48 protein-coding genes and 1 tRNA gene (2 of these 49 running past the window's edge) are annotated in these 57,671 nt (G+C 71.9%); 47 read left to right on the forward strand and 2 right to left on the reverse strand.

What is annotated here, in order from left to right; genetic code table 11:
• The 8 genes from mltG to nusB all read left to right on the forward strand — a co-directional run.
• On the forward strand, positions 1–194 hold the 3' end of the coding sequence (gene mltG / locus AVP42_RS16230) for an endolytic transglycosylase MltG (RefSeq protein ID WP_231878559.1). The gene continues 1,237 nt to the left of window position 1, outside the view; 194 of the gene's 1,431 nt are visible here — the last part of the coding sequence; the start codon falls outside the window, past its left edge; its stop codon occupies positions 192–194.
• The gene (locus AVP42_RS06435) at positions 195–1,058 is read left to right on the forward strand and encodes a shikimate dehydrogenase (RefSeq protein ID WP_067947253.1); all 864 of its coding nucleotides are present in this window, start codon (positions 195–197) and stop codon (positions 1,056–1,058) included.
• Between the two features lie 24 nt (positions 1,059–1,082).
• A complete protein-coding gene (gene aroC / locus AVP42_RS06440) occupies positions 1,083–2,297 on the forward strand; it encodes a chorismate synthase (RefSeq protein WP_067947255.1) in 1,215 nt (404 codons plus the stop codon).
• Positions 2,290–2,829, forward strand: coding sequence for a shikimate kinase (locus AVP42_RS06445; RefSeq protein ID WP_231878560.1), 540 nt, complete (start codon positions 2,290–2,292; stop codon positions 2,827–2,829). Before aroC ends, AVP42_RS06445 begins: the two co-directional genes overlap by 8 nt.
• Positions 2,826–3,914: a 3-dehydroquinate synthase gene (gene aroB, locus AVP42_RS06450; protein ID WP_067947257.1), complete on the forward strand. Its 1,089-nt coding sequence runs from the start codon at positions 2,826–2,828 to the stop codon at positions 3,912–3,914. The genes AVP42_RS06445 and aroB overlap by 4 nt, the downstream gene beginning before the upstream one ends.
• A gap of 40 nt (positions 3,915–3,954) precedes the next feature.
• Entirely contained in the window at positions 3,955–4,392 is a 438-nt protein-coding gene (locus AVP42_RS06455; protein WP_067947259.1) for a type II 3-dehydroquinate dehydratase, read from the forward strand.
• Between the two features lie 77 nt (positions 4,393–4,469).
• On the forward strand, positions 4,470–5,033 hold the full coding sequence (gene efp, locus AVP42_RS06460; RefSeq protein ID WP_067947260.1) for an elongation factor P: 564 nt from the start codon (positions 4,470–4,472) through the stop codon (positions 5,031–5,033).
• Positions 5,033–5,446 (forward strand): transcription antitermination factor NusB, encoded by a 414-nt coding sequence (gene nusB, locus AVP42_RS06465; RefSeq protein ID WP_067947262.1) that lies wholly within the window; start codon positions 5,033–5,035, stop codon positions 5,444–5,446. Before efp ends, nusB begins: the two co-directional genes overlap by 1 nt.
• Here nusB and AVP42_RS06470 read toward each other — a convergent pair whose 3' ends face one another.
• Positions 5,447–6,751, reverse strand: coding sequence for a glycosyltransferase (locus AVP42_RS06470; RefSeq protein ID WP_067947420.1), 1,305 nt, complete (start codon positions 6,749–6,751; stop codon positions 5,447–5,449).
• A gap of 228 nt (positions 6,752–6,979) precedes the next feature.
• On the opposite strand from AVP42_RS06470, the gene AVP42_RS06475 reads away from it, so the two are divergent.
• From AVP42_RS06475 to pyk, 30 genes are all read left to right on the forward strand, one after another.
• Entirely contained in the window at positions 6,980–7,510 is a 531-nt protein-coding gene (locus tag AVP42_RS06475; RefSeq protein ID WP_082847047.1) for a DoxX family membrane protein, read from the forward strand.
• Between the two features lie 157 nt (positions 7,511–7,667).
• Positions 7,668–8,207, forward strand: coding sequence for a bifunctional pyr operon transcriptional regulator/uracil phosphoribosyltransferase PyrR (pyrR, locus tag AVP42_RS06480; RefSeq protein ID WP_067947264.1), 540 nt, complete (start codon positions 7,668–7,670; stop codon positions 8,205–8,207).
• Positions 8,204–9,157, forward strand: a complete 954-nt coding sequence (locus tag AVP42_RS06485; protein WP_067947266.1) for an aspartate carbamoyltransferase catalytic subunit — start codon at positions 8,204–8,206, stop codon at positions 9,155–9,157. Before pyrR ends, AVP42_RS06485 begins: the two co-directional genes overlap by 4 nt.
• Positions 9,154–10,527, forward strand: a complete 1,374-nt coding sequence (locus AVP42_RS06490; RefSeq protein ID WP_067947268.1) for a dihydroorotase — start codon at positions 9,154–9,156, stop codon at positions 10,525–10,527. Before AVP42_RS06485 ends, AVP42_RS06490 begins: the two co-directional genes overlap by 4 nt.
• On the forward strand, positions 10,524–11,087 hold the full coding sequence (locus AVP42_RS06495) for a hypothetical protein (RefSeq protein WP_067947270.1): 564 nt from the start codon (positions 10,524–10,526) through the stop codon (positions 11,085–11,087). Before AVP42_RS06490 ends, AVP42_RS06495 begins: the two co-directional genes overlap by 4 nt.
• Positions 11,080–12,276: a glutamine-hydrolyzing carbamoyl-phosphate synthase small subunit gene (gene carA, locus AVP42_RS06500; RefSeq protein ID WP_082847048.1), complete on the forward strand. Its 1,197-nt coding sequence runs from the start codon at positions 11,080–11,082 to the stop codon at positions 12,274–12,276. The genes AVP42_RS06495 and carA overlap by 8 nt, the downstream gene beginning before the upstream one ends.
• Positions 12,276–15,569, forward strand: a complete 3,294-nt coding sequence (gene carB / locus AVP42_RS06505) for a carbamoyl-phosphate synthase large subunit (protein ID WP_067947274.1) — start codon at positions 12,276–12,278, stop codon at positions 15,567–15,569. Before carA ends, carB begins: the two co-directional genes overlap by 1 nt.
• Positions 15,566–16,444, forward strand: a complete 879-nt coding sequence (gene pyrF, locus AVP42_RS06510) for an orotidine-5'-phosphate decarboxylase (RefSeq protein ID WP_067947276.1) — start codon at positions 15,566–15,568, stop codon at positions 16,442–16,444. The genes carB and pyrF overlap by 4 nt, the downstream gene beginning before the upstream one ends.
• Positions 16,437–17,405, forward strand: a complete 969-nt coding sequence (gene gmk, locus AVP42_RS06515; RefSeq protein WP_067947278.1) for a guanylate kinase — start codon at positions 16,437–16,439, stop codon at positions 17,403–17,405. Before pyrF ends, gmk begins: the two co-directional genes overlap by 8 nt.
• 9 nt (positions 17,406–17,414) lie before the next feature.
• Positions 17,415–17,672: a DNA-directed RNA polymerase subunit omega gene (gene rpoZ, locus AVP42_RS06520; protein WP_067947279.1), complete on the forward strand. Its 258-nt coding sequence runs from the start codon at positions 17,415–17,417 to the stop codon at positions 17,670–17,672.
• 13 nt (positions 17,673–17,685) lie between these two features.
• Entirely contained in the window at positions 17,686–18,963 is a 1,278-nt protein-coding gene (gene coaBC / locus AVP42_RS06525; RefSeq protein ID WP_067947281.1) for a bifunctional phosphopantothenoylcysteine decarboxylase/phosphopantothenate--cysteine ligase CoaBC, read from the forward strand.
• Positions 18,960–20,153: a methionine adenosyltransferase gene (gene metK / locus AVP42_RS06530; protein ID WP_067947283.1), complete on the forward strand. Its 1,194-nt coding sequence runs from the start codon at positions 18,960–18,962 to the stop codon at positions 20,151–20,153. The genes coaBC and metK overlap by 4 nt, the downstream gene beginning before the upstream one ends.
• 16 nt (positions 20,154–20,169) lie before the next feature.
• Entirely contained in the window at positions 20,170–22,110 is a 1,941-nt protein-coding gene (locus tag AVP42_RS06535) for a primosomal protein N' (RefSeq protein WP_231878561.1), read from the forward strand.
• A gap of 65 nt (positions 22,111–22,175) precedes the next feature.
• Positions 22,176–23,108, forward strand: a complete 933-nt coding sequence (fmt, locus tag AVP42_RS06540) for a methionyl-tRNA formyltransferase (protein WP_067947287.1) — start codon at positions 22,176–22,178, stop codon at positions 23,106–23,108.
• Between the two features lie 86 nt (positions 23,109–23,194).
• Complete coding sequence (locus AVP42_RS06545) at positions 23,195–24,586, forward strand: RsmB/NOP family class I SAM-dependent RNA methyltransferase (RefSeq protein WP_067947289.1); 1,392 nt, start codon at positions 23,195–23,197, stop codon at positions 24,584–24,586.
• 9 nt (positions 24,587–24,595) lie between these two features.
• Complete coding sequence (gene rpe, locus AVP42_RS06550; RefSeq protein ID WP_067947291.1) at positions 24,596–25,291, forward strand: ribulose-phosphate 3-epimerase; 696 nt, start codon at positions 24,596–24,598, stop codon at positions 25,289–25,291.
• Positions 25,292–25,300: 9 nt separating this feature from the next.
• Positions 25,301–25,564: a phosphoribosyl-ATP diphosphatase gene (locus AVP42_RS06555; protein WP_067947293.1), complete on the forward strand. Its 264-nt coding sequence runs from the start codon at positions 25,301–25,303 to the stop codon at positions 25,562–25,564.
• 47 nt (positions 25,565–25,611) lie between these two features.
• On the forward strand, positions 25,612–26,451 hold the full coding sequence (hisG, locus tag AVP42_RS06560) for an ATP phosphoribosyltransferase (RefSeq protein WP_067947296.1): 840 nt from the start codon (positions 25,612–25,614) through the stop codon (positions 26,449–26,451).
• Between the two features lie 9 nt (positions 26,452–26,460).
• A complete protein-coding gene (gene hisF, locus AVP42_RS06565) occupies positions 26,461–27,222 on the forward strand; it encodes an imidazole glycerol phosphate synthase subunit HisF (RefSeq protein ID WP_067947298.1) in 762 nt (253 codons plus the stop codon).
• A complete protein-coding gene (gene hisI / locus AVP42_RS06570) occupies positions 27,219–27,647 on the forward strand; it encodes a phosphoribosyl-AMP cyclohydrolase (RefSeq protein ID WP_082847050.1) in 429 nt (142 codons plus the stop codon). Before hisF ends, hisI begins: the two co-directional genes overlap by 4 nt.
• Entirely contained in the window at positions 27,644–29,179 is a 1,536-nt protein-coding gene (locus tag AVP42_RS06575) for an anthranilate synthase component I (RefSeq protein WP_067947300.1), read from the forward strand. The genes hisI and AVP42_RS06575 overlap by 4 nt, the downstream gene beginning before the upstream one ends.
• 4 nt (positions 29,180–29,183) lie before the next feature.
• The gene (locus AVP42_RS06580) at positions 29,184–29,870 is read left to right on the forward strand and encodes a Trp biosynthesis-associated membrane protein (protein ID WP_082847051.1); all 687 of its coding nucleotides are present in this window, start codon (positions 29,184–29,186) and stop codon (positions 29,868–29,870) included.
• 35 nt (positions 29,871–29,905) lie between these two features.
• Positions 29,906–30,136, forward strand: coding sequence for a DUF6704 family protein (locus tag AVP42_RS06585; RefSeq protein WP_067947304.1), 231 nt, complete (start codon positions 29,906–29,908; stop codon positions 30,134–30,136).
• Positions 30,137–30,139: 3 nt separating this feature from the next.
• On the forward strand, positions 30,140–30,910 hold the full coding sequence (gene trpC, locus AVP42_RS06590) for an indole-3-glycerol phosphate synthase TrpC (RefSeq protein WP_067947306.1): 771 nt from the start codon (positions 30,140–30,142) through the stop codon (positions 30,908–30,910).
• Between the two features lies 1 nt (position 30,911).
• Positions 30,912–32,117, forward strand: coding sequence for a tryptophan synthase subunit beta (trpB, locus tag AVP42_RS06595; protein WP_067947308.1), 1,206 nt, complete (start codon positions 30,912–30,914; stop codon positions 32,115–32,117).
• Positions 32,114–32,899: a tryptophan synthase subunit alpha gene (gene trpA / locus AVP42_RS06600; RefSeq protein WP_067947310.1), complete on the forward strand. Its 786-nt coding sequence runs from the start codon at positions 32,114–32,116 to the stop codon at positions 32,897–32,899. Before trpB ends, trpA begins: the two co-directional genes overlap by 4 nt.
• A 64-nt stretch (positions 32,900–32,963) precedes the next feature.
• The gene (gene lgt, locus AVP42_RS06605; RefSeq protein ID WP_067947312.1) at positions 32,964–33,953 is read left to right on the forward strand and encodes a prolipoprotein diacylglyceryl transferase; all 990 of its coding nucleotides are present in this window, start codon (positions 32,964–32,966) and stop codon (positions 33,951–33,953) included.
• A gap of 167 nt (positions 33,954–34,120) precedes the next feature.
• Positions 34,121–38,644, forward strand: a complete 4,524-nt coding sequence (gene gltB, locus AVP42_RS06610) for a glutamate synthase large subunit (protein ID WP_082847052.1) — start codon at positions 34,121–34,123, stop codon at positions 38,642–38,644.
• The gene (locus tag AVP42_RS06615; protein WP_067947317.1) at positions 38,637–40,094 is read left to right on the forward strand and encodes a glutamate synthase subunit beta; all 1,458 of its coding nucleotides are present in this window, start codon (positions 38,637–38,639) and stop codon (positions 40,092–40,094) included. Before gltB ends, AVP42_RS06615 begins: the two co-directional genes overlap by 8 nt.
• A 71-nt stretch (positions 40,095–40,165) precedes the next feature.
• Positions 40,166–41,581 (forward strand): pyruvate kinase, encoded by a 1,416-nt coding sequence (gene pyk / locus AVP42_RS06620; protein ID WP_067947319.1) that lies wholly within the window; start codon positions 40,166–40,168, stop codon positions 41,579–41,581.
• A 64-nt stretch (positions 41,582–41,645) separates the two neighbouring features.
• Here pyk and AVP42_RS06625 read toward each other — a convergent pair.
• A tRNA-Leu gene (locus tag AVP42_RS06625) sits at positions 41,646–41,731 on the reverse strand.
• Between the two features lie 36 nt (positions 41,732–41,767).
• Here AVP42_RS06625 and AVP42_RS06630 point away from each other — a divergent pair.
• The 9 genes from AVP42_RS06630 to uvrC all read left to right on the forward strand — a co-directional run.
• Positions 41,768–42,373 (forward strand): ANTAR domain-containing response regulator, encoded by a 606-nt coding sequence (locus tag AVP42_RS06630; protein ID WP_067947321.1) that lies wholly within the window; start codon positions 41,768–41,770, stop codon positions 42,371–42,373.
• 96 nt (positions 42,374–42,469) lie between these two features.
• Positions 42,470–44,803: a phosphoenolpyruvate synthase gene (gene ppsA / locus AVP42_RS06635; RefSeq protein ID WP_067947323.1), complete on the forward strand. Its 2,334-nt coding sequence runs from the start codon at positions 42,470–42,472 to the stop codon at positions 44,801–44,803.
• Between the two features lie 95 nt (positions 44,804–44,898).
• Positions 44,899–47,586: a DNA polymerase I gene (gene polA / locus AVP42_RS06640; protein WP_067947325.1), complete on the forward strand. Its 2,688-nt coding sequence runs from the start codon at positions 44,899–44,901 to the stop codon at positions 47,584–47,586.
• Positions 47,587–47,651: 65 nt separating this feature from the next.
• Entirely contained in the window at positions 47,652–49,325 is a 1,674-nt protein-coding gene (locus AVP42_RS06645; protein ID WP_067947327.1) for a DUF885 domain-containing protein, read from the forward strand.
• Between the two features lie 180 nt (positions 49,326–49,505).
• The gene (gene rpsA / locus AVP42_RS06650) at positions 49,506–50,954 is read left to right on the forward strand and encodes a 30S ribosomal protein S1 (protein ID WP_067947329.1); all 1,449 of its coding nucleotides are present in this window, start codon (positions 49,506–49,508) and stop codon (positions 50,952–50,954) included.
• A gap of 142 nt (positions 50,955–51,096) precedes the next feature.
• A complete protein-coding gene (coaE, locus tag AVP42_RS06655; protein WP_067947331.1) occupies positions 51,097–51,711 on the forward strand; it encodes a dephospho-CoA kinase in 615 nt (204 codons plus the stop codon).
• Positions 51,712–51,783: 72 nt separating this feature from the next.
• A complete protein-coding gene (gene uvrB / locus AVP42_RS06660; RefSeq protein ID WP_067947333.1) occupies positions 51,784–53,847 on the forward strand; it encodes an excinuclease ABC subunit UvrB in 2,064 nt (687 codons plus the stop codon).
• A 33-nt stretch (positions 53,848–53,880) separates the two neighbouring features.
• Positions 53,881–56,835: an excinuclease ABC subunit UvrA gene (gene uvrA, locus AVP42_RS06665; RefSeq protein ID WP_369798132.1), complete on the forward strand. Its 2,955-nt coding sequence runs from the start codon at positions 53,881–53,883 to the stop codon at positions 56,833–56,835.
• A 2-nt stretch (positions 56,836–56,837) separates the two neighbouring features.
• Positions 56,838–57,671, forward strand: partial view of an excinuclease ABC subunit UvrC gene (uvrC, locus tag AVP42_RS06670; protein WP_067947337.1) — the beginning only. The gene runs 1,110 nt beyond the window's last position; the window shows 834 of its 1,944 coding nt (coding positions 1–834); its start codon is at positions 56,838–56,840; its stop codon lies beyond the right edge, outside the window.

Here is a 57,671-nt window from a genome sequence, read left to right on the forward strand (position 1 = left end):
CGGGGCTGCCGCCGGGGCCGATCGGCAACCCGGGCGACGTCGCCATCGACGCCGCCCAGAACCCCGAGCCGGGGCCGTGGCTGTACTTCGTGACCGTGAACCTCGAGACCGGCGAGACCGTGTTCTCCGCGACGTTCGCCGAGCACGAGCAGGCGGTGCAGCGGTTCTACCAGTACCTCGAGGAGAACGGCTAGATGCCGACGGATGCCGCGACGCCGGCGCCCGGCGCCGGTGACGTCCGGCGCCGCCTCGCGGTGCTGGGCTCGCCCATCGCGCACTCGAAGAGCCCGGCCCTCCATCGCGCCGCCTACGAGCGGCTCGGGCTCGACTGGACCTACGACCGGATCGAGGTGGGCGAAGGCGGCCTCGCGCGGTTCGTGGACGGTCTCGGTCCGGACTGGCGCGGGCTGTCGCTGACGATGCCCCTGAAGGGCCAGGCCCTCGCCCTCGCCGACGAGGTGGAGCGCCTCGCCGAGCGGGCCGGCGCGGTCAACACGCTGCTCCTCTCGCCCGACGGCCGGCGGCTCGGCTTCAACACCGACATCGGCGGGATCGTGCGCGCGCTCGGCGACGCCGGCGTCCACGCCATCCGACACGGCGTGCTCGTCGGCGGGGGAGCCACGGCCGCATCGGCCCTCGTGGCGATGGCCGAGCTCGGCGCCGTGAGCGTCGAGGTGTGCGTGCGCGACGCCGGCCGGGCGGCATCCGTCGTCGACCTTGGCCACGCGCTCGGCCTCGTCGTCGACGTGCGGCCGCTCGACCACCTCGCTTCCCGCGCCGAAGCCGACCTCGTGATCAGCACCGTCCCGGGCGGGACCGACCTCGGCGTCACGCCGTCGGACGACCTCGCCGCGGCCCCGCTCCTCGACGTCGCCTACGCGCCGTGGCCGACGGCGCTCGCGGCGGCGTGGACCGAGCGCGGCGGCGCCGTCGCCCACGGACTCGGCATGCTCATCCACCAGGCCCTGCTCCAGGTGCGGGTCTTCCTCACGGGCGACCCGCTCGCCGAGCTCCCCGACGAGGCGGCCGTGCTCGACGTCATGCGGCAGGCCGCCTGATCGGGCTGTGGGAGGATGGTGGGCATGCTCCGTTGGCTCACCGCGGGTGAATCGCACGGCCCCGAGCTGGTCGCGATCCTCGAAGGACTCCCCGCCGGCATCCCGGTCACCCTCGACGACATCCGCGCCGACCTGGCGCGCCGCAAGCTCGGCTACGGTCGTGGCGCCCGCATGAAGTTCGAACAGGACGAGCTCGCGATCTCCGGCGGCGTCCGGCACGGGCTCACGCTCGGCAGCCCCGTCGCGCTGCGCATCGGCAACACCGAGTGGCCGAAGTGGCAGCAGGTCATGAGCGCCGAACCGGTCGACCCCGCGACGCTCGGCAAGGGCCGCGGCGCGCCGCTGACCCGTCCGCGTCCGGGCCACGCCGACCTGGTGGGCATGCAGAAGTACGGCTTCGACGAGGCCCGGCCGGTGCTCGAGCGCGCGAGCGCCCGCGAGACCGCGGCCCGCGTCGCGCTCGGCGCCGTCGCACGCGCGTTCCTCGCGGAGCTCGGCATCCGACTGGTGTCGCACACCGTCGCGATCGGGCCCGTCCGCGTGCCCGAGGGCAGCGCGCTGCCGATGCCGTCCGACGTCGACGCGCTCGACGCCGACCCGCTGCGCTGCTTCGACCCGGCGACGAGCGAGCGCATGGTCGCCGAGGTGGATGCCGCGCACAAGGACGGCGACACCCTCGGCGGCGTGGTCGAGGTGCTGGCCTACGGCCTGCCGCCGGGCCTCGGCTCGCACGTGCACTGGGATCGCCGCCTCGACGCGCGGCTCGCGGCCGCCCTCATGGGCATCCAGGCGATCAAGGGCGTGGAGGTCGGCGACGGCTTCCTCACCACGACGCGTCGCGGTTCCGCCGCGCATGACGAACTGCACCTCGCCGACGGGCGGATCGTCCGCGCGAGCGACCGCGCCGGCGGCACCGAGGGCGGCATGTCGACGGGCACGGTCCTCCGCGTGAGCGCCGGCATGAAGCCCATCGCCACCGTGCCGCACGCCCTTCCCACGGTCGACGTGGCGACGGGCGAGCCGGCGCCGGCGCACCACCAGCGCTCGGACGTCTGCGCAGTCCCCGCGGCCGGCGTGGTCGCCGAGGCCATGGTCGCGCTGACGCTCGCCGACGCCGTGCTCGAGAAGTTCGGCGGCGACTCGGTCGCCGAGACCCGCCGCAACCTCGAGGCGTACCTCGCCGCGATCCCGGACTCGCTCGCGAGCCAGGTGGCGGCGTCCGATGCGGTCCGTGCCTGAGTCGACGCCGGGCACCGGTGCGCCGCGGGTCGTGCCGCTGCCGATCGTGCTCGTGGGGCCCATGGGCGCCGGCAAGTCGCGCGTGGGCGCTCGGCTCGCGGCATCCGTCGGTGCGCCGTTCGTCGACACCGATCAGCGGATCGTCGAGCGCTACGGACCCATCGACGAGATCTTCGCCCGCGAGGGCGAGGAGTACTTCCGCATCATCGAGCGCGAGGTCGTGGCGGAAGCGCTCCGCGAGGAGGCGATCGTCTCGCTCGGCGGCGGCGCCGTGCTCGACGCCGACACGCGCGACGACCTCGCGAGCGTGCCGGTCGTCTGGCTCCAGGTGTCGGCCGAGGCCGTCGCACCCCGGCTCTCGGGAGGCACCCGACCGCTCCTGGCCGACGGCGGGCTCGACCGCTGGATCCGCATCCGCGACGAGCGGCGCCCGCTGTACGAGCAGGTCGCGGGACTCACCATCGACACCTCGCGTCGCTCGGTCGCGCGGATCGTCGACCGCATCACCGAGTGGGCAGGGGCACGTGCATGAGCGAGACCGGAGCGACCACCATCCGAGTGGGCGGTGAGGGCGACGCCGGGTACGACGTGGTGATCGGCCGCGACCTGCTGGCCGGCGTGGGCGACGCGATCGGCTCGGCCGCGGCCAAGGTGCTGATCGTGCACCCGCCGACGCTCGGTGCGCGCGCCGCAGCGCTGCGCGAGTCGCTCGCTGGTCGCTACGAGGTGCTGCTCGCCGAGGTGCCCGACGCCGAACAGGCCAAGCGCGTCGAGGTCGCGGCGTTCTGCTGGCAGATCCTCGGTCAGGCCGACTTCACGCGCACCGACGTGATCGTCGGGTTCGGCGGGGGAGCGATCACCGACCTCGCGGGCTTCGTCGCGGCGACGTGGCTCCGCGGCGTCCGGATCGTGCAGCTGCCCACGACGGTCCTCGGCATGGTCGATGCGGCGATCGGCGGCAAGACCGGCATCAACACCAACGAGGGCAAGAACCTCGTCGGCGTCTTCCACGCCCCGGCGGCGGTGCTCTGCGACCTCGAACTGCTCGACACCCTGCCGCGCAACGAGATCCTCGCGGGCTTCGCCGAGGTGGTGAAGGCCGGGTTCATCCGCTATCCCGAGATCCTCGACGTGATCGAGGCCGACCCGGATGCCGCGACGGACCCGACGACGCCGGAGTTCCGCCGGGTGGTGGAGCTCGCGATCCGCATGAAGGCCGAGGTCGTCTCCGAGGACTTCCGGGAAGCAGGGCTCCGCGAGATCCTGAACTACGGCCACACCCTCGGCCACGCGGTCGAGCACGCCGAGCGGTACCAGTGGCGCCACGGCGCGGCCGTGGCGGTGGGCCTCGCGTTCGCCGCCGAACTCGGCCGCCTCTCCGGACGTCTGTCGGACGAGGTCGCCGACCGCCACAAGCGCGTGCTCGACCTGCTGAGCCTGCCCACCTCGTACCCGGCCGGCCGCTGGAACACCCTCCTCGCCACGATGCAGCGCGACAAGAAGGCGCGGGCCGGCCAGCTCCGGTTCATCGTGCTCGACGACCTCGCCAAGCCCACGGTCATGCTCGCGCCCGACCAGTCGCTGCTGTTCGCCGCCTACCAGGAGATCGCGTCCTGAGCGACCGGGGCGACGGATGCCGCGCCGCTAGGCTTCGAGCATGACGACGATCCTCGTGCTCAACGGGCCGAACCTCGGCCGACTCGGCTCGCGCGAGCCCGAGGTGTACGGCGCTGAGACGCTCGCCGACATCGGCGACCGGCTCGCGGCATCCGTGCCCGAGGGCGTCGAGATCGACCTGCGCCAGACCGACGACGAGGCCGAGCTCGTTCGCTGGATCCACGAGGCCGTCGACCGTCGCACGCCGGTCGTGCTGAACCCGGCCGCGTTCACGCACTACAGCTACGCGCTGCGGGATGCCGCGGCCCAGCTGAAGACCGCCGGGGTGCCGCTCGTCGAGGTGCACCTGTCGAATCCGCACGCGCGCGAGGCGTTCCGGCACACGAGCGTGATCTCCGGGGTCGCGACGGGCGTCATCGCGGGCTTCGGTGCCGAGTCGTACCGCCTCGCGATCGACTGGCTCCTGCGGCATCCGTAGCTCTCGACTAGACTCGATCGGTCGCACGCCGCGTCGTGCGCCTTCGACTTCCCCGTCCTCCACCGAACGGATCACCCATGGCAAGCACCGCTGACATCAAGAACGGCGTCGTCCTCAACATCGACGGCCAGCTCTGGAGCGTCGTCGAGTTCCAGCACGTCAAGCCCGGCAAGGGCGGTGCGTTCGTGCGCACCAAGCTGAAGAACGTCGTCACCGGCAAGGTCGTCGACAAGACCTACAACGCCGGCGCCAAGGTCGACATCGAGAACGTCGACCGTCGCGACTTCACGTACCTCTACAGCGACGGCGACGGCTTCGTGTTCATGGACCAGACCGACTACGACCAGCTGACGGTCCCCGCCACGGTCGTCGGCGACGCCAAGAACTTCATGCTCGAGAACCAGGCCGTGACCATCGCGCTGAACAACGGCAACCCGCTCTACATCGAGCTGCCCGCGTCCGTCGTGCTCGAGATCACGTACACCGAGCCCGGCCTGCAGGGCGACCGCTCCACCGGCGGCACCAAGCCCGCCACCGTCGAGACCGGCTACGAGATCCAGGTGCCGCTGTTCCTCGAGACCGGCACCAAGGTCAAGGTCGACACCCGCTCGGGCGACTACCTCGGCCGCGTGAACGACTAGTGAGCGCCCGTACGAAGGCGCGCAAGCGCGCCCTCGACCTGCTCTACGCCGCCGACATGCGCCAGGTGCCGGTCGAGCAGTTGCTCGCCGCCGAGGCGGAGCGCGCGGTGAACGAACCGGAGCGTCAGGCCTCCTGGCTGTACGCGCGCGAGATCGTCGACGGCGTCGTCGACCACCGCGACGAGATCGACGAGGTCATCACGACGAACTCGCGGGGCTGGACCCTCGAGCGCATGCCGGCCGTCGACCGAGCGCTGCTGCGCATCGGCGTGTGGGAGATCCTCTACAACGACGAGGTCCCCGACGCGGTGGCCATCTCCGAGGCGGTCGAGGCCGCGACGGTGCTCTCGACCGACGACTCCGCGGGCTTCGTCAACGGCCTGCTCGCGGCGATCTCCCACTCGAAGGGCTGATCACCCGCGGTCGCGTGCGCGCACGCGCTCGATGAGTGCGAGCGTGTGCGCGACCACCTCCGCCGGGCCGTCGTGCTCGGCGAATCGCGCGGCGAGCTCACGCGACCGGCCACGAATCGCGGCGTCCCGGGACACGCGGCGCCACGCGTCGAGGATGGCGCGTGGTCGCGGTCGTCCCGTGCGCAGGTCGATCCCGGCGCCCGCCCAGGCGACGCGCGCCGCCGCTTCCGGCTTGTCGAGGTCGCCGCCGGCGACCACGAGCGGCACGCCGTGCGCGAGCGCGGCGAGCACGCCGCCCCATCCGCCGTTGGTGATCATCACGTCCACGTGCGGGAGGAGGGCCGCGTGCGGCACGAACCCCGCCACGCGCGCGTTCGGCGGCGTCGGGAAGGGCAGCGGCGCGTCATCGGGCCGCCCGGTGGTCGCCACGACCAGCACCGGCTGGCGGCCGAGCGCCGCGAACGTCGCAGCGATCAGGTCGGAAGGGTCGAGGTTCTGCGTGCCCTGGGTGACATGCACCACGGGCACTGCGGACCGCACGACCTCCGACCACCACTCGGGGAGCGCCGGGAAGGGTCCGGGCGTCGGGGAACGACTCGCGAGCTCGCCGACGAACACGATGCGACCGGTCGGATCCTCGCGCGGGTACTCCAGTTCCGGAACCCCGACGGCGCACACCAGGTCCGGTGACGCGGTCGCCTCGTCGAACCGGGCCCTGCCCGGTCCGAGGCTGGCCCGGGTCCGTTCGTCGCGATAGGCACGCTGGATGCCGCGGGTGGCCGACCGCGCTGCACCCCGGAGCGCTGCGTCGCGCACTCGCTCGGCAGCGTTCCGGGCGGGTGCGATCCCGAGCCCGGGCGGCGGAAGCCGCCGACTCGGCAGCGCCAGCGGGGTGGTGCTCACCGAGACCCACGCGGTGCCCGTGCGTTCGGCGGCGAAGGCGGCACCGAGCGAGGTCGCATCGGCCACGACGGCGTCCCACGGGCGCACCCTCCACGCTTCGAGCAGGTCCGCGCACTGGCCGGCGCCCGACCGCACGAACAGGTGCTCCACGTTGGCGAGCATCTGCCTCGGCCCGCGCCGGCCCGCCAGTTCCGGATACGACCCGGACGGGTCGTGCTCGTCGAAATCGCGCGCTGACCGCCAGTGGATCACGTCAGCGCCGACCGCCGAGAACGCCGACTCGTAGGCGGCGCCGGTGTAGGCGCGAACGCGGTGGCCGTCCGCCACGAACGCGCCGGCGACGGCGGCGAGCGGCCCCGCGTGCCCGTGGAACGGCATCGCCGCGACCATCACGTCGGCCATGAGCGATCGCACCACGACCGGGCGGCGTGCGGCGGCCCCCGAACGGGGTGGAACGCCGTGTCCGCCCTGAGCGCAGGCCGGGGCATGCCCCGCCGGGCGGCCCGGACCAGCCCTCGCCCAAGACCCGCGCGAGCCCGGATCCACCGCCGTCCGGGCGTCGATTCACTGGAATGGTCGCCCGTTCGCGGCGGCCGCCACCGAAACGATCGCTCTGGAAGGAGCACCGCCATGTCCACCCTCTCCGCCCACACCGGGTTGCACCCCGTCCCGCACCGCCACCTGGCCGACCGTCTCGCGCCGGTACTCGCTCGGGCATCGGCCGCCGAGGCCGCCCTGAAGGCGTTCCTGCTGCGCTGGAGCATCCCCGCGTTGCGCGTCGCCCTCGGCGCCGTGTTCGTCGCATTCGGCGTCCTGAAGTTCATCCCGGGGGTGAGCCCCGTCGAGCCGCTCGTCCAGGCGACGTGGGGCGTCCTCACGTTCGGTCTCGTCGGCGGGCAGCTCGCGATGGTGCTGACGGCCGTCATCGAGACCGTCGCCGGAGTCGCGCTCATCTCGGGCGTCTTCGCCCGCTTCGGCCTCGCCATGCTCGCCGTCGCGTTCGTCGGGATCTTCTCGCCCATCGTGTTCTTCACGAGCGAGCTCGTCACGGCCGCCGGTCCGACGCTGCTCGGCCAGTACATCGCGAAGAACGTTGTGCTCGTCGCCGCGGCGCTCGTCGTCGCCTCCCGGGTGCTCCGCGCCCCGCGCTCGACCGAGTGAGCCGGCGGTGCCGGCCGCCAGACGGGGTGGGACGCGTCGCGTCCCATCCCGTCCGCATGGTCGCGGCCCGGGTCGCGTCGCCGACCGCGTGGCGCTGGTAGCATCGATCGACCGACAACCTTGAAGTCCGTCCCGTGAGGCGGAGAAGGGAGTCCGCATGGCTGTGCGCACCGTGCTGCAGCAGGCTGACCTCGAACGGGCGCTGACCCGCATCGCGCACGAGATCCTCGAAGCCAACAAGGGCCCCGACGATCTCGTCCTCCTCGGCATCCCCACGCGCGGCGTGGCACTCGCCGAACGCCTGGCGCGGATCATCACCCGCATCGCCGGCGTCGACGTGCCGGCCGGCGCCCTCGACGTGACCATGTACCGCGACGACCTCGGCCGCAATCCGGTCCGCGCGACGCACCCGACCGAGGTGCCGGGCGACGGCGTCGACGGCCGCGTCGTGGTCCTCGTCGACGATGTGCTCTACTCCGGCCGCACCATCCGCGCCGCCCTCGATGCGCTCGCCGACCTCGGCCGCGCCCGCGCCGTCCGCCTCGCCGTGCTCGTCGACCGCGGCCACCGCGAGTTCCCGATCCGCGCCGACTACGTCGGCAAGAACCTGCCGAGTTCCACGCGCGAGCGCATCAACGTGCGCCTCGCGGAGGTCGACGGCGACGACGCCGTGACGATCGAGGGGAGCGACGCATGAGGCACCTGCTCAGCACGCGCGACCTCGCACGCGACGAGGCGATCGCGCTGCTCGACGTCGCGGAGGACATGGCGGCCGTCCAGGAGCGCGAGGTGAAGAAGCTGCCAACGCTCCGCGGCCGCACGGTCGTGAACCTCTTCTTCGAGGACAGCACGCGGACGCGCATCTCGTTCGAGGCGGCCGCCAAGCGGCTCTCGGCCGACGTGATCAACTTCAGCGCCAAGGGCTCCAGCGTGTCCAAGGGCGAGAGCCTGAAGGACACGGCGCAGACCCTGCAGGCGATGGGCGCGGACGGCGTCGTCATCCGCCACCACGCGTCCGGCGCCCCGCAGCGCCTCGCCACGAGCGGCTGGATCGACGCGGGCGTCGTCAACGCCGGCGACGGCACCCACGAACACCCCACCCAGGCGCTCCTCGACGCGTTCACCATGCGGCGGCGCCTGCACGGCGCGGGCTCACGCGGTCGCGACCTCGACGGCGTGCGCGTGGTCATCGTCGGCGACATCCTGCACTCGCGCGTCGCGCGCTCGAACGTGTGGCTGCTCGCGACGCTCGGCGCGGAGGTCACCCTCGTCGCCCCGCCCACCCTCGTCCCGGTCGACGTCACCGGCTGGCCGGCATCCGTCGACTACGACCTCGACCACGCGCTCGCCGCCGCGCCCGACGTCGTCATGATGCTGCGCGTCCAGGCCGAGCGCATGCACGGCGCGTTCTTCCCGAACAGCCGCGAGTACGCGCGCACCTGGGGGCTCGACGACCTCAGGTTCGGGCGGTTGCCCACGACTACGATGGTGATGCATCCCGGCCCGATGAACCGCGGGTTCGAGATCGCCGCTCGCGTCGCCGATTCCCCCCAGTCCACGGTGCGCGAGCAGGTTGCGAACGGAGTATCAGTGAGAATGGCCGCCCTCTACCTGCTGCTGTCCGGCGAACGGGGTGAGGCCCGATGAGCGAGTCCTTCCTCATCCGCGGCGCCACCCTGCCCACGGGCGAGCGCGCCGACCTCCTGCTGCAGGGCGGTCGCATCGCCGACGTGGGCTCGGTGACGGATGCCGCGGCCGCGACCGTCGTCGACGCCGAGGGCCTCATCGCCCTGCCCGGCCTCGTCGACCTGCACACCCACCTCCGCGAGCCCGGATACGAGCAGAGCGAGACCGTGCTCACCGGCACGCAGGCCGCGGCCGCGGGCGGATTCACGGCCGTCTTCGCGATGGCGAACACCTCGCCCGTCGCCGACACCGCGGGCGTCGTCGAGCAGGAGCTCTCGCTCGGCGAGGCCGCGGGCTACGCCACCGTGCAGCCCATCGGCGCGGTCACGGTCGGACTCCGGGGCGAACAGCTCGCCGAACTCGGCGCGATGGCCGCCTCGCGCGCCCGCGTGCGCGTCTTCAGCGACGACGGCTTCTGCGTCTTCGACCCGCTGCTCATGCGGCGCGCCCTCGAGTACGTGAAGGCGTTCGACGGCGTCATCGCCCAGCACGCCCAGGAGCCCCGCCTCACGCAGGGCGCGCAGATGAACGAGGGAGCCCTGTCGGGCGAGCTCGGCCTGGCGGGGTGGCCCGCGGTCGCCGAGGAGTCGATCATCGCGCGCGACGTGCTCCTCGCCGAGCACGTCGGCTCGCGCCTGCACGTGTGCCACGTCTCCACCGCCGGATCCGTCGAGGTCATCCGCTGGGCCAAGGCGCGCGGCATCGACGTCACCGCCGAGGTCACCCCCCACCACCTGCTCCTCACCGAGGAGCTCATCGCCGGCCGCGGCGACGGGGCCGCTCCGGTCGCCGCGTACGACCCCCGGTTCAAGGTCAACCCGCCCCTGCGCCGCCGGGAGGACGTCGAGGCCCTGCGCGCTGCGCTCGCCGACGGCACGATCGACATCGTCGCGACCGACCACGCCCCGCACCCCGTCGAGGCGAAGGAGTGCGAGTGGGACGCCGCGGCCAACGGCATGGTCGGCCTCGAGTCCGCCCTCTCGGTCGTGCAGCACGCGATGGTCGACACGGGCCTCATCGGCTGGGCGGATGTCGCCCGGGTGCTCTCCGCGGCGCCCGCCCGCATCGGCCGCATCACCGGTCACGGCGAGCCCGTCGCGGCAGGCTCGGCGGCGGAGCTCACGCTGGTCGACCCCGCGGCGACCGAGGCGTTCGGCACGGAGCGGCTCGCGGGTCGCAGCGTGAACTCGCCGTACCTCGGCCGCACGCTGCCCGGCCGCGTGGTCGCGACCTTCCACCGCGGGGTGCCCACGGTCCTCGACGGCGTCCTCCGGCCCGCCGACGAGGTGGCTGCGGCATCCGCTCGCGCCGCCCGAGGAGGCGTGGCGTGACCGAGTGGTGGGTCGGCGTGCTCGCCGCCGTGGCGGTCGTGGCCGTGATCGGACTGCTCATGCTGCGTTCGTGGCGACGGCGCGCGGTGCGCGACGAGTCGCTCGGGGCGTACGCGCCGCCGGCCGACCTCGGCGCACCCGTGCTCGAGGTCGAGGCGCTCTACGTCGCGACGACGCCCGAGGCCGAACCGCTCGAGCGACTCGCCGTCGACGGGCTCGCGTTCCGCGGCGCCGCGCACGTCGAGGTGCACCCGGCCGGGGTCCTCCTCCGGATCGCCGGCGAGGTGCCGAGCTACGTGCCGGCCGATCGCATCGCGGGTGCCGGCACGGCCACCTACGCCATCGATCGAGGGGTCGAGCCCGAGGGACTCGTCGCCCTCACCTGGATCGTGGACGACCGTTCGGACCCCGAGGTCCCGACGCGCGTCGACAGCTACCTGCGGTGCCGGTACCCGGGCGACAGCGCCCGGCTCGTCGCCGCCGTGAACGAGATCGCCGCGACGCCCGCCGCGTCGCGGCCCACTGCAGACAACGAAGAGAGCGAGGCGTCGGATGACTGAGACCCCGACCCCGGTCGACGAGCAGGCCGCCCAGGCCGCCGTCGACCTCGACCGTGCCGTCCTGGTCCTGGAGGACGGCACCCGCTACGAGGGACGCGCGTACGGCGCCCGCGGGCGCACGCTCGGCGAGGCGGTCTTCGCGACCGGGATGACCGGCTACCAGGAGACGCTGACCGACCCGTCGTACGCCGGCCAGATCGTGCTCATGACGGCGCCGCACATCGGCAACACGGGCATGAACGACGACGACATGGAGTCGGCGAAGATCTGGGTCGCCGGGTTCGTGGTCCGCGACCCCTCCCGCGTCGTGTCGAACTTCCGCTCGCAGCGGAGCCTCGACGACGACCTCGCCGCCGCGGGCATCGTCGGCATCAGCCGGATCGACACCCGGGCGGTCACCCGGCACATCCGGTCGCTCGGCGCCATGCGCGCGGGCGTCTTCTCGGGCGAGGATGCGTACCTCTCGCCCGGCGAGCAGCTCGAGCTCGTGCAGGGCGGCGAGCAGATGACCGGCCGCAACCTGTCCGGATCGGTGTCGACGGGGGAGCGGTACACGCTCGACGCCGTCGGCGAGCGCGTCGGTTCGGTCGCCGTGCTCGACCTCGGGGTGAAGACGTCGACCCTGAAGTACCTCGCCGAGCGCGGCTTCGACGTGCACGTGCTCCCGCAGTCGGTCACGGCCGAGGAAGTGCTCGAACTGGCGCCGGACGCGCTGTTCTTCTCGAACGGCCCGGGCGACCCCGGGGCGTCCGACCGGCACGTCGACCTGCTCCGCACGACGCTGCGATCGGGCCTGCCGTACTTCGGCATCTGCTTCGGCAACCAGCTCCTGGGCCGCGCCCTCGGGTTCGAGACCTACAAGCTCCCGTTCGGCCACCGCGGCATCAACCAGCCCGTGCTCGACAAGGAGACCGGTCGCGTGGAGATCACGGCGCACAACCACGGCTTCGCCGTCGCCGCGCCGACCGATCGCGTGAGCGACTCGGCCGAGGGCTTCGGCCGCGTCGAGGTCAGCCACGTCGGCCTGAACGACAACGTCGTCGAGGGACTCAACTGCCTCGACATCCCCGCGTTCTCGGTGCAGTACCACCCCGAGTCGGCCGCAGGCCCGCACGACGCGAACTACCTCTTCGACCGCTTCCGCGACATGGTGATCGCGACCAAGCAGAGCAAGGAGAACGGCGAGTAATGCCCAAGCGCGACGACATCAACTCCGTCCTCGTGATCGGCTCCGGGCCGATCGTCATCGGCCAGGCGGCCGAGTTCGACTACTCCGGCACCCAGGCGTGCCGCGTCCTCCGCGCCGAGGGCGTGCGGGTCATCCTCGTCAACCCCAACCCGGCGACGATCATGACCGACCCGGGCTTTGCGGATGCGACGTACGTCGAGCCGATCACCCCCGAGGTCATCGAGTCGATCATCGTGAAGGAGCGCCCCGACGCGGTGCTGCCCACGCTCGGCGGCCAGACCGCGCTGAACGCGGCCATCGCACTCCACGAGGCCGGGATCCTCGAGAAGCACGGCGTCGAGCTCATCGGCGCCAAGGTCGAGGCCATCCGCAAGGGCGAGGACCGGCAGCTCTTCAAGGACCTCGTGATCGCGGCCGGCGCGGATGTCGCCCGCTCGCACGTCGCGACGACCCTCGAGCAGGCGAAGGAGTTCGCCCAGGACCTCGGCTATCCGCTCGTGGTCCGTCCGTCCTTCACGATGGGCGGCCTCGGCTCCGGCTTCGCGTACACGGAGCAGGAACTCGTCCGCATCGTGACGCAGGGCCTGCACGACTCGCCGACCACCGAGGTGCTCCTCGAGGAGTCCATCCTCGGCTGGAAGGAGTACGAGCTCGAGCTCATGCGCGACACGGCCGACAACACGGTCGTCGTCTGCTCGATCGAGAACGTGGACCCGGTCGGCGTGCACACGGGCGACTCGATCACCGTCGCGCCGGCGCTCACGCTCACGGACCGCGAGTACCAGAAGCTCCGCGACATCGGCATCGACATCATCCGCGCGGTGGGCGTGGACACCGGCGGCTGCAACATCCAGTTCGCCGTCGATCCCGCCGACGGGCGCGTCATCGTCATCGAGATGAACCCGCGCGTGTCGCGGTCGTCGGCCCTGGCCTCGAAGGCGACGGGCTTCCCGATCGCGAAGATCGCGGCGAAGCTCGCCATCGGCTACCGCCTCGACGAGATCCCGAACGACATCACGAAGGTGACGCCGGCGTCGTTCGAGCCGACGCTCGACTACGTCGTCGTGAAGGTGCCGCGGTTCGCGTTCGAGAAGTTCCCGGCGGCCGACCCGACCCTGACGACGACCATGAAGTCGGTCGGCGAGGCGATGGCGATCGGCCGCAACTTCACGACCGCGCTGCAGAAGTCGCTCCGCTCGCTCGAGAAGCGCGGATCGAGCTTCCACTGGGAGGACGAGCCGCGATCCGTCGAGGAACTGCTCGAGGCCGCGGCGGTCCCGACCGACGGGCGCATCGTGCTCGTGCAGCAGGCGCTGCGGAAGGGCGCGACGGTCGAGCAGGCGTTCGAGGCGACGAAGATCGACCCGTGGTTCCTCGACCAGATCGTGCTGATCAACGAGGTCGCCGCGCAGGTCGCCGCCGCCGAGGCGCTCGACACCGACACCCTGCTGCTCGCCAAGGACCACGGCTTCTCCGACGCGCAGATCGGGCAGCTCCGCGGGTTCGGCGAGGCCGATGCGCGCGAGGTGCGCCACATCCTCGGCATCCGCCCGGTCTTCAAGACGGTCGACACGTGCGCGGGGGAGTTCCCGGCACTCACGCCGTACCACTACTCGAGCTACGACCTCGAGACCGAGGTGGCGCCGAGCGAGCGCCGCAAGGTCGTCATCCTCGGTTCGGGCCCAAACCGCATCGGCCAGGGCGTCGAGTTCGACTACTCGTGCGTGCACGCGTCGTTCGCGCTCTCGGACGCCGGGTTCGAGACGATCATGATCAACTGCAACCCCGAGACGGTCTCGACCGACTACGACACCAGCGACCGGCTCTACTTCGAGCCCCTCACGCTCGAGGACGTGCTCGAGGTGATCCACGCCGAGTCGCAGTCCGGCGAGCTCGTCGGCGTCGTGGTGCAGCTCGGCGGCCAGACCGCGCTCGGCCTCGCGAAGGGCCTGGAGGCGGCCGGGGTCCCGATCCTCGGCACGAGCCCCGATGCCATCGACTCCGCCGAGGAGCGCGGCCAGTTCGCGGCGATCCTCGAGAGCGCGGGCCTCGTCGCGCCGCGCAACGGCACCGCGATCGACCTGCAGGGCGCCGTGCAGGTGGCCGAGCAGATCGGCTACCCGGTGCTCGTGCGGCCGAGCTACGTGCTCGGCGGGCGCGGCATGGAGATCGTCTACGACACCCCGTCGCTCACCGACTACTTCGCCCGCATCGAGGGCCAGGGCATCGTCGGGCCGACGCATCCGCTGCTCGTCGACCGATTCCTCGACGACGCGATCGAGATCGACGTCGACGCGCTCTACGACGGCACCGAGCTCTACGTCGGCGGCGTGATGGAGCACATCGAGGAGGCCGGCATCCACTCGGGCGACTCGAGCTGCACCCTGCCGCCCGTCACGCTCGGCCGCGCCGAGATCGACCGCGTGCGCGAGGCCACCCGCGCGATCGCCGAGGGCATCGGCGTGCAGGGCCTGCTGAACGTGCAGTTCGCGGTCGGCGCGGGCGTGCTCTACGTGCTCGAGGCCAACCCGCGGGCGAGCCGCACGGTGCCCTTCGTCTCGAAGGCCCTCGGCATCCCCCTGGCGAAGGCCGCCTCGCGCATCATGGTCGGCGCGTCGATCCGCGAGCTCGTCGCCGAGGGCATGCTGCCCGAGGTCGACGGCTCCCGGGTGCCGCTCGATGCGCCCGTCGCGGTGAAGGAGGCCGTGCTCCCGTTCCACCGCTTCCGCACCGCCGAGGGCACCATGGTCGACTCGGTGCTCGGTCCCGAGATGCGCTCGACGGGCGAGGTCATGGGAATCGACAAGGACTTCCCGACCGCGTTCGCGAAGAGCCAGCTCGCGGCGTACGGCGGCATGCCGATCTCGGGGCGCGTGTTCGTGTCGGTCTCCGACCGCGACAAGCGCGCGGTCATCCTGCCGGTGCTGCGACTGCAGCAGCTGGGCTACGAGATCGTCGCGACCGAGGGCACGGCCGAGGTGCTGCGCCGCAACGGCATCGGCACGGGCACCGTCCTGAAGTTCAGCGAGGCGCACGACGAGTCCGATCCGTCGGTCGTCGAGCTCATCCACCGGGGCGAGATCGACGTGGTCGTGAACACGCCGAGCGGTCGCTCGGCGCGCGCCGACGGCTACGAGATCCGGGCCGCGGCGGTGGCCGCCGACATCCCGCTGTTCACGACGATCGCCGAGCTCTCGGCTGCTGTCGCCTCCCTCGACGCGGTCAAGGGCGGGTTCGAGGTGACCAGCCTGCAGGAGTACGCGAGCCGACGCACGGCCGCGGTGGTCGCGTGACCGGCCCCGTCGCGTTCGGCGACCGCCTCCACGGCGCCTTCGAACGATACGGCCGACTCTGCGTCGGCATCGACCCGCACGCCTCGCTGCTCGACCAGTGGGGTCTCGACGACACGGCCGCGGGCGTCCGCGAGTTCGGCCTCCGCGTCGTGGGCGCGGCGGCCGGGCGCGCCGGCATCGTGAAGCCGCAGGTCGCGTTCTACGAGCGCCACGGCGCGGCCGGGTACGTCGCACTCGAGCGGGTCCTCGCCGAGGCGCGCGACGCCGGCCTCCTCGTCATCGCCGACGTCAAGCGCGGCGACATCGGCACGAGCGTCGACGCGTACGGCGAGGCGTGGCTGCGCCCGGGTTCCGGCCTCGAGTCCGACGCCATGACGGTGAGCGCCTTCCAGGGGCTCGGGTCGATCGAGTCGGTGATGCGTCGAGCGGATGCCACGGGCAAGGGCCTCTTCGTGCTGTCGGCGACCTCCAACCCGGAGGCCGCCGCGATCCAACGCGCCGTGCTGCAGCAGTCGAGCCGTGAGGGCTCGACGGTGGCCGGTGCGATCTGCTCGGGCGTGGCGGCGTGGAACGCCGCCCGCGAGGATGCCGCCGACCGGCCGCTCGGGTCCGTCGGCGTCGTGCTCGGCGCGACCGTCGACCTCGCGGCGTCGGGCATCGACGTCTCGGCAGACCCCGCGGAGCCGGTGCTGCCCGTGCTCGCGCCGGGCTTCGGGCACCAGGGCGCCGACGTCCGCGACCTCGAGGCGATCTACGGCACGCTGTCGGCCGGCGTCATCGTGAGCGAGTCGCGCTCGCTGCTCGGCGCCGGACCCGACGGCATCGCCGAAGCCATCGTGCGCCGGGCCGACGAGATCGGAGCCGCACGTGTCTGACCGCGCCGTCGCATCCGCACCCCCCGAGGTCGACCGCGTCGCCGCCTCGCGCGCGGCTGTCGCCGCCCGTCGCGCGCGCGCCGCGGTGAAGCGCGAGATGGCCGCCGGCGGTCGGAGCCCGCTCGACGTGCTGCGGGCCGCCTACGAGGAGCCCGAGGGCGTGGAGGGCCGTCTCCGGGTGACCGAGTTCCTCACCGCCATCCCCGCGATCGGGCAGACGAAGTGCACCCGCATCATGGAGGAGCTCCAGATCGCCGCGTCGAAGCGGCTCGGCGGACTCGGCCGGCTGCAGCGGCGCCGGCTGCGGGAGTTCACGGCCGAGTGGATCGCCGACCACGGCGGCACCGGGGACCGGCTCGTGGTGCTCGCCGGGCCGACCGCGGTCGGCAAGGGCACCGTCGCCGGCTACATCCGGGAGCACCACCCCGAGGTGAAGCTGTCGGTGTCGGCGACCACCCGCGCGCCGCGTCCCGGCGAGGTCGAGGGGGAGCACTACTACTTCGTCTCCGACGAGGAGTTCGACCGGATGGTCGAGCGGGGCGAACTGCTCGAGTGGGCGACCGTCCACAACGCGTACCGGTACGGGACCCCGCGACGTCCGGTCGAGGAGGCCATCGCCGCGGGCAGCAGCGTGCTGCTCGAGATCGACATCCAGGGAGCCCGGTCGGTGCGACGCGCCATGCCCGAGGCGACGCTGGTGTTCCTGCTGCCGCCGACGTGGGACGAGCTCGTGCGCCGCCTGGTGGGCCGCGGCACGGAGAGCCCCGCCGAACAGCAGCGCCGACTCGAGACCGCGAAGGTGGAGCTCGCGGCCGTCGAGGAGTTCGATCACCAGGTCGTGAACCACGAGGTCCGCGAGGCCGCGCAAAAGGTCGTAGACTTGATGCGGCCTCGAAAGGGTCGGCGTCATGCTGCCCTCCGCCAAGATCTTCCGCGCACCGAGGGTGCGCCTCATTCGTAAGGAGCCGCCATGGCCGAGAAGCTGTCCGGAATCATCGACCCGCCCATCGACGACCTGCTCTCGAAGGTCGACTCGAAGTACCAGCTCGTGATCTTCGCGTCCAAGCGCGCGCGCCAGATCAACGACTACTACGCCGACCTCCACGAGGGCAGCCTGTTCGACAACGTCGGACCGCTCGTCGACTCGTCGATCGACGACAAGCCGCTCTCGGTCGCCCTCCACGAGATCAACGAGGACAAGCTGCGCCTCCGCCCGATCGGCGAGTAGCCGGCAGGCGCGCATGGCGCTGAACATCGTCGTCGGCATCACCGGCGGCATCGCGGCGTACAAGGCCGTCTCGGTGGTGCGCTCGCTCGTGCTCGCCGGGCACGACGTCCACGTGGTGCCCACCGAGTCGGCGTTGCGCTTCGTCGGGCGACCGACGCTCGAGGCGATCTCCCGCAACCCGGTGCACACCGACCTCTTCGAGGGGGTCGCCGAGGTGCGGCACGTCGCCATCGGCCAGGCGGCCGACCTCATCGTGATCGCCCCGGCGACCGCCAACAGCATCGCGAAGCTCGCCGCCGGCCTGGCCGACGACCTGCTCGGGAACACCGTGCTGGCCAGCGAAGCGCCCGTCGTCATCGCGCCGGCCATGCACACCGAGATGTGGCGGCATCCCGCCACGCAGGCCAACATCGCCACGCTCCGCGAGCGCGGCGTCACGATCGTCGGCCCGGCGGTCGGGCAGCTCACGGGGTCCGACAGCGGCCCCGGCCGGCTCGAGGAGCCCGACGAGATCGTGCGGGCGGCGCTCGAGGTCGCCGAACGGCGGGGGCTCGACGGGTCTGCTCCGGCCGACGCCGCTCGAGGCGCGCACGACCTGGCCGGACGACGCATCGTCGTTTCGGCCGGTGGCACGCGCGAGCCGCTCGACCCCGTGCGCTTCCTCGGCAACCGCTCGAGCGGCAAGCAGGGGGTCGCGATCGCCGAGGCCGCTGCGGCACGCGGCGCCGAGGTGACGCTGGTCGCCGCGAACCTCGAGGTCGCCGAGCCCGGCGGATGCCGCATCCGCCACGTCTCGAGTGCGCTCGAGCTGCGCGACGCCGTCCGCGAGGCGGCCGTCGGAGCGGACGCGGTCGTCATGGCCGCCGCGGTCGCGGACTACCGTCCGGCCACCGTGAGCGAGGCGAAGATCAAGAAGGTCGACGGCCAGGACCGCCTGACCCTCGAACTCGTCCGCAACCCCGACATCCTGGCCGAGCTCGGCGCGAGCGACCACGACGGCACGCTGCTCGTCGGCTTCGCGGCCGAGACCGAGGCCGACCGCGATCGGCTCCTCGAGCTCGCGCGGGCCAAGCGCCGGGCCAAGGGCGCCGACCTCCTCGTCGTGAACCGGGTCGGCTGGTCGGAGGGCTTCGCCGCCGACGAGAACACGGTCGCGGTCGTCGGCCCCGACGACGCGATCGTCGCCGAGGCGTCCGGCAGCAAGATGTCGGTGGCCCACGGCATCCTCGACGTCATCGCCGGTCGGCTCGCGCCCGGCGTCGCAAGCACGAAGGAACCCCACCCCGCATGAGCGCACTGCGCCAGTTCACGTCCGAGTCCGTCACCGAGGGGCACCCCGACAAGATCTGCGACCAGGTCTCCGACGCGATCCTCGACGCGCTGCTCTCGGTCGACCCGCACGCGCGCGTGGCGGTCGAGACCCTCGTCACGACGGGGCTCGTGCACGTGGCCGGCGAGGTGTCGACGTCGGGCTACGTCGAGATCCCGGCGATCGTCCGCGATCGCATCACGTCGATCGGCTACGACTCCTCCGACGTGTGGTTCGACGGACGGTCGTGCGGCGTGTCGGTGTCGATCGGCGGGCAGTCGCCCGACATCGCGCAGGGCGTCGACCACGCCTACGAGTCGCGCGAGGGCGCGAGCATCGACGAGCTCGACCGGCAGGGCGCCGGCGACCAGGGCATCATGTTCGGCTACGCGGTCCGCGAGACGCCCGAGCTGATGCCGGTGCCGATCTGGCTCGCGCACCGCCTCGCCGAGCGGCTGGCGCGCGTGCGCAAGCAGGGCGAGCTCGACTACCTGCGTCCCGACGGCAAGACGCAGGTGACCATCGGCTACGAGGGGCAGACGGCCCGCACGATCGAGACGGTGGTGCTGTCGACGCAGCACTCGCCGAGCGTCTCCACCGAGCAGCTCCGCGCCGAGGTCGAGGAACTCGTGATCCGGCCCGTGCTCGACACCGTCGAACTGGCCCGGCCCGACCTGAAGGTGCTCATCAACCCGACCGGTCGATTCGAGATCGGCGGTCCGCAGGGCGATGCCGGGCTCACCGGCCGCAAGATCATCATCGACACGTACGGCGGCGCGAGCCGCCACGGCGGCGGCGCCTTCAGCGGCAAGGACCCGTCGAAGGTGGATCGTTCGGCCGCGTACGCCATGCGCTGGGTCGCGAAGAACGCCGTCGCGGCGGGGCTCGCCGACCGCCTCGAGCTGCAGGTGGCCTACGCGATCGGCGCCGCCGCGCCCGTCGGGCTCTACGTCGAGACGTTCGGCACCGGGCACGTGCCCGAGGACCGCATCATCGAGTCGATCCGCGAGGTCTTCGACCTGCGGCCCGCGGCGATCATCCGCGACCTCGACCTGCTGCGCCCGATCTACGCCGACACCGCGACGTACGGTCACTTCGGTCGCGAGCTGCCCGCCTTCACGTGGGAGCGCCTCGACCGCGTCGACGACCTCCGCGCCGCCGCCGGGCTCTGACGTGGCCGGGGGGCCGGTGGCGAGGGTCCTCGTCGACTCGCCCCTGCCGCAGCTGGACCAGCTGCTGGACTACCGGGTGCCCGACCGGCTCGCGCCGTCCGCCGTCCCGGGAGTGCGCGTCCGCGTGCCGCTCCGGTCGGGCGGACGCATCGCCCAGGGCTGGATCGTGGAGCTCGCCGACCGGAGCGAGTTCCGCGGCGAGCTGAGCGAGGTCGAGGGCGTCGTCGGCGACGTGCCCCTGCTCACGCCCGAGCTGTGGCGCCTGGCGCGAGCTGCGGCCGATCGCGCCGCGGGCAACGCGAGCGACATCCTGCGGCTGGCGATCCCCGCTCGCTACGTCCGCGCCGAGAAGGCCTGGCTGGCCGACCCGGGCGACCCGGGGCCGCTTCCCGAGCGTCCCGCGCCGTTCGCCCAGTACGAGCCGGGTCGCCTCGAACGCGGCCTGGCCGGGGGCGAGCGGATGGCGCTCATCGCCGATGCGCGCCCGGTCCGCCTCGCGTCCGGTACCTGGGTGGGCGCGTGGGCGGCCACGCTCGCGACGGCCGCCGCGCACGTCCTCGCCGACGATCGCTCGGCGGTGCTGGCGGTGCCCGACTACCGCGACCAGGAGCAGCTCCAGGCGGCCCTCGCCGAGGTCGTCGATCCTCGCCGGACCCTGCGGACCGACGCCCGGCAGACCGGGCAGGAGCGGTACCGCGCGTTCCTCGACTCGACGGGCGATGCGGCCCGCGTGGTCGTCGGCAACCGGTCGACGGTCTACGCGCCCGCGGCGCGGCTCGGCCTCATCGCGGTCTACGACGACGGCGACCCGCTGCACGCGGAGCCGCTGGCACCCGGCGTGCACGCGCGCGACGCCGCGCTCATCCGGCAGGAGCAGTCGGACGCCGCGCTCGTCTTCCTCGGCCACAGCCGGAGCGTCGAGGTGCAGCGGCTGGTGGGGCTCGGGTGGGTGCACGAGGTGCCCCTGCGCCGCGGCATCCGACCCCGGATCGTGCTCACCGAGCAGCAGCCCGCCGCCGCGAGCGGCGGTGCCCGCATCCCCTCGACCGCGTGGCGCGACGCCCAGGAGGCGGTGGCGCAGGGGCCGGTGCTCGTGCAGGTGGCCCGCCCCGGCCACACGCCGATGCTCGTGTGCGACCGCTGCCGCGAGCCGGCGCGATGCACGGCGTGCGGCGGCGCGATCGTCGTGTCGCGAGCGGGCGGAGGTCCGGCATGCACGCTCTGCGGCACGAGCGCCGCCGGGTGGAGCTGCCCGGTGTGCGAGTCGACCGCGCTCCGCGCGGCCGTGGTCGGCGCGAGCCGCACCGCGGAGGAGCTCGGCCGCGCCTTCCCGCGTTCGCGCGTGGTGGTCTCCGACGGCGATCGCCCGATGCTCCGGGTCGGTCCCGAGCCGCAACTCGTGGTGGCGACGCGCGGGGCCGAACCGGTCGCCGACGGCGGCTACCGGGCGATCCTGCTCCTCGACGGTGAGCGGATGCTGCTGCGCGAATCCCTCCGCGTCGCCGAGGACTGCCTGCGGTGGTGGTCCGATGCGGCGGCCCTCGCGGCTCCGGGCGCACCCGTCCACCTCGTCGGCGTGGGCGGCGCGCTCGGCACCGCGCTCGCGACCTGGTCGCAGCCGGGCTGGGCGGCCGGCGAACTGGAGGCCCGGCGGGCCCTGCGGTTCCCGCCGGCGGTCCGGATGGCGTCGGTGTCGTCGTCGCCCGAGCGTCTCGCCCGGGCGCTCGAGCGCATCGGCGCGATCGACGGCGTCGACGTGCTCGGTCCCGTGCCGGCAGAGGAGGGCCTCGAGCGCGCGATCGTGCGGTTCGGGTACGGCGTGGGTGCGGAGGTGGCGGCGGCCCTGAAGGCCGAGGCGATCCGCGCCGCGACCGAGCGGCGGCGACCCGTCGCCGGGCGCCGCCCGGGTCGTCCGCCGACGCTGCGGGTGCGGATGGACGATCCCGACCTGCCGTGACCGGGCGACGACCCGGCTGCCGGACCGGCCGGCGCGGGCCCGCCCGACGGCTGGGATGATGGAGTGTGCCCCAGCTCCGCATCGTCTTCGCGGGAACCCCCGCCGCCGCCGTCCCCTCGCTCGAACGGCTCGCCGCCTCCGCGCACGAGGTGGTGGGCGTGGTCACCCGGCCGCCCGCGCCGCTCGGCCGAAAGCGCGTGCTCACGCCGTCGCCCGTCGCGGCGACCGCGACCCGCCTGGGCATCCCGGTGATCGATGCGGCGCGCCTCGACGACGAGGCCACGGCGCGGATCGCCGCCCTCCGTCCGGACCTCGGCGTCATCGTCGCGTACGGCGGGCTGGTGCGCGAGCCCCTGCTCTCCACGCCCGCGCACGGCTGGATCAACCTGCACTTCTCCGCGCTGCCCGCCTGGCGCGGCGCGGCCCCCGTCCAGCGCGCGCTCATCGCCGGCGACGCGGAACTCGGCGCCTCCGTGTTCCGGCTCGTGCCCGAGCTGGACGCGGGCGACGTCTACGCGGTGCGGACCCGCCCCGTCGAGCCGGGTGAGACGGCCGGGGCGGCGCTCGAGTCGCTCGCGGCATCCGGTGCCGACCTCGTCGCCGACGTCGTCGAGGCGATCGCGGACGGCTCGGCGGTCGCCGGCCCGCAGCGGGGCGAGGCCACGTTCGCACCGAAGCTCACCATCGACGACGGCCGCCTCGATTGGACGCGCCCGACCGTGGAGGTCGACGCGCGATACCGCGGCGTCACCCCGGACCCGGGCGCGCACCCCGAGGTCGACGGGATCCGGCTGAAGGTGCTCGAGGCGGGGCCCGCGGCATCCGTCGACCCGCCGCGCCTCGCACCGGGGGAGGTGCGCGGCGAGCGGCGCCGCGTGCTCGTGGGCACGGCCGACGGGGCGCTGGAGCTCCGGCGCGTCCAGCCCGCGGGCCGGACCGCGATGGCCGCGGCCGACTGGTGGCGCGGCCTCGGGGTCGACCGGGCGGTGGCCCGATGAGCGCATCGGGCAGCGGTCGCAGCGATCGTCGACCGGCCGGCGGCGGCCGCGGAGGCGGCACGGGTCGGGGCGCACGACCCGATCGCGTGGCGCGCTCCCGCATCGTAGCGTACGAGGTGCTCGAGGCCGTGCGCGACTCCGACGCCTACGCCAACCTGCTCCTGCCGACGCGCATCGAGCGGGCGCGCCTGAGCGAAGCGGATGCCGCGTTCGCCACCGAGCTCACATACGGCACGCTGCGCATGCAGGGCTTCTACGACGCCGTGATCGCCCTCGCCGCCGGCCGCCCCACGGCGCAGGTGGACCCGCCGGTGCTCGACGTCCTGCGACTCGGCGTGCACCAGTTGCTCGCGACCCGGGTGGCGACGCACGCCGCCGTGAACGAGTCGGTCGCGCTCGCGCGGCGCGTCGCTCCGGCGGCGGCCGGGTTCGTGAACGCGGTCCTCCGCACGGTCTCGCGGCGCGAGGCCGACGCCTGGCGGAGCCTGGTCGCCGACGAGGCGGGGGCGCCGGACGAAGCGCTCGCGGCGGTCCACTCCCATCCGGTCTGGGTGGTGCGCGCCCTGCGCACGGCGCTCGAGCGGGAGGGACGCGGCGAGGAGCTCGTGGCGCTGCTCGAGGCCGACAACGCCGCACCGCGCGTGAACCTCGTCTCGCTGCCCGGACTGGCGGAGCCGCCCGCCGAACTCGGCGAGCCGGACCGCTACTCGCCCGTCGGCCTGACGGCGCCCGAGCCGCTCCGCCTCGTCGCCGAGCACGAGGGCCGCGTGCGCGTGCAGGACGAGGGTTCGCAGCTCGCCGCGCTCGCGCTCAGCCGGGTCGCGCCCGTCCGTCCGGGGGAGCGGTGGCTCGACCTGTGCGCGGGTCCCGGCGGGAAGACCGCGCTGCTCGCCGCCGAGGCGCTCGCCGGCGGCGCGTCGCTCGTCGCGAACGAGGTGGTTCCGGCCCGCGCCGAGCTCGTGCGCCGGGCGGTCGCCGCGGTGCCCGCGGACGTTCCGGTCGACGTCGCCGACGGCCGCGACCTCGATCCCGCCGAGCGCGGTGCTCCGGAGGGATTCGACCGCATCCTCCTCGACGCGCCCTGCACCGGCCTCGGCGCGCTGCGTCGGCGGCCCGAGGCCAGGTGGCGCAAGGCGCCCGCGGATGTCGCCGAGCTGACCGAACTGCAGGGCGAACTGGCCGACTCGGCGTTCCGGGCGCTCGCTCCGGGCGGCGTGCTCGCGTACGTGACGTGCTCGCCGCACGCCTCCGAGACGCACGGAACCCTGGGGCGCGCGCTCGCGCGGTGGGGCGCCGAGGCCGAGCTGCTCGACACGGCCGACGTGGTGCAGTCGCTGTCGCGGCATCCGCTCGATCTCGCGGGCGACGGCCGGACGGTGCAGCTCTGGCCGCATCGCCACGGAACCGACGCCATGTTCATCGCCCTCGTGCGTCGCGCCGGGTCCGACCGGCCGTCCGGCGACGAGCCCGCTCGGTAGGCTGGCGGCATGACGACGCGGATCAACCCGAGCATCCTCGCTGCCGACTTCGCCAACCTCGAACGCGAGCTCGGGCGCATCGCGACCGCCGACCTCGTGCACGTCGACGTCATGGACAACCACTTCGTGCCGAACCTCACGTTCGGCCTGCAGATGGTGACCCGTCTGCAGGAGGTCTCGCCCATCCCGCTCGACGTGCACCTCATGATCGACGACCCGGACCGGTGGGCCCCGGCGTACGCCGAGGCGGGCGCGTTCTCGGTCACGTTCCACGCCGAGGCGGCGGGGGAGCCCGTCGCGCTCGCGCGGAAGCTCCGCTCCATCGGCGCCCGCGCGGGCATCGCGTTGAAGCCGGGCACGGATGCCGCGCCCTACCTCGACCTCCTGCCGGAGTTCGACCAGGTGCTCGTGATGACGGTCGAGCCGGGATTCGGCGGTCAGTCGTTCATCCACGAGACGATGCCGAAGCTCACCCGCGTCGCCGACGCCGTGCACGCCGCCGGCCTCGACGTCTGGTTGCAGGTCGACGGCGGCATCACGGAGGAGACGATCGGCATCGCCGCGGAGGCGGGAGCCGACACGTTCGTCGCCGGTTCGCATGTCTTCAACGGCGACGTGCCCGCCGAGCGCATCGAGGCGCTGCGGGCCGCGGTGGCCGCGCACCCGCACGAGCACCCGCGCGGGCATGGCGCGGCGCACCGGTAGTCTGGACGGGTGAAGACCTTCGACGACCTCTTCGTCGAGCTCAGCGACAAGGCCAGGACCCGCCCGGCGGGCTCCGGCACCGTGCGCCAGCTCGACGCCGGCGTGCACGCCATCGGCAAGAAGATCGTCGAGGAGGCCGCCGAGGTGTGGATGGCGGCCGAGTACCAGTCCGACGCCGACACGGCCGAGGAGATCTCGCAGCTGCTCTACCACCTGCAGGTGCTGATGCTCGCGAAGGGGCTCACGCCGGCCGACGTGTACCGACATCTCTGATCACGTCCATGACCGCAGATCAGTTCCGTCGACACGAAAGCCAGGGAATGCTCCGAATCGCCGTGCCCAACAAGGGCTCGCTCTCCGACACCGCCGCGCAGATGCTCTACGAGGCCGGGTACACCGGTCGCCGCGACTCGCGTGAGCTCATCGTCGCCGACCCCCGCAACGGGGTCGAGTTCTTCTACCTCCGTCCGCGCGACATCGCCACCTACGTCGGTTCCGGCGCGCTCGACGTGGGCATCACGGGGCGCGACCTGCTCCTCGACTCGGGTTCGGAGGCCGGTGAGATCGCCTCCCTCGGGTTCGGCGACTCGACGTTCCGGTTCGCCGGCCCGCCCGGCGCCTTCGACACGCTCGACGACCTCGAGGGCGTGCGCGTGGCCACGAGCTACCCGGGCCTCGTGGGCGACTTCCTCGCCCGGCACGGCGTGACCGCGAAGCTCGTCAAGCTCGACGGCGCCGTCGAATCCGCGGTGCGGCTCGGCGTGGCCGACGCGGTGGCCGACGTGGTCTCCACGGGTTCGACCCTGCGCAAGGCCGGGCTCGACATCTTCGGTCCCGTCATCCTCGAGTCCGAGGCCGTGCTCATCGGCTCGGGCGTCGAGCGGCCCGGCACCCAGACCCTCGTCCGGCGCCTCCAGGGCGTGCTCGTCGCGCGCCAGTACGTGCTCGTCGACTACGACGTCCCGGTGACCCACCTCGAGGCGGCCACTGCGGTCGCGCCGGGCTTCGAGTCGCCCACGGTCTCGCCGCTGCACGACCCCGAGTGGGTCGCCGTCCGCGTCATGATCCCGCGCGTCGACGTGAACCACGTCATGGACGAACTGTACGAGCTGGGCGCGCGCGCGATCCTCGTGAGCGCCATCCACGCGGCACGTCTGTGAGGTGAGCGGATGTCGCTGGCCGTCCGTGTGATCCCGTGCCTCGACGTGGCCGCCGGCCGCGTCGTCAAGGGCGTGAACTTCCTCAACCTGCGCGACGCGGGCGACCCCGTGGAGCTCGCGGCGAAGTACGCCGCGCAGGGCGCCGATGAGCTGACCTTCCTCGACGTCACCGCGACGGTGGACGACCGGTCGACGACGTACGACATGGTGCAGCGCGTCGCCGAGCAGGTGTTCATCCCGCTCACCGTGGGCGGCGGCGTGCGCTCGACCGACGACGTCGCGCGGCTGCTCGGCCACGGTGCCGACAAGATCGGCGTGAACAGCGCCGCGATCGCGCGGCCGGAGCTCATCGCCGAGATCGCCGACCGGTTCGGCGCGCAGGTCTGCGTGCTCTCGCTCGACGTCAAGCGATCCGACCGCACCGCGTCGGGCTTCGTCGTCACGACGCACGGCGGCCGCACCGAGACCGACCTCGACGCGCTCGAGTGGGCCCGCCGGGCCATCGAGCTCGGCGCGGGCGAACTGCTCGTGAACTCGATCGACGCCGACGGCACGAAGGCCGGCTTCGACCTCGAGCTCGTCGGGCTGATGCACGAGCTGTCCTCCGTGCCCGTGATCGCCTCCGGCGGCGCCGGCGCGCTCGAGCACTTCGCTCCGGCGATCGCGGCGGGAGCCGACGCCGTGCTCGCGGCATCCGTGTTCCACAACGGCGAGCTCACCATCGGCGAGGTGAAGCGCGCCCTCGAGGCCGACGGGAGGACCGTCCGATGACCTACGCAGGCGACGAGGAGCTCGAGTCGGAGACCGAGCGCTGGGCGCCGGATGCCACCGCGGTGGACCGGGCCGCGTTCGACCGCGACGGACTGCTGCCCGCGATCATCCAGCAGTGGGACACCGGCGAGGTGCTCATGCTCGGCTGGATGGACCGCGAGGCGATGCGCCGCACGCTCACCGAGGGCCGGGTCACCTTCTGGTCGCGGTCGCGGCAGGAGTACTGGCGCAAGGGCGACACCTCCGGACACGCGCAGTACGTCAGGTCCGCGGCGCTCGACTGCGACGCCGACGTGCTGCTGGTCAAGGTCGAGCAGGTCGGCGTGGCCTGCCACACCGGAACCCGCACCTGCTGGGACGGCGACCCGCTCGACGTCGTCGTCGGCCACCCCGACGGACCCGCCCGCGACGGAGGAACCCCATGACGGCCGCCCGAACCGCGACCACGCGCCTCGACGACTTCACCGCCCTGCTGCAGGGACGCCGTGTCGTGCCGGTCGTGCGCGAGCTCTTCGCCGACGGCGAGACGCCGGTCGGCATCTACCGCAAGCTGGCGGGGGGCCGGCCCGGCACGTTCCTCCTCGAGTCGGCCGAGCAGGGCGGCATCTGGTCGCGCTACTCCTTCGTCGGCGCGGGCTCGTACGGCGTGCTCACGGAGCGCGACGGTGCGGTCGAGTGGCTCGACTACGGCATGTCGCGCGAGCGCGCCCTGGGCGAGGCGTCCGGGGACCGGGCCCCGCTCGCCGCCCTCGAAGCGGTCCACGAGCGCTGGGCGACCGAGGACGTGCCCGGTGCGCCGCCCCTCACCGGCGGGCTCGTCGGCTTCATCGGCTGGGAGGCGATCCGGCAGATCGAGCACCTGCCGAACCGGCCGCCGGCGGACTACGCGATGCCCGGGCAGGCGTTCTCGTTCGTCTCCGAGCTCGTCGTCATCGACCACCGCACGGGCACCGTGCAGCTCGTGGCATCCGTCCTGAACGATCGCGAGGAGCCCGCCGAGACGCTGTGGGCGGACGCGCAGGCCCGCCTGGACCGCATGCAGGAGGCGCTCGCGACGCCCGCCGAGGCCTACCTCGCCGAGATCGACCTGGCGCGCGCGCCGGAACCGCGTCACCGCACCGAGAAGGCCGACTTCCTCGCGGCGGTCGAGCGCTCGAAGCACTACATCCACGAGGGCGACATCTTCCAGGTCGTGGTGTCGCAGCGGTTCGAGCAGGATGCCACGGCGGACCCGATCGACGTCTACCGGGTGCTGCGCAGCCTCAACCCGAGTCCGTACATGTACCTGCTGCACCTCGAGGCCCCGACCGGCGAACCGTACTGGATCGTCGGCTCGTCACCCGAGGCGCTCGTCAAGGTCGAGGACGGCCGGGTGTACACCCACCCGATCGCCGGGTCGAAGCCCCGCGGCGGGACGCCCGAGGACGACGCCGACCTCGAGGCCGAGCTCATCGCCGATCCGAAGGAGCAGGCCGAGCACCTCATGCTCGTCGACCTCGCCCGCAACGACCTCGCCAAGGTGTGCACCGCCGGCAGCGTCGAGGTGACCGAGTTCATGCGCGTCGAGCGGTTCAGCCACATCATGCACCTCGTCTCGTCGGTCGAGGGCGACCTCCGCGACGACGCGAACGCGGTCGACGTGTTCCGTGCGACCTTCCCCGCGGGCACGCTCTCCGGCGCGCCGAAGCCGCGAGCGCTCGAGATCATCGACGAGCTCGAACCGGCCCAACGGGGCCTGTACGGCGGCGTCGTCGGCTACTTCGGCTTCGGCGGCGATGCCGACCTCGCCATCGCGATCCGCACCGCGACCATCTCGGGCGGCATCGCACGCGTGCAGGCCGGGGGCGGGCTCGTCGCCGACTCCGACCCGGAATCGGAGTACCAGGAGTCGGTCAACAAGGCGGCGGCGCCGCTGCGCGCCGTCGCCGTCGCGAACGCCATGCGGCGGGTGGGCTGAGCGCATGCGCCCCGAGCGGATGAAGCTGCCCGCGATCCTCGGCCTGCTGGCCGGCTCGGGCCTCGCCCTGCTCGCGTGGAGCCAGACCTGGTTCACCGCGCGGCTCGTGGACGGCCAGGCCACCGCGGGCGGAGCGACCGCACTCGAGGTCGGGGGAGCGGTCGCCTCGCCGGCGCTCGCCGCGCTCGCGCTGGCGGGCCTCGCACTGGCCGGAGCCCTCGCGATCGCGGGGCCCGTGATCCGGGTGGTGCTCGGCCTGCTCGCCCTCGCCCTCGGCGGAAGCGTCGTCCTCGCCTCCGCATTCGCACTCGGCGACCCGGTCCGGGCCGTGGCCCCCGCCGTCGCCGAGGCCACGGGCGTGGCGGGCGCGGAGCCGACCGCCGAGCTCGTCGCCGGCGTCGCCGCCTCGGCGTGGCCCTTCGCCGCGATCCTCGGCGGCGTCCTCATCGCCGTGGCGGGCCTCGTGGTGATCGTCACGGGCCGCACCTGGCCGACGTCGCGCCGATACGGCGGCGGCGCGCGACTGGCGCCCGACGCGCCGCGCGGCGGGGTGCCCGCCTCGGACCGGGCCGTCGACGACTGGGACGGGCTCAGCCGCGGCGACGACCCCACCGCCGGCGAGACGGAGCCGACTCCCGACGACGCCGAGGGCACGGGCGACGGCCACGAGGCACCCGGCCGCACCCGGTAGACTCTCCACGACCCCCATCGCACAGAAGGAGCACCATGAGCACTGAGCACGCTGAGCCCGGCCACGGACACTCGCCCGCGGCATGGACCGCCGTGACGATCATGCTCATCGCGTTCGCGATCGGCACCGTCGCGTTCTTCCTCGACGTGCAGTGGCTCGTGTGGGCGGCCGCCGGCCTGCTCGTGCTCGGAGCGATCGTCGGCTGGGCGCTCGCGAAGGCGGGCTACGGCGTCGACGGCGCCAAGGTCGCGCCCAAGGCGCACTGACGCGTGCTCGCCGAGCTCACTGCGAACGCGGTCGCCGACGCCGAGTCCCGGCGCGCCGAACGGCCCCTCGCCGAGGTCGAGGCGGCGGCGCTGGCCCGTCCCGCGGCGATCGACGCCCTCGCCGCGCTCCGTCCGGGGCAGCACGTGAAGGTCATCGCCGAGATCAAGCGGTCGAGCCCCTCGCGCGGTTCGCTCGCGGCCATCGACGACCCCGCCGCGCTCGCCCGCACGTACGAACTGGGCGGCGCGAGCGCGATCAGCGTGCTGACCGAGGGGCGCAAGTTCGGCGGCTCGCTCGCCGACCTCGAGTCGGTGCGGCAGGCGGTCTCGCTGCCCGTGCTGCGCAAGGACTTCATCGCCACCCCGTACCAGGTCTTCGAAGCCCGCGCGGCCGGTGCCGACCTGGTGCTGCTCATCGTCGCCGCGCTCGACGACGACACGCTGCGCGAACTGTACGCGCTCATCACCGAGCTCGGCATGACCGCGCTCGTCGAGACGCACTCCGCCGACGAGCTCGACCGCGCCGCGCAGCTCGGCGCCCGGCTCATCGGCGTCAACGCCCGTGACCTGACCACCTTCGAGCTCGACCGCGACCTGTTCGGGCGACTCGCCGATCGGTTCCCCGAGGGGGCGATCCGGGTGGCCGAGTCGGCGGTGCTGACGGCGGCGGATGTCGCGCACTATCGTGCCGCGGGCGCCGATGCCGTGCTCGTGGGCGAGGCGCTCGTCACCGGCGACCCCATCTCGAACCTCTCTGCATTCATGGCGGTGTGACATGGCCCTTCGTGCCCAGACCGGGCCGTACTTCGGCGAGTTCGGCGGACGCTTCGTCCCCGAGTCGCTGGTGGCGGCACTCGACGAGCTCTCCGAGGCGTACACCCTCGCGAAGCTCGACCCGGCCTTCGGCGAGGAGCTCGCCGAGCTCGGCCGGAGCTACACCGGCCGGCCCTCGATCATCACCGAGGTGCCCCGCTTCGCGGAGCACGCGGGCGGTGCCCGGATCATCCTCAAGCGCGAGGACTTGAACCACACCGGATCCCACAAGATCAACAACGTGCTCGGCCAGGCGCTGCTCACGCGCCGCATCGGCAAGAAGCGCGTCATCGCCGAGACGGGTGCGGGCCAGCACGGCGTGGCGACCGCGACGGCGGCGGCGCTGTTCGGCCTGGAGTGCACGATCTACATGGGCGAGGTCGACACCGAGCGCCAGGCGCTGAACGTCGCGCGCATGCGCCTCCTCGGCGCCGAGGTCATCCCCGTCAAGACCGGTTCACGCACCCTCAAGGACGCCATCAACGACGCGATGCGCGACTGGGTCACGAACGTCGAGACCACCAACTACATCTTCGGCACGGTGGCGGGTCCGCACCCGTTCCCCGAGATGGTCCGCGACTTCCAGGCGATCGTCGGCGAGGAGGCGCGCCAGCAGGTGATCGACCTGACGGGCGGCCTGCCCACCGCCGTCGCGGCCTGCGTGGGCGGCGGATCCAACGCGATCGGCATCTTCCACGCGTTCCTCGACGACGCCGACGTCGCGCTGTACGGCTTCGAGGCCGGCGGCGACGGCGTCGACACCCCCCGACACGCGGCGACCATCTCGAAGGGGCGTCCGGGCGTGCTCCACGGCGCGCGCAGCTACCTCCTGCAGGACGAGGACGGGCAGACCATCGAGTCGCACTCGATCTCCGCCGGTCTCGACTACCCGGGCGTCGGACCCGAGCACTCCTGGCTCGCCGCGCTCGGCCGGGCCACCTACCTGCCGATCACCGATGACGCGGCGATGCAGGCCCTTCGCCTCCTCTCCCGCACCGAGGGCATCATCCCGGCCATCGAGTCGGCCCACGCCCTCGCCGGCGCGCTCGACCTCGGTCGTGAGCTCGGCCGCGACGCCACGATCCTCGTGAACCTCTCCGGGCGCGGCGACAAGGACATGGAGACCGCCGCGCGCTACTTCGAGCTGCTCGACGGGAGCGCCGAATGAGGAACGTGGGCGCCGTCATCCGTCGCCGCAACGAGGAGGCCGCCGGCGCGCTCATCGGCTACCTCCCGGTCGGCTTCCCCACGCTGGACGAGAGCGTCGAGGCGGCCGTCGCCCTGGTCGAGAACGGCGTCGACGTGCTCGAGCTCGGACTCCCGTACTCCGACCCGGTCATGGACGGCACGGTCATCCAGGCCGCGACCGTGCAGGCGCTCGCGAACGGCTTCCGCCTCGCGCACGGGTTCGAGGCGGTGCGCCGGGTCACCGAGCGGGTCGACGCACCCGTCCTCGTGATGACCTACTGGAACCCCGTCGTGCAGTACGGCGTCGACCGGTTCGCCGACGACCTCGCCGCCGCCGGTGGAGCCGGGCTGATCACGCCCGACCTCATCCCCGACGAGGCCGGCGACTGGCTCGCCGCCTCCGAGCGGACCGGCCTGGACCGGGTGTTCCTCGCGGCGCCCTCGTCGACCGACGCCCGGATCCGCCAGGCGGTCGAGGCGAGCCGCGGCTTCGTGTACGCGGTCTCGACCATGGGCATCACCGGCGCCCGGACCGACGTCGACCAGGCCGCCCGGGGCCTCGTCGGGCGACTCCGCGAGGCGGGCGCCGAGGCGAGCTGCGTGGGTCTCGGCATCTCGACCGCCGAGCAGGTGGCCGAGGTCCTCGAGTACGCGGAGGGCGCGATCGTGGGATCCGCGCTCGTGAAGGCCCTCGCCGACGGCGGGATCGAGGCGGCCGGCGCGCTCGCGGCCGAGCTCGCGCGCGGCACCGCCCGGAAGTGAAGTAGTCTCGACGGGGCCGCCGCGCGCGGCGCCCCCGCACCATCGACGAAAGGCAGACGCCGGCGTGTTCGCACCGCTCAGCATCCCGACTCCAGACCCGGAGTGGCGCACCCTCGAGATCCCGGTCCCGTGGGGCACGCTGAACATCCAGATGTACGCGCTGTTCATCCTCGCGGGCATCATCATCGCGACGATCATGACCTCGCGCCGCCTCACCAAGCGCGGCGCCGAACCGGGCATCGTGCTCGACGTCGTGCTGTGGGCCGTGCCGCTCGGCATCATCGGCGCTCGCCTGTACCACGTCCTCACCCACCCCGACGACTACTTCGCCGGCCAGGAACTGTGGCGCATCATCGCGATCTGGGAGGGCGGCAACGCGATCTACGGTTCGCTCATCGGCGGTGCCGTCGGCGTGATCATCGCCTGTCGCCTGACCGGCCTCCGCTTCTGGTCGTTCGCCGACGCGCTCGCGCCGGGTCTCCTCGTCGCCCAGGCGATCGGCCGGCTCGGCAACTGGTTCAACGCCGAGCTCTACGGCTGGCCGACCGACCTGCCCTGGGGTCTCGAGATCCCCTCCGACAACCCGGCGTGGCCGCAGGGCCTCGCCGAGGGCACCCTGTTCCACCCGACGTTCCTCTACGAGATCGTGTGGAACCTCGTCGGCGTCGCCGTGCTCCTCGGGCTCGAGCGCTTCTTCCGCCTTCGCTGGGGCATGATGTTCGGCGCCTACCTCATCTGGTACGGCGCGGGACGCGCGGTGTTCGAGACCATCCGCGTCGACCCGAGCGAGATGTTCCTCGGCATCCGGTCGAACGTCTGGGCGTCGTTCGCGGCGATCATCATCGGCCTCGTCATCATCCTCGTGCAGCGACGCCGGCACCCCGGCATCGAGCCGAGCGTCTACCGCCCGGGCCGTGAATGGAGGCCCGCGGATGCTGAGGTAGACTCGGACGACACCGAGTCCGACTCCGACTCTCTCGACGAAGGCGTCGAGGGTGAGAACGCACCCGGCGAGCCGGCAGCCACAAGCTCGAGCCGCTCGGCCTCCGCGTAGGCCACGCCACCACACCGCGTTCTCCGACTCGGCGCCGCACCTCGCGCCGTGAACCTCCCTCCGTGGGCCGACGTCGTCCCCGCTGCCTAACGAGATACCGAGGACGGTCCAACGTGTCGCTTTCCCCTCCCCACTCCCGGTTCGGTCTGACGCCGCCCGCCCAGGGCATGTACGACCCCGCGGACGAGAAGGACGCGTGCGGGCTCGCCATGGTGGCGACGCTGCGCGGCACCGCAGGTCACGACATCATCCAGGCGGCGCTCGACAGCCTGCGCAACCTCGAGCACCGCGGTGCGGTCGGCTCCGACGCGGGCACGGGCGACGGCGCCGGCATCATCACGCAGGTGCCCGACGCGTTCCTCCGCGAGGTCGTCGACTTCCCGCTGCCGCCCGCGGGCGCGTACGCCGTGGGCAACGCGTTCCTGCCCGTCGACCCCACCGCGCGGTCGACGGTGAAGCAGCAGCTGCAGCGCATCGCGGCATCCGAGGGCCTCGAGGTGCTCGGATGGCGCGAGGTGCCGGTGCGCCCCGAGGAACTCGGCACGCTGGCCCGCGCCGCGATGCCCGTCGTGCAGCAGCTCTACGTGCGGAGCTCGGCGAACACGGCCGAGGGCGAGCACCTCGCCGGGATCGCGCTCGACCGGCTCACCTTCCGGCTGCGCAAGCGCGCCGAGCGCGAGCTCGAGCTCTACTTCGCGTCCCTCTCCAGCCGCACGCTCGTCTACAAGGGCATGGTCACCACGCTCCAGCTCGAGCCGTTCTATCCCGACCTCTCCGACGAGCGGTTCGCCTCCAAGCTCGCCCTGGTCCACTCCCGGTACTCCACGAACACGTTCCCCTCGTGGCCGCTCGCACAGCCGTTCCGGATGATCGCGCACAACGGCGAGATCAACACCATCCAGGGCAACCGCAACTGGATGCGCGCCCGGCAGTCGCAGCTGGAGTCCGAGCTGCTCGGCGAGCTCGACCCGCTCATGCCGATCGTGACGCCCGGCGCGAGCGACTCGGCCTCGTTCGACGAGGTCGTCGAGCTGCTCACCCTCGCCGGCCGCAGCCTGCCGCACGCGGTGATGATGATGGTCCCCGAGGCGTGGGAGAAGCAGGCCGAGATCGATCCGGCGCGCCGGGCGTTCTACGAGTACCACTCCATGCTCATGGAGCCGTGGGACGGCCCCGCCGCGATCGTGTTCACCGACGGCAGCCTCGTCGGCGCGACGCTCGACCGCAACGGCCTCCGGCCCGGCCGGTACGTCGTGACCGACGATGGGCTCGTCGTGCTGGCGAGCGAGATCGGCGTGCTCGACCTGCCGCAGAAGCGCATCGTGCGGAAGGGACGCCTCCAGCCCGGTCGCATGTTCCTCGTCGACACCGAGGCTGGCCGCCTCATCGAGGACGACGAGATCAAGTCCGAGCTCGCGGCATCCGCACCCTGGGGGGAGTGGCTCGACGAGGGCCGCATCCGCCTCTCCGACCTGCCCGAGCGCGAGCACATCGTGCACCCGCCGGCATCCGTGAACCGCCGTCAGCGCACCTTCGGCTACACGGAAGAGGAGGTGAAGATCCTCCTCGCGCCGATGGCGGCGACCGGTCAGGAGCCGCTCGGCGCGATGGGTTCCGACACCCCGATCGCGGTGCTCTCCGAGCGTCCGCGGCTGCTCTTCGACTACTTCACGCAGCAGTTCGCCCAGGTCACCAACCCGCCGCTCGACTCGATCCGCGAGCAGGTCGTGACCTCGCTGTCGACGTCGCTCGGACCCGAGCGGAACCTGCTCGCCGCGGGCGCCGAGCACGCGCGCCAGGTCTCGCTCGACTTCCCGGTGATCGACAACGACCAGCTGGCGAAGATCGTGCACATGACCTCGCCGTCGGGCGCGCGCGCCACCCGGACGCTGCGCGGGCTGTACCGCGTCGACGACGGACCCGACGGCCTGCGCGCGCGCCTCGAGGAGCTGGCCCGCGAGGTCGACGAGGCCATCGACGAGGGCGCCTCGTTCATCGTGCTGAGCGACCGGGACTCGACCAAGGACCTCGCGCCGATCCCGTCGCTGCTCATGCTGTCGGCGGTGCACCACCACCTCATCCGCTCCGAGACCCGCATGAAGGTCGGTCTCGTGGTCGAGGCCGGCGACGTGCGCGAGGTGCACCACGTGGCGCTCCTCGTCGGCTACGGCGCCTCCGCCGTGAACCCGTACCTCGCCATGGAGTCCTGCGAGGACCTCGTCCGGTCGGGCACGCTCGCGGGCGTCACGCCCGAGCAGGCGGTGCGGAACGTCATCACCGCGCTCGGCAAGGGCGTGCTGAAGATCATGTCGAAGATGGGCATCTCGACGATCTCGTCGTACGCGGGCGCGCAGGCGTTCGAGGCGGTCGGGCTCTCGCAGGAGTTCATCGACGAGTACTTCACCGGGACCACCTCGAAGCTCGGCGGCGTCGGCATCGAGGTCATCGCTCGGGAGAACCTCGCCCGGCACCAGGTGGCCTACCCGGCGGATGCCGCGGTCCGGGCCCACGAGCGACTCCAGACCGGTGGCGAGTACCAGTGGCGCCGCGACGGGTCGCCGCACCTGTTCAACCCCGAGACGGTCTTCCGCCTGCAGCACTCGACGCGCAATCGCCGCTACGACATCTTCCGCGAGTACACGCACATGGTCGACTCGCAGGCCGAGCAGCTCATGACCCTGCGCGGCATGTTCGCGCTCCGCACGGGCGTCCGCCCGCCGGTGCCGATCGACGAGGTCGAGCCGGTCGAGTCGATCGTGAAGCGGTTCTCCACGGGCGCGATGAGCTACGGCTCCATCTCGAAGGAGGCGCACGAGACGCTCGCGATCGCCATGAACCGGCTCGGCGCGAAGTCGAACACCGGCGAGGGCGGCGAGGACCTGGAGCGACTCCTCGACCCGGAGCGGCGCAGCGCGATCAAGCAGGTGGCATCCGGCCGCTTCGGCGTGACGAGCATGTACCTCACGCACGCCGACGACATCCAGATCAAGCTCGCACAGGGCGCCAAGCCCGGCGAGGGCGGGCAGCTCCCGCCGACCAAGGTCTACCCGTGGGTCGCCCGGACGCGCCACGCGACCGCGGGCGTCGGCCTCATCTCGCCGCCGCCGCACCACGACATCTACTCGATCGAAGACCTCAAGCAGCTGATCTTCGACCTGAAGCGGGCGAACCCGAAGGCCCGCATCCACGTGAAGCTGGTCAGCCAGTCGGGCATCGGCGCGGTCGCGGCGGGCACGGCGAAGGCGCTGGCGGATGTCATCCTCGTCTCCGGCCACGACGGCGGCACGGGCGCGAGCCCGCTGAACTCCCTGAAGCACGCGGGCACCCCGTGGGAGCTCGGCCTCGCCGAGACGCAGCAGACGCTCATGCTGAACGGCATGCGCGACCGCGTGGTCGTGCAGGTCGACGGGCAGCTGAAGACCGGTCGCGACGTCGTCATCGGCGCCCTGCTCGGCGCCGAGGAGTTCGGCTTCGCGACGGCCCCGCTCATCGTCGAGGGTTGCGTCATGATGCGCGTCTGCCACCTCGACACGTGCCCGGTCGGCGTCGCGACGCAGAACCCCGAGCTGCGCAAGCGGTTCACGGGCAAGCCCGAGTTCGTCGTGAACTTCTTCGAGTTCATCGCGCAGGAGGTGCGCGAGTACCTCGCGGAGCTCGGCTACCGCTCGCTCGACGAGGTCATCGGCCGGCGCGAGCTGCTCGACGTCGACCGCGCCGTCGCCCACTGGAAGGCGTCGGGACTCGACCTCACGCCCGTGCTCGTGGGTCCGGACTTCTCCGGCTCCGAACCGCGTCGCAACTTCCGTGCGCAGGACCACGAGCTCGAGGAGCACTTCGACAACGAGCTCATCCGGCGCAGCGCCCTCGTCCTCGAGCAGGGCGGTCGCGTCGAGATCACCCTGCCGATCAAGAACACCGAGCGGGCGGTCGGCACCATGCTCGGCCACGAGGTCACCGTCCGGCACGGCGCGGAGGGCCTGCCCACCGGCTCGATCGACGTCACGCTGACCGGTTCGGCCGGGCAGTCGTTCGGCGCGTTCCTGCCGAGCGGCATCACCCTCCGACTCGAGGGCGACTCGAACGACTACGTCGGCAAGGGCCTGTCCGGCGGTCAGGTGATCGTGCGTCCGTCGCGCGAGGCCGGCTTCGTCGCCGAGCGGAACGTCATCGCCGGCAACGTCATCGGCTACGGCGCGACCCGGGGCAGCATGTTCATCCGCGGCATCGTGGGGGAGCGCTTCCTCGTCCGGAACTCCGGCGCCACGGCGGTCGTCGAGGGTGTGGGCGACCACGCGCTCGAGTACATGACCGGCGGCCTCGCGCTCATCCTGGGCGGCACCGGCCGCAACCTGGGCGCGGGCATGTCGGGCGGCACGGCGTACGTGCTCGACCTCGCCGAGGCGCGCGTGAACCGCGAAGCGCTCTCGAGCGGCGAACTCGAGCTGCACGCCCTGGGCAGCGCCGACCACGAGATCGTCCGCGACCTGCTCGAGCAGCACCTCGAGCACACCGACTCCGCGGTCGCCGCGGCGCTCCTCGCCGAGGGTGCCGTCGCGTTCGACCGCTTCACCAAGGTGCTTCCGCGCGACTACGCCGCGGTCCTCCGCACCCGCCAAGCGGCGGTCGACGAGGGGCTGGACCCCGACGGCGACGTCGTCTGGACGCGAATCCTGGAGGTGACGGGTGGCTGACCCGAAGGGCTTTCTGAAGGTCACCGAGCGCGAACTGCCCAAGCGGCGGCCCGTGCCGGTGCGGATCATGGACTGGAAAGAGGTCTACGAGCAGGGCGACCCCGCCCAGGTGCGGCGGCAGGCCGGACGCTGCATGGACTGCGGCATCCCGTTCTGCCACCAGGGCTGCCCGCTCGGCAACCTCATCCCCGAGTGGAACGACCTGATGTGGCGCGGCGAGGGCCGCGCGGCCATCGAGCGGCTGCACGCCACGAACAACTTCCCGGAGTTCACCGGACGCCTCTGCCCGGCCCCGTGCGAGTCCGCCTGCGTGCTCGGCATCAACCAGCCTGCGGTGACGATCAAGCAGGTCGAGGTCTCGATCATCGACCAGGCGTTCGGCAACGGCTGGGTGCAGCCGCAGCCGCCCGGTCGCCTCACCGGCAAGACCGTGGCCGTCGTCGGGTCGGGCCCGGCGGGACTCGCCGCCGCCCAGCAGCTCACCCGGGCCGGTCACACGGTCGCCGTGTACGAGCGCGACGACCGCATCGGCGGCCTGCTGCGCTACGGCATCCCCGACTTCAAGATGGAGAAGAAGCACCTCGACGCCCGCCTCGCGCAGATGACGGCCGAGGGCACGCGCTTCCGCGCCGGCGTCGAGATCGGCGTCGACCTCTCGTGGGACGAGCTCCGACGCCGCTACGACGCCGTCGTGGTCGCCACGGGTGCGCTCGTGCCGCGCGACCTGCCGATCCCGGGCCGCGACCTGCCCGGCGTCCACTTCGCCATGGAGTACCTGACCCAGGCGAACCGCCGGGTCGCCGGCGAGGACGTCTTCGACCAGATCACGGCCGAGGGCAAGCACGTCGTCGTCCTCGGCGGCGGCGACACGGGCGCCGACTGCATCGGCACGGCGCACCGGCAGGGCGCCCTCTCGGTCACGAACCTCGCGATCGGCAAGCAGCCCAGCCCGACGCGGCCCGCGGAGCAGCCGTGGCCGATGCACCCGACGCTGTTCGAGGTGCAGAGCGCCCACGAGGAGGGCGGCCAGCGCCAGTACCTCGCGTCGACCGTCGAATTCCTCGCGAACGACGCCGGCGAGGTCCGTGCGATCCGCGTGGCGGAGACCGAGTACCTCGACGGCCGCCGGGTTCCGAAGGCCGGCACCGAGCGCGAGATCCCGGCCGACCTCGTGCTGCTGGCCCTCGGCTTCACGGGCCCCGAGACGGATGCCGCGCACGACCAGCTCGGCCTGCAGGCCTCCGACCGAGGCAACTTCGCGCGCGACGCCGACTACGCCACGGCCGAGCCGGGCGTGTTCGTCGCGGGCGATGCCGGTCGCGGCCAGTCGCTGATCGTCTGGGCGATCGCCGAGGGACGCGCTGCGGCGGCATCCGTCGACCGGTACCTTGAAGGTGAGACGCAGCTGCCGAGTCCCATTCCCGCGACGGCGCGAGCCTTCGCCGTCTGACCGGCGCCGCGGGCGCCTGACGAGTCCGTATCCAGCGCTACGGCGCGCGAACCCCCTGGAGCACACACCACATGAGAAGAGCGAAGATCGTCGCCACGCTCGGGCCGGCAACGTCCAGCTACGAGCAGATCCGCGCGATCATCGACGCCGGCATCGACGTCGCCCGGATGAACCTCAGCCACGGCAGCTACGACGTGCACGAGGGCGTCTACCAGAACGTCCGGAAGGCGGCGAACGACTCGGGCCGCGCTGTGGCCGTGCTGGTCGACCTCCAGGGGCCGAAGATCCGCCTGGGCAAGTTCGCCGACGGCCCGCACGAGCTCGCCGAGGGCGACATCTTCAAGATCACGACCGAGGAGATCCTCGGCACGAAGGAGATCGTCGGCACCACCTTCAAGGGCCTGCCGCACGACGTCGAGGCGGGCGACCACCTGCTGATCGACGACGGCAAGGTTCGGGTCGAGGTGCTCGAGACCGACGGCACGGTCGTCACCACGAAGGTCGTCGTCGCGGGTCCGGTGTCGAACAACAAGGGCATCAACCTCCCCGGCGTGGCCGTGAACGTGCCGGCGCTGTCCGAGAAGGACGAGGCCGACCTGCGCTGGGCCCTGAAGCTCGGCGCCGACCTCATCGCGCTGTCGTTCGTGCGCAACGCCGCCGACATCGACCGGGTGCACGAGATCATGTCCGAGGAGGGCCGCCGCCTCCCGGTCATCGCCAAGATCGAGAAGCCGCAGGCCGTCGACGCCCTCGAGGGCATCGTCGAGGCGTTCGACGGCGTGATGGTGGCCCGTGGCGACCTCGGCGTCGAACTGCCCCTCGAGGCGGTGCCGATCGTGCAGAAGCGCGCCATCGAGATCGCCCGCCGGCTCGCGAAGCCGGTGATCGTGGCCACGCAGATGCTCGAGTCGATGACCCACTCGCCGGTCCCCACGCGCGCCGAGACCTCGGACGTCGCGAACGCCATCCTCGACGGCGCCGACGCGGTCATGCTCTCGGGCGAGACGAGCGTGGGCGAGTACCCGGTGCAGACCGTCAAGACCATGGCCCGCATCATCGAGTCCACCGAGAAGCACGGACTCGAGCGCATCCCGCCGCTCGGCACGAAGCCGCGCACCCAGGCCGGCGCGATCACGCTGGCCGCGGTCGAGGTCGCCGACTTCGTCGAGGCGAAGTACCTGTGCGTGTTCACCGAGTCGGGCGAGTCGGTGCGACGGATGACGCGACTCCGGTCGAACATCCCGATCCTCGCGTTCACGCCCTATCCCGCCATCCGTCGCCGCATGGCCCTGAACTGGGGCGTCGAGTCGTTCGTGGTCGAGCGCGTCACCCACACCGACCAGATGGTCGGCCAGGTCGACGAGGTGCTCGCGAAGACCGGCAAGGCCGAGGCGGGCGAGAAGGTCGTCATCATCTCGGGTTCGCCTCCCGGAATCCCCGGCACCACGAACGACGTGCGCGTGCACGTCGTCGGCGAGGTGCTCTAGCCGCTCGCGCCACGAGGCCCGGTCGTCCGTCGGACGGCCGGGCCTCGTTCGCGTTCGCAGGTGCTGGTGCCGGTGGTGGGGGTCGAACCCACACGCCCTCTCGGGCAAAGCATTTTGAGTGCTCCGCGTCTGCCATTCCGCCACACCGGCCGGAGCGCTCGCCCAGAATACCGTAGGCTTTCCTGCGTGACAGACACCGAAGAGACCCAGTCAGCGCCGCGCCGCGTCGTCGTCGCGGAGGATGAATCGCTCATCCGCCTCGACATCGTCGAGATCCTGCGCGACAACGGCTTCGAGGTCGTCGGCGAGGCCGGAGACGGCGAGACGGCGGTCGCACTCGCGACCGAGCTCCGCCCCGACCTCGTCATCATGGATGTGAAGATGCCGCAGCTCGACGGCATCTCCGCGGCGGAGCGGCTCTCGAAGGGCCACATCGCCCCGGTCGTGCTCCTCACGGCGTTCAGCCAGCGGGAGCTCGTCGAGCGCGCGACCGAGGCCGGCGCGCTGGCCTACGTGGTGAAGCCCTTCACGCCGAACGACCTCCTGCCCGCGATCGAGATCGCGCTGGCCCGGCACGCCCAGATCATCGCCCTCGAGGCCGAGGTCGGCGACCTCGTCGAGCGGTTCGAGACCCGCAAGCTCGTCGACCGAGCCAAGGGCCTGCTGAACGAGAAGATGGGGCTGACCGAGCCCGAGGCGTTCCGCTGGATCCAGAAGGCCTCGATGGACCGTCGCCTCACCATGAAGGACGTCTCGCAGGCCATCATCGAGCAGCTCGCACCCAAGAAGTAGCCGCCGGGACTTGCGTCCCGCGCCCGCCGACCCCGTCGTGGAACGATGGGTCCGCCCGGACCGGGCGGTCCGGTTCGGACGAGGTGAGGGGGCCGCATGCTCGGCGACGGAAGTTCTGCACTGGTCAGCCGCTTCGAGGAGGTCGGTCTCGGCGACGCGGCATCCGTCGGCGGCAAGGGGGCGAACCTCGGCGAGATGACCTCGGCCGGGCTGCCGATCCCGCCGGGCTTCGTGGTCACCGCGTCCGCGTACCTCGAGGCCGTGGAACGGGCCGGGGTGCGGGAACGCCTGCTCGAACGCTTCCGCGCCGCTGCGGCGGAGGCCGACGACCCGGAGGCCCTCGCGCGCGCGGCGGCCGAGCTGCGCGAGACGGTGCGGGCGGTCCAGGTCCCGGACGACGTCCGCGAGGCGATCCTGGGGGAGTACCACCGCCTCGGCGCTGGGGCCGCCGTGGCGGTGCGCTCGTCGGCGACCTCGGAGGATGCCGCGGGCACGTCGTTCGCGGGCATGCACGACACGTACAACAACGTCGTGGGCGACGAGGCCGTGCTCGCCCGACTGCGGGACTGCTGGGCGTCGCTCTACGGCGACCGCGTCATCTCGTATCGGGCGAGCCAGCGCATGGACGAGGAGCCGGTGCTCGCGGTCGTCGTCCAGACGCAGGTGGCCTCCGACCGGTCGGGCGTCATGTTCACGGTCGACCCGTCGACCGGGGCGCGCGACCGGCTCGTGATCGAGGCGGCGCTGGGGCTCGGCGAGGTCGTCGTGTCCGGGGCGGTCGAACCCGACACGTACGTCGTCGCGAAGGACGGCCCGCGCCTGATCTCGGTGCGCGTCGGACGCCAGTCGCACGCCCTCGTGGCCGGATCGGACGGGACGGTCGTGCGCGAGGACCTCGACCCGGTGCGTGCCGACGCGCGCGTGCTCACCGATGACGAGGTGCTCGCCGTCGCGTCCCTCGGGCTGCAGGTGGAGCAGCACTACGGCGAGCCCCAGGACACCGAGTGGGCGTACTCGGCGGGGCGGCTCTGGATGCTCCAGTCGCGCCCGGTGACCACCCTCGGCGGCGGTCCGGGGGAGGCCGGCGTCCCGGTCGCCGGCGGACCTCCGGCGGGCACGGTCCTGCTCCGCGGGCTCGCCGCCGCGCCCGGTCGCGTGTCCGGACGGGTGCGCATCCTGCAGAGCCCCGCGGACGGACCCCGCCTGCAGGCGGGTGAGATCCTCGTCGCCCCCATGACCAACCCCGACTGGGTGCCCACGATGCGCCGCGCCGCGGCCGTGGTCACCGACGGCGGCGGCATGACCTGCCACGCCGCCATCGTGGCGCGGGAGCTCGGCGTGCCCGCGATCGTGGGGGCGCGCACGGCGACGTCGGCGCTCCGGGACGACGAGCTCGTCACGGTCGACGGCGCGAAGGGCGAGGTGATCGAGGGCGCGGATGCCGCGGCATCCGCTGCACCCAGCGCTGGAGCGCCGCCGGCGATGGTGTCGCCGATCCCGGCACCCGCGGCGCCCGAGGCGCTCGCGACCCGGCTCTACGTCAACCTCGCCATCGCGGAACGCGCCGCGGACGTCGCCGCGCAGGACGTCGACGGCGTCGGGCTGCTCCGCGCCGAGTTCATGATCACCGATGCCCTCGGCGGCCTCCACCCGCGCGAGCTGCTCGCCCGCGGCCGGCGGGACGAGTTCGTCGATCGCATGAGCGGATCGCTGCTGGAGGTGACCCGCGCGTTCGGGACGCGCCCCGTGGTGTACCGCACCATCGACTTCCGCACGAACGAGTTCCGCGGGCTCGAGGGCGGCGAGCGGTTCGAGCCGCAGGAGAACAACCCCATGATCGGCTACCGCGGCGCCTATCGGTACGTCCGCGAGCCGGAGCTGTTCACCCTCGAGCTCGAGGTGCTCGCGCGGGTGCGCGAGGAGACGCCGAACCTGCACGTCATGCTCCCGTTCGTGCGCACCCGCTGGGAGCTCGAGGCCTGCCTCGAACTCATCGACGACAGCCCGCTCGGCCGTCAGCGCGGCCTGAAGCGCTGGGTCATGGCCGAGGTGCCCTCGATCGCGTACCGGATCCCGGAGTACGCGGCGATGGGCATCGACGGGGTCTCGATCGGCTCCAACGACCTCACGCAGCTCATGCTCGGCGTCGACCGGGACTCCGAGCTGTGCGCCGAGCTGTTCGACGAGTCGGATGCCGCGGTGCTCGACGCCATCGAGCGGATCATCACCGCCTGCCACGCGGCCGGCATCACCTCGTCGCTGTGCGGGCAGCGCCCGTCGAACGAGCCGGCCTTCGCCGAACACCTCGTGCGCTTCGGCATCGACTCGATCTCGGTCAACCCGGATGCCGCTGACCGCGCTCGTCGCGTGATCGGGGCCGCCGAGCGTCGCATCGTGCTCGACGCGGCGCGCGGCGGCGGGGCGGGCTGAGCCCCGCGACATCCGTCGGCGGATGCCGGTCGCCCGGGTGCCGGGCGCGTCGCCGGCGGCCCGGAGGTGTCGGTGCCCGCTTGTAGTCTTGGGGGGTGTCGGACCCCACCCCCGCAAAGCCCACCCTCCTCGTCGTCGACGGCCACTCGCTCGCCTACCGCGCCTTCTACGCGCTGCCCGTCGACAGCTTCAGCACCCGTGACGGGCAGCACACGAACGCCATCCACGGCTTCCTGTCGATGCTGCTCATGCTGCTGCGCAACGAGAAGCCGACGCACCTCGCGGTGGCGTTCGACACGTCCCGCCAGTCCTTCCGCACGCGCGAGTACACCGAGTACAAGGCCAACCGCAGCGAGACGCCGTCCGAGTTCAAGGGCCAGATCGGCCTCCTGAAGGAGGCGCTGCGCGCCATGCGCATCACCGTGCTCGAGAAGGAGGACTACGAGGCGGACGACATCCTCGCCACGCTCGCCACGCGCGGCAAGGACGCGGGGTATGACGTGCTCGTCGTGTCCGGCGACCGCGACACCATCCAGCTCGTCGACGACGACATCACCCTGCTCTACCCGAACGTGCAGGGCGTCTCGCAGCTCAAGCGCTACGACGCCCAGGCCGTCATCGAGCGCTACGGCGTCCGGCCCGAGCAGTACCCGGATGTCGCGGCGCTCGTCGGCGAGACCAGCGACAACCTGCCCGGCATCACGAAGGTCGGCGAGAAGACCGCCGTGAAGTGGCTCGGGCTCTACGGCAGCCTCGACGGCATCCTCGAGCACATCGACGAGATCAAGGGCGTCGTGGGCGACAACCTGCGGCGTGAGCGCGAGAACGCGGTCCGCAACCGGCGGCTCAACCGGCTCGTGCGCGATCTCGAGCTCGACGTCGAGATCGCCGACCTCGAGGCCAAGCCGATGGACGAGGCGGCCGTGCGGGAGCTGTTCGACCGGCTCGAGTTCAAGACGCTGCTCGAGCGCGTCGTGAAGATGGCCGGCGAGGGCAACGGCGTGACGGCCGACGGTTCGGCGGCGCTCGCGGCCGAGCCCGAGCCCGCCGCCACCGCGCCCGTGTCGCAGGCACTCCGCGGCGCCGAGCTCGAGGGCTGGCTCGCGCGGGCCGCCGCGGCCGAGCCGGCCGGGCTGGGGCTCAGCCTCGAGGTGCTCGACGGCCGCGTGATCGGCGCGGGCGTCGCCTCGTCGAGCGAATCGCTCCAGATCGCGTGGACCCCCGGACAGGCCGACCTCGCGCCGTTCGAGGCGTGGCTCGCGAGCGACGCCCCGAAGATCATGACCGACGCGAAGCCGCAGCTGAAGGCGATGCGCCGATCCGGCCTGGCGTTCGACGGCCTCGTCGTCGACACCCTCGTCGCGGGCTGGCTGGTCCGGCCGAGCCTGGCCGAGAAGGACCTCGCCGACCTCGTCTCGCGCTACCTGCGCGAGACCATCCCCATGGCCGACCCCGCGCAACTGGTCCCCGACGCCGATTCGACCGCCGGCGCACCCGAGTTCGCGTGGTACTCCCTCCGCGTGGCCCCCGTGGTGCTCGGTGCGCTCTCGGAGGGCTCGCGCCGGGTCCTCGCCGACATCGAGATCCCGATCGTCGGCATCCTCGCCGAGATGGAACTGCGCGGCGTGACCGTCGAGCACGACAAGCTCGCCGAGCTCTCGGCGCAGCTGGGCGAGCGCGCCGCGGGCCTCGCGCAGGCGGCGTACGCCGAGATCGGGCGCGAGGTGAACCTCGGTTCGCCGAAGCAGCTCCAGGAAGTGCTGTTCGACCAGCTCGGCATGCCGAAGACCCGGGCCACGAAGACCGGCTACTCGACCGACGCCGGCGCGCTCGCCGACCTGCAGGACTCCAACCCGCACCCGTTCCTCGGACTCCTGCTCGAGCATCGCGACGCCACGAAGCTCCGGCAGATCGTCGAGACGCTCGACAAGTCCATCCAGTCCGACGGCCGCGTGCACACGAGCTACGTGCAGGTGGGGACCACCACGGGGCGCATCTCCTCGACCGACCCGAACCTGCAGAACATCCCGGTCCGCACCGAGGAGGGGCGTCGCATCCGCGCCGCATTCACCCACGGCGCCGACTACGCCGAGCTGCTGACCGCCGACTACTCGCAGATCGAGATGCGCATCATGGCGCACCTCTCGCAGGACCCGGGCCTCATCGAGGCGTTCCACTCGGGCGAGGACCTGCACCGCTTCGTCGGCGCCCGGATCTTCGACGTCGACCCGTCCGACGTGACGCCGCTCATGCGCACCAAGGTGAAGGCCATGTCCTACGGCCTCGCGTACGGGCTCAGCGCGTTCGGACTCTCGAAGCAGCTGCGCATCGACCGGGCCGAGGCCACCCAGCTGATGAAGGACTACTTCGAGCGCTTCGGCGCGGTACGCGACTACCTGCGCGGGGTCGTCGCCCAGGCGAAGGTCGACGGGTACACCGAGACGATCTTCGGCCGCCGGCGTCCCTTCCCCGACCTGAACAGCCCGAACCGCGTCCTCCGCGAGAACGCCGAGCGAGCGGCGCTCAACGCGCCGATCCAGGGCTCGGCCGCCGACATCATGAAGTTCGCGATGATCGGGGTCGAGCGCGAACTCCAGGCCCGCGACCTGCGGTCGCGCATGCTCATGCAGGTGCACGACGAGCTCATCTTCGAGGTCGTCGCGGGCGAGGGCGACGAGGTCGAGGCGCTCGTGCACGACCGCATGTCGCACGCCGCCGACCTGTTGGTGCCCCTCGACGTGCAGGTCGGCCGCGGCCGCGACTGGGAGGACGCGGCGCACTGAGCCCGTGACCTGAGCGGGCCTCGGGGGTTGGCACGTCGCCCGAGGGCTCGCCTAGGCTCGCACCCATGGCAGCAGCTGAGCGCACTCCGACCGAGGTCGACCGCATCGCCGAGGGCTGGGTCGACGAGATCGTCCGGTTGAATCCGGCGGTCGGCACGTACATCGGGCGCACCGACGAGGACCACCGGCTTCCGGACTACTCGCCGACCGGCCACGCCGCGCTGATGGAGGCCACCCGCGCCACGCTCGGCGAGCTCCGGCGCGCCGACCCCGTCGACGACGTCGATCGCATCACCGTGGCCGACCTCGGCAGCGAGCTCGACCTCGACCTCGAAGCGGATGCCGCGGGACTGCCGCTGCGCGACCTCAACGTCATCGCGAGTCCGGCCCAGGAGATCCGCGAGGTGTTCGACCTCATGCCCACCTCCTCCACCGAGGACTGGGAGCGGATCGCCGCTCGGCTGGCTGCGGTCCCGGGCGCGGTGGACGGCTACCTGGAGACGCTCCGACTGGGCATCGACCGGGGTGTGGTCCCGGCGGTGCGTCAGGTGCGCGAGGTGGCCCTGCAGGCGCGCCGGCACGCGCGGTCCGACGGGTTCTTCCCCTCGTTCGTCGAGCAGGCCGCGTCGGGCGAGGCGGACGTCGACGGCTCGCTGCGACGCGAGCTCGAGGCCGGCGCTGCCGGGGCGGCGTCCGCGTACGGTCGGCTCGCCGAGTTCCTCGAGCGCGAACTCGCACCGCGCGCCGGGAACGACGACGCCGTCGGCCGCGAGGTCTACGCGTTGCAGTCGCGCCGTTTCCTCGGAGCGACGATCGACCTCGACGAGACCTACGAGTGGGGTCGCGACGAGCTGGCTCGCATGGTGGCCGAGCAGGAGGCGGTCGCACACGAGATCCTTCCCGGGGCCTCCGTCGCCGAGGCGGTCGCGCACCTCGAAGCGGAGCCCGCCCGCAAGCTCGTCGGCACGGAGGCCCTGCAGCGCTGGATGCAGGAGACGAGCGATCGCGCCGTGGCGGAGCTCGGCGCGACGCAGTTCGACATCCCCGAGCAGATCCGCACGCTCGAGTGCCTCATCGCCCCCACCCAGGAGGGCGGGATCTACTACACCGGTCCGAGCGACGACTTCTCGCGACCCGGTCGCATGTGGTGGTCGGTGCCCGAGGGCGTCACCGAGTTCGACACGTGGCGTGAGAAGACCACCGTGTACCACGAGGGGGTGCCGGGCCATCACCTGCAGATCGGGCAGGCGGTCGTCAATCGCGGGCAGTTGAACACGTGGCGCCGGCAGCTCGCCGGCACCTCGGGGCACGCGGAGGGCTGGGCGCTCTACGCGGAGCGGCTCATGGAGGAGCTCGGCTACCTGGACGATCCGGCCGACCGTCTCGGCATGCTCGACGGACAGCGCATGCGCGCAGCCCGCGTCGTGCTCGACATCGGCGTGCACCTCGGCAAGCCCCGTCCCGACGGTGCCGGAGCGTGGACGGGGGAGTACGCGTTCGAGTTCATGGGCGCGAACGTGAACATGCCCGACGAGTTCGTGCGCTTCGAGGTCCACCGGTACCTCGGCTGGCCGGGGCAGGCGCCGTCGTACAAGGTGGGCCAGCGCATCTGGGAGCAGCTGCGGGACGAGGTGCGCCGGCGCGAGGGCGACGGCTTCGACATCCGCTCGTTCCACTCGCGGGCGCTGGCGCTCGGCGGAGTGGGCCTCGACACGCTGAAGGGTGCGCTGCTCGCCTGAGGGTGGCCCGACGGATGCCGCGCCGCGGGTGCAGCGCGGTGCGGTTGCCGCCCGAGCGCCGATGAGGATAGGATGGAGCGTCACTCGTGTGACATCCCTGTCCGCATGCCCGCCGCGGAGCACACACAACGCTCTTTCCGCGACGGGCCCGATTTTGTCCATTAACGGAGCATCCACTACATGACAACCGCAACGACCAAGGCGCCCAAGCAGGTCGCGATCAACGACATCGGATCTGCTGACGATTTCCTCGCCGCGGTCGAGAAGACTCTGAAGTTCTTCAACGACGGCGACCTCATCGAGGGCACCGTCGTGAAGATCGACCGCGACGAGGTCCTCCTCGACGTCGGGTACAAGACCGAGGGTGTGATCCCCTCCCGCGAGCTTTCCATCAAGCACGACGTCGACCCCAGCGAGGTCGTCAACGTCGGCGACTCCGTCGAGGCCCTCGTTCTCCAGAAGGAGGACAAGGAAGGCCGCCTGATCCTGTCGAAGAAGCGTGCGCAGTACGAGCGCGCGTGGGGCGACGTGGAGAAGATCAAGGAGACCGACGGCGTCGTCACGGGCACCGTCATCGAGGTCGTCAAGGGCGGCCTCATCGTCGACATCGGCCTCCGCGGCTTCCTCCCGGCCTCGCTCATCGAGCTCCGCCGCGTGCGCGATCTCACGCCGTACCTCGGCCAGGAGATCGAGGCGAAGATCCTCGAGCTCGACAAGAACCGCAACAACGTGGTCCTGTCGCGTCGCGCGCTGCTCGAGCAGACCCAGTCGGAGTCGCGCTCGACCTTCCTGCAGAACCTGCACCCGGGCCAGATCCGCAAGGGCGTCATCTCGTCGATCGTCAACTTCGGTGCGTTCGTCGACCTCGGCGGCGTCGACGGTCTCGTCCACGTCTCCGAGCTCTCCTGGAAGCACATCGAGCACGCCAGCGAGGTCGTCGAGGTCGGCCAGGAGGTCACCGTCGAGGTGCTCTCCGTCGAGCTCGACCGCGAGCGCGTCTCGCTGTCGCTCAAGGCGACGCAGGAGGACCCGTGGCAGGTCTTCGCCCGTACGCACGCCATCGGCCAGGTCACGCCCGGAAAGGTCACCAAGCTGGTGCCGTTCGGTGCGTTCGTCCGCGTCGCCGACGGCATCGAGGGCCTCGTGCACATCTCCGAGCTGTCGGGCCGCCACGTCGAGCTCGCCGAGCAGGTCGTGTCGGTCGGCGAGGAGGTCTTCGTCAAGGTCATCGACATCGACCTCGAGCGTCGCCGCATCTCGCTGTCGCTCAAGCAGGCCAACGAGGGCGTCGACCCCGAGGGCACCGAGTTCGACCCGGCGCTCTACGGCATGCTCACCGAGTACGACGAGCAGGGCAACTACAAGTACCCCGAGGGCTTCGACCCCGAGACCAACGAGTGGCGCGAGGGCTTCGAGGCCCAGCGCGAGAAGTGGGAGCAGGAGTACGCTGCCGCCCAGGCTCGCTGGGAGGCGCACAAGAAGCAGGTCGCCGCGTCGCTCGCGGCCCAGGCTTCGGACGACTCGTTCTCGTCGGGCGCCTCGTCGTTCTCGAGCGAGTCCGCCGGTGCGGGCACCCTCGCCGACGACGCCTCGCTCGCAGCACTGCGCGAGAAGCTCTCGAGCAACTGATCCGTCGCTCCGTACGGCGAATCGAACGGAAGGCCGGTCCCCTCGGGGGCCGGCCTTCCGGCATTCCCGGAGACCGCTCCGATCGCCGTCGCGGGAGGCTGGCGCGTCGAGGGCGGTGATCCGCACCCCATAGGGTGGACTCGTGTACCTGATCGGCCTCACTGGCGGAATCGCCTCCGGAAAGTCCACCGTCGCCCGCCGGCTCGTCGAGCATGGCGCGATCCACCTCGATGCCGACCAGCTCGCGCGTCGCGTGGTCGAGCCGGGCAGCCCGTGCCTCGAGGCCATCGTCGCCGAGTTCGGCGACGGGGTGCTGCGCCATGACGGCACGCTCGACCGCCCGAAGCTCGGCGAGATCGTGTTCCGCGACGACGACGCGCGGGCGCGGCTCAACGCGATCGTGCACCCGGCCGTGCGCGAACTCTCCCGCAAGCTCATCGCCAAGGCCGAGCAGGAGGACCCGGACGCGGTCGTCGTCTACGACGTCCCGCTGCTCGTCGAGGCGCAGGTCGACCACCCGTTCGACCTCATCGTGGTGACGAGCGCCCCCAAGCGAGCCCAGGTCAAGCGCCTGGTCGAGGAGCGGGGGCTCGACCCGATCCAGGCCGAGGCCCGCGTCGACGCGCAGATCAGCGACGAGGACCGTCGCGCGATCGCCGATGTCGTGATCGACACCGGCGGCAGCCTCGCGCACACCATGAGCCAGGCCGACGGCCTGTGGGTCGACATCGAGAAGGCCCGGCGCGCGAAGCGCTGACGGCAGCGGAGGCCGCAGCCGCGGCATCCGCTCTCAGGATCGGTGTCGGTGGCCGAACCTAGACTTGACCACATGCAGTCGACCCGTTCCGTGCGCCCGTTCGAGGTCGTCAGCGAGTACGCGCCGAGCGGCGACCAGCCGCAGGCGATCGCCGAGCTCGCGGCGCGCATCAACGCGGGCGAGACCGACGTGGTGCTGCTCGGTGCGACCGGTACCGGCAAGTCCGCGACGACCGCCTGGCTCATCGAGCAGGTGCAGCGGCCCACGCTCGTGCTCGCCCACAACAAGACCCTCGCCGCCCAGCTCGCGAACGAGTTCCGCGAGCTCATGCCGCACAACGCCGTCGAGTACTTCGTCTCGTACTACGACTACTACCAGCCCGAAGCGTACGTCCCGCAGACCGACACCTTCATCGAGAAGGACTCGTCGATCAACGCCGAGGTCGAGCGGCTGCGTCACTCGACGACGAACTCGCTGCTGAGCCGGCGCGACGTCGTGGTCGTCTCGACGGTGTCGTGCATCTACGGCCTCGGCACGCCCGAGCAGTACCTCAACGCGATGATGCCCCTGCAGGTGGGGCAGCGCGTCGACCGTGACTGGCTGATCCGCAAGTTCGTGTCGATGCAGTACCAGCGCAACGACGTCGACTTCTCGCGCGGCAACTTCCGGGTGCGCGGCGACACGATCGAGATCATCCCGGTGTACGAGGAGCACGCGATCCGCATCGAGATGTTCGGCGACGAGATCGAGGCGCTCTACAGCCTGCATCCGCTGACCGGCGCCGTGATCGCGAAGCTCGACGCCGTGCCGGTGTTCCCCGGGTCGCACTACGTCGCGAGCACCGACGTCATGCAGCGCGCGATCGGCACGATCCGCGACGAACTCGACGAGCGCCTGCAGGAGCTCGAGCGCGAGGGCAAGCTGCTCGAGGCCCAGCGCCTCCGCATGCGCACCACCTTCGACCTCGAGATGATGGAGCAGATCGGCTTCTGCTCGGGCATCGAGAACTACTCCCGGCACATCGACGGTCGCGCTGCGGGCGAGCCGCCGCACTGCCTGCTCGACTACTTCCCCGATGACTTCCTCGTCGTCATCGACGAGTCCCACGTGACCGTGCCGCAGATCGGCGCGATGTACGAGGGCGACTCGTCGCGCAAGCGCACGCTCGTCGAGCACGGATTCCGCCTGCCGAGCGCGCTCGACAACCGCCCCCTGAAGTGGGACGAGTTCAAGGACCGCATCGGCCAGACCGTGTACCTCTCGGCCACCCCGGGCAAGTACGAGATGGGCATCGCGGACGGCGTCGTCGAGCAGATCATCCGGCCGACCGGGCTCGTCGATCCCGAGATCGTGGTCAAGCCCACCAAGGGGCAGATCGACGACCTCCTCGAGGAGATCCGGGCGCGCGCCGAACGCGACGAGCGCGTGCTCGTGACGACCCTGACCAAGCGGATGGCCGAGGAGCTCACCGACTTCCTCACCGAGGCCGGCGTCCGGGTGCGGTACCTCCACTCCGACGTCGACACGCTGCGTCGCGTCGAGCTGCTGACCGAACTCCGAGCGGGCGTCTACGACGTGCTGGTGGGCATCAACCTCCTCCGCGAGGGGCTCGACCTCCCGGAGGTGTCGCTCGTGGCGATCCTGGACGCCGACAAGGAGGGGTTCCTCCGCTCGTCCACCTCGCTCATCCAGACCATCGGGCGCGCGGCGCGGAACGTCTCCGGCGAGGTGCACATGTACGCCGACGTGATGACCGACTCGATGCAGTCCGCCATCGAGGAGACGAACCGCCGCCGCGACAAGCAGCTCGAGTACAACCGCGTGAACGGCATCGACCCCACGCCGCTCCGCAAGCGGATCGCCGACATCACGGAGGTCCTCGCGCGCGAGGAGGCCGACACGGCGGCGCTGCTGCGCGGACGTGACGCGAAGAAGACCTCGCCGGTCCCGATGCGCCGCGAGGGCATCGCCGCGGCCGGGGCCAACGACCTCGAGGACCTGATCCGCGACCTCAACGAGCAGATGCTCGAGGCGGCCGGCGAGCTCAAGTTCGAGCTCGCGGCCCGACTGCGAGACGAGGTCTCCGAGCTGAAGCGCGAGCTCAGGCAGATGGAGAAGGCGGGGCACCTCGGCTGAGGCATCCGCCCCTCGCTCCGTCGAGTCGAACGTATGTTCGCTCTCAGCACGTGCGCTCTCGGCGTTCGTGTCGGAGGGCGTTCGTACACTCGTAGGGTGCCAGTTTCACGTCTCGATGCCCATTCGCGCCTGAGTGTCCGCGGAGCCCGCGTCCACAACCTGCGCAACGTCGATGTCGAGATCCCGCGCGACGCGATGGTCGTGTTCACGGGCCTGTCCGGCTCGGGCAAGTCCTCGCTCGCGTTCGACACGATCTTCGCCGAGGGGCAGCGCCGATACGTCGAGTCCCTCTCGGCGTACGCGCGCCAGTTCCTCGGGCAGGTCGACCGACCCGACGTCGACTTCATCGAGGGGTTGAGCCCCGCGGTCTCCATCGACCAGAAGTCGACCAACCGCAACCCGCGATCGACGGTGGGCACGATCACCGAGATCTACGACTACATGCGACTGCTCTGGGCGCGCATCGGCGTGCCCCACTGCCCGGTGTGCGGCGAGCGCATCCAGCGGCAGACCGTGCAGCAGATCGCCGACCAGCTCATGGAGCTCGAGGCGGGCACCCGGTTCCAGGTGCTCAGCCCGATGGTGTCGCAGAAGAAGGGCGAGTTCGTCGACCTCTTCCGCGAGCTCGCGAGCCAGGGCTACTCGCGCGCCGTCGTCGACGGCGAGGTGATCCGCCTCGACGAGCCGCCCACGCTCAAGAAGCAGGTGAAGCACGACATCTCCGTCGTCATCGACCGGCTCGTGGCATCCGACGAGGTGCTCGGCCGGCTCACCGACTCGCTCGAGACCGCCCTGCGGTTGACCGACGGCGTCGTGCAGATCAACTACGTCGACCGCGAGGGCGATGCGGCGTGGCAGACCTTCTCCGAGAAGCTCAGCTGTCCGAACCAGCACCCCATCGCGCTCACCGAGATCGAGCCGCGCACCTTCTCGTTCAACGCCCCGTTCGGTGCGTGCCCGGAGTGCTCCGGCCTCGGCACGCGCATGTCGGTCGACGAGGACCTCCTGCTCGGCGACCCGTCGCTCAGCATCAATGAGGGCGTCATCCTGCCGTGGACCTCGCAGGGCAAGAGCCTCTACAACTACTACGAGAAGCTGCTGCACGGCCTCGGCCGCGACCTCGGCTTCTCGCTCGACACGCCCTGGGAGGACCTGCCGGTCGAAGCACGGCACGCGGTCCTCCGCGGCGACAACTTCGAGGTCAAGGTCCGCTGGCGCAACCGGTACGGCCGCGAGATGAGCTACACGTCCGGGTTCGAGGGCGTCGTGCCGTACATCGAACGGCAGTACCTGCAGGCCGAGACCGACGTGCAGCGCGCGCGGTGGGCCGAGTACCTCCGCGAGGTGCCCTGCCCGGTCTGCCAGGGCGACCGGCTGAAGCCCGAGGTGCTCTCGGTGCTGATCCACGACTCGTCCATCGCCGACGTCTGCCGGCTCAGCCTGCACGACGCCCGCGCGTTCATGGACCGCCTCGAGCTCACCGACCGGGAGCAGGCCATCGCCGCGCAGGTGCTCCGCGAGATCAAGCTCCGGCTCGACTTCCTCATCCGGGTCGGGCTCAGCTACCTCGACCTCGCCCGCGCCGCCGGCACCCTCTCGGGCGGCGAGGCGCAGCGCATCCGGCTGGCCACCCAGATCGGCTCGGGCCTGACCGGCGTCCTCTACGTGCTCGACGAGCCGAGCATCGGCCTGCACCAGCGCGACAACCGGCGCCTCATCGACACGCTCGTCGCACTCCGCGACCTCGGCAACACGCTCATCGTCGTCGAGCACGACGAGGACACCATCCGCACGGCCGACTGGATCGTCGACATCGGTCCCGGCGCCGGCGTGCACGGCGGCACGGTCGTGCACAGCGGCAGCTACGCCGACCTCGTGAAGAACCGCGAGTCGCTTACGGGCGACTACCTGTCGGGCCGCAAGGAGATCGCGATCCCGGCGAAGCGCCGTCCGATCGACCCCGGTCGCATGATCACCGTCGAGGGCGCCCAGGCGAACAACCTGCGCGGCGTCGACGTCGCGTTCCCGCTCGGCACGCTCACCGCGGTCACGGGCGTGAGCGGGTCGGGCAAGTCGTCGCTCGTCAACGACATCCTCTACCGGGTGCTCGCCAACCGGCTGAACGGCGCCCGCAAGGTGCCCGGCAAGCACCGGCGGGTCACCGGACTCGACCACCTCGACAAGGTCGTGCACGTGGACCAGGCGCCGATCGGTCGCACCCCGCGCTCCAACCCGGCGACGTACACCGGGGTGTTCGACCGCATCCGGACCCTGTTCTCCGAGACCGCCGAGGCGAAGGCCCGCGGGTACCTGCCGGGCCGGTTCAGCTTCAACGTCAAGGGCGGGCGCTGCGAGGCCTGTGCGGGCGACGGCACGATCAAGATCGAGATGAACTTCCTCCCCGACGTCTACGTCGCGTGCGAGGTCTGCGGGGGCAAGCGCTACAACCGCGAGACCCTGCAGGTGCACTACAAGGGCAAGAACATCGCCGAGGTGCTCGAGATGCCGATCAGCGAGGCGGCGGAGTTCTTCGAGCCGATCTCGGCGATCCACCGCTACCTCAAGACGCTCGTCGACGTCGGCCTCGGGTACGTCCAGCTCGGGCAGAGCGCGACGACCCTGTCGGGCGGCGAGGCGCAGCGCGTCAAGCTGGCGACCGAGCTGCAGCGGCGGTCGAACGGTCGCAGCGTCTACGTGCTCGACGAGCCGACGACCGGCCTGCACTTCGAAGACGTGCGGAAGCTGCTGAAGGTGCTCGGCAAGCTCGTCGACAAGGGCAACACCGTCATCGTCATCGAGCACAGCCTCGACGTGATCAAGTCCGCCGACTGGATCGTCGACCTCGGCCCCGAGGGCGGCTCGGGCGGCGGTCAGGTCGTGGCCGTCGGCACGCCGGAAGACGTCGCCGACAACCACGACAGCCACACCGGGTACTTCCTCCGCGAGATCTTCGACGCTGCGGCGGAGCCGGCCGTCGCCGCCAGCTGACGATGCCCAGCACCGTCGCGTACCGGCCCAAGCCGGGGGAGATCCCGACCGCGCCCGGCGTCTACCGCTTCCGCGACGCCGATCGCCGCGTCCTCTACGTCGGCAAGGCCAAGAACCTCCGCGCGCGCCTGTCCAACTACTTCGCGCCGCTCCGCACTCTGCACGAGCGCACCCGTCGAATGGTCACCACCGCGGCATCCGTCGAATGGACCGTGGTCGGCAACGACGTCGAGGCACTGCAGCTCGAGTACACGTGGATCAAGGAGTTCGATCCGCCGTTCAACGTCAAGTACCGCGACGACAAGAGCTATCCGTACCTCGCGGTCACGCTCGCCGACGAGGCGCCCCGCGCGATCGTCACGCGCCGCACCGGCATCCGAGGCGCGCGGTACTTCGGGCCCTATCCCAAGGTCTGGGCGGTCAACGAGACGCTCGACATCATGCTCAAGCTGTTCCCGATCCGCACCTGCAAGGACAGCGACTACAAGCGCGCGATGCAGACCGGCAAGCCGTGCTTCGCCGGCCAGATCGGACGGTGCTTCGGCCCGTGCTCGGGCAAGGTCACGATCGAGGAGCACAGCGCCAACGTGCAGCGGTTCGTCGCGTTCATGCAGAACCAGGACCGACGCATCATCACCGAGCTGACCCAGCAGATGCGCGAGGCGGCCGCCGCGCAGGACTACGAGACCGCCGCCCGTCGCCGCGACCAGCTCCAGGCGGCCGAGCAGTTCTTCGAGAAGAGCACGGTCGTGCTCCGCGACCACGTCGACATCGACGTCTTCGGGATCGACCACGACGAGCTCGCCGCGGCCGTGCACCTGTTCATGGTGCGCGGC

This window comes from Agromyces sp. NDB4Y10 (assembly GCF_001620055.1).
Taxonomy (GTDB): Bacteria; Actinomycetota; Actinomycetes; order Actinomycetales; family Microbacteriaceae; genus Agromyces; species Agromyces indicus.

Excerpts from the sequence above, each read along its gene's own strand:
- ppsA (WP_067947323.1), top strand. The coding sequence starts at position 42,470 with ATGCTCGGCGACGGAAGTTCTGCACTGGTCAGCCGCTTCGAGGAGGTC.
- rpe (WP_067947291.1), top strand. The coding sequence starts at position 24,596 with ATGACGACGCGGATCAACCCGAGCATCCTCGCTGCCGACTTCGCCAAC.
- AVP42_RS06645 (WP_067947327.1), top strand. The coding sequence starts at position 47,652 with ATGGCAGCAGCTGAGCGCACTCCGACCGAGGTCGACCGCATCGCCGAG.
- gltB (WP_082847052.1), top strand. The coding sequence starts at position 34,121 with ATGTACGACCCCGCGGACGAGAAGGACGCGTGCGGGCTCGCCATGGTG.
- uvrB (WP_067947333.1), top strand. The coding sequence starts at position 51,784 with ATGCAGTCGACCCGTTCCGTGCGCCCGTTCGAGGTCGTCAGCGAGTAC.
- carB (WP_067947274.1), top strand. The coding sequence starts at position 12,276 with ATGCCCAAGCGCGACGACATCAACTCCGTCCTCGTGATCGGCTCCGGG.
- hisF (WP_067947298.1), top strand. The coding sequence starts at position 26,461 with ATGTCGCTGGCCGTCCGTGTGATCCCGTGCCTCGACGTGGCCGCCGGC.
- pyrR (WP_067947264.1), top strand. The coding sequence starts at position 7,668 with ATGGCTGTGCGCACCGTGCTGCAGCAGGCTGACCTCGAACGGGCGCTG.
- AVP42_RS06585 (WP_067947304.1), top strand. The coding sequence starts at position 29,906 with ATGAGCACTGAGCACGCTGAGCCCGGCCACGGACACTCGCCCGCGGCA.
- aroB (WP_067947257.1), top strand. The coding sequence starts at position 2,826 with ATGAGCGAGACCGGAGCGACCACCATCCGAGTGGGCGGTGAGGGCGAC.
- efp (WP_067947260.1), top strand. The coding sequence starts at position 4,470 with ATGGCAAGCACCGCTGACATCAAGAACGGCGTCGTCCTCAACATCGAC.
- coaBC (WP_067947281.1), top strand. The coding sequence starts at position 17,686 with ATGGCGCTGAACATCGTCGTCGGCATCACCGGCGGCATCGCGGCGTAC.
- trpB (WP_067947308.1), top strand. The coding sequence starts at position 30,912 with ATGGCCCTTCGTGCCCAGACCGGGCCGTACTTCGGCGAGTTCGGCGGA.
- rpoZ (WP_067947279.1), top strand. The coding sequence starts at position 17,415 with ATGGCCGAGAAGCTGTCCGGAATCATCGACCCGCCCATCGACGACCTG.
- AVP42_RS06580 (WP_082847051.1), top strand. The coding sequence starts at position 29,184 with ATGCGCCCCGAGCGGATGAAGCTGCCCGCGATCCTCGGCCTGCTGGCC.
- metK (WP_067947283.1), top strand. The coding sequence starts at position 18,960 with ATGAGCGCACTGCGCCAGTTCACGTCCGAGTCCGTCACCGAGGGGCAC.
- aroC (WP_067947255.1), top strand. The coding sequence starts at position 1,083 with ATGCTCCGTTGGCTCACCGCGGGTGAATCGCACGGCCCCGAGCTGGTC.
- carA (WP_082847048.1), top strand. The coding sequence starts at position 11,080 with ATGACTGAGACCCCGACCCCGGTCGACGAGCAGGCCGCCCAGGCCGCC.
- AVP42_RS06575 (WP_067947300.1), top strand. The coding sequence starts at position 27,644 with ATGACGGCCGCCCGAACCGCGACCACGCGCCTCGACGACTTCACCGCC.
- hisG (WP_067947296.1), top strand. The coding sequence starts at position 25,612 with ATGCTCCGAATCGCCGTGCCCAACAAGGGCTCGCTCTCCGACACCGCC.
- uvrA (WP_369798132.1), top strand. The coding sequence starts at position 53,881 with ATGTTCGCTCTCAGCACGTGCGCTCTCGGCGTTCGTGTCGGAGGGCGT.
- AVP42_RS06435 (WP_067947253.1), top strand. The coding sequence starts at position 195 with ATGCCGACGGATGCCGCGACGCCGGCGCCCGGCGCCGGTGACGTCCGG.
- AVP42_RS06455 (WP_067947259.1), top strand. The coding sequence starts at position 3,955 with ATGACGACGATCCTCGTGCTCAACGGGCCGAACCTCGGCCGACTCGGC.
- AVP42_RS06490 (WP_067947268.1), top strand. The coding sequence starts at position 9,154 with ATGAGCGAGTCCTTCCTCATCCGCGGCGCCACCCTGCCCACGGGCGAG.
- AVP42_RS06485 (WP_067947266.1), top strand. The coding sequence starts at position 8,204 with ATGAGGCACCTGCTCAGCACGCGCGACCTCGCACGCGACGAGGCGATC.
- pyk (WP_067947319.1), top strand. The coding sequence starts at position 40,166 with ATGAGAAGAGCGAAGATCGTCGCCACGCTCGGGCCGGCAACGTCCAGC.
- trpA (WP_067947310.1), top strand. The coding sequence starts at position 32,114 with ATGAGGAACGTGGGCGCCGTCATCCGTCGCCGCAACGAGGAGGCCGCC.
- AVP42_RS06475 (WP_082847047.1), top strand. The coding sequence starts at position 6,980 with ATGTCCACCCTCTCCGCCCACACCGGGTTGCACCCCGTCCCGCACCGC.
- rpsA (WP_067947329.1), top strand. The coding sequence starts at position 49,506 with ATGACAACCGCAACGACCAAGGCGCCCAAGCAGGTCGCGATCAACGAC.
- AVP42_RS06470 (WP_067947420.1), bottom strand. The coding sequence starts at position 6,751 with ATGGCCGACGTGATGGTCGCGGCGATGCCGTTCCACGGGCACGCGGGG.
- hisI (WP_082847050.1), top strand. The coding sequence starts at position 27,219 with ATGACCTACGCAGGCGACGAGGAGCTCGAGTCGGAGACCGAGCGCTGG.